The 56,719-nt window shown below is 62.1% G+C and carries 54 protein-coding genes, 1 tRNA gene and 3 pseudogenes (1 of these 58 cut by a window edge); 35 read left to right on the forward strand and 23 right to left on the reverse strand.

Annotated features, from left to right (window positions below):
- The 3 genes from JQ600_RS00005 to JQ600_RS00015 all read right to left on the reverse strand — a co-directional run.
- Positions 1–551: Hpt domain-containing protein (locus tag JQ600_RS00005; protein WP_212489620.1), on the reverse strand; the 551-nt coding region annotated here is incomplete at its 3' end.
- 482 nt (positions 552–1,033) lie between these two features.
- Positions 1,034–1,450 carry a response regulator gene (locus JQ600_RS00010; RefSeq protein WP_212389365.1) on the reverse strand — a complete coding sequence of 139 codons (417 nt, stop codon included), beginning with the start codon at positions 1,448–1,450 and terminating at the stop codon, positions 1,034–1,036.
- A 106-nt stretch (positions 1,451–1,556) separates the two neighbouring features.
- Positions 1,557–2,051: a response regulator gene (locus JQ600_RS00015; RefSeq protein ID WP_212389366.1), complete on the reverse strand. Its 495-nt coding sequence runs from the start codon at positions 2,049–2,051 to the stop codon at positions 1,557–1,559.
- A 519-nt stretch (positions 2,052–2,570) separates the two neighbouring features.
- On the opposite strand from JQ600_RS00015, the gene JQ600_RS00020 reads away from it, so the two are divergent.
- The 3 genes from JQ600_RS00020 (at position 2,571) to JQ600_RS00030 (ending at position 4,481) form a co-directional block, all read left to right on the forward strand.
- Positions 2,571–3,296, forward strand: coding sequence for a Crp/Fnr family transcriptional regulator (locus tag JQ600_RS00020; protein ID WP_212265980.1), 726 nt, complete (start codon positions 2,571–2,573; stop codon positions 3,294–3,296).
- A 298-nt stretch (positions 3,297–3,594) separates the two neighbouring features.
- Entirely contained in the window at positions 3,595–3,987 is a 393-nt protein-coding gene (locus JQ600_RS00025) for a response regulator (RefSeq protein ID WP_192740568.1), read from the forward strand.
- A gap of 248 nt (positions 3,988–4,235) precedes the next feature.
- A complete protein-coding gene (locus tag JQ600_RS00030; protein WP_212265979.1) occupies positions 4,236–4,481 on the forward strand; it encodes a hypothetical protein in 246 nt (81 codons plus the stop codon).
- Positions 4,482–4,656: 175 nt separating this feature from the next.
- Here JQ600_RS00030 and JQ600_RS00035 read toward each other — a convergent pair whose 3' ends face one another.
- From JQ600_RS00035 to JQ600_RS00050, 4 genes are all read right to left on the reverse strand, one after another.
- Complete coding sequence (locus JQ600_RS00035) at positions 4,657–5,277, reverse strand: helix-turn-helix transcriptional regulator (protein ID WP_212265978.1); 621 nt, start codon at positions 5,275–5,277, stop codon at positions 4,657–4,659.
- A gap of 334 nt (positions 5,278–5,611) precedes the next feature.
- Positions 5,612–5,974, reverse strand: a complete 363-nt coding sequence (locus tag JQ600_RS00040; protein ID WP_212489621.1) for a hypothetical protein — start codon at positions 5,972–5,974, stop codon at positions 5,612–5,614.
- Between the two features lie 68 nt (positions 5,975–6,042).
- Positions 6,043–6,249, reverse strand: a complete 207-nt coding sequence (locus JQ600_RS00045) for a hypothetical protein (protein WP_192740564.1) — start codon at positions 6,247–6,249, stop codon at positions 6,043–6,045.
- Between the two features lie 112 nt (positions 6,250–6,361).
- The gene (locus JQ600_RS00050; protein WP_212389368.1) at positions 6,362–7,366 is read right to left on the reverse strand and encodes a glycoside hydrolase family 3 N-terminal domain-containing protein; all 1,005 of its coding nucleotides are present in this window, start codon (positions 7,364–7,366) and stop codon (positions 6,362–6,364) included.
- Positions 7,367–7,721: 355 nt separating this feature from the next.
- Here JQ600_RS00050 and JQ600_RS00055 point away from each other — a divergent pair, with 355 nt between their 5' ends.
- From JQ600_RS00055 to JQ600_RS36645, 6 genes and pseudogenes are all read left to right on the forward strand, one after another.
- On the forward strand, positions 7,722–8,744 hold the full coding sequence (locus JQ600_RS00055; RefSeq protein WP_212389369.1) for an LLM class flavin-dependent oxidoreductase: 1,023 nt from the start codon (positions 7,722–7,724) through the stop codon (positions 8,742–8,744).
- Between the two features lie 186 nt (positions 8,745–8,930).
- Complete coding sequence (greA, locus tag JQ600_RS00060) at positions 8,931–9,413, forward strand: transcription elongation factor GreA (RefSeq protein ID WP_212389370.1); 483 nt, start codon at positions 8,931–8,933, stop codon at positions 9,411–9,413.
- 344 nt (positions 9,414–9,757) lie between these two features.
- Positions 9,758–10,798, forward strand: coding sequence for a serine hydrolase (locus JQ600_RS00065; RefSeq protein ID WP_212389371.1), 1,041 nt, complete (start codon positions 9,758–9,760; stop codon positions 10,796–10,798).
- A gap of 179 nt (positions 10,799–10,977) precedes the next feature.
- The gene (locus JQ600_RS00070) at positions 10,978–11,550 is read left to right on the forward strand and encodes a thiamine pyrophosphate-binding protein (RefSeq protein WP_212265973.1); all 573 of its coding nucleotides are present in this window, start codon (positions 10,978–10,980) and stop codon (positions 11,548–11,550) included.
- The gene (locus tag JQ600_RS00075; RefSeq protein ID WP_212389372.1) at positions 11,547–12,146 is read left to right on the forward strand and encodes a thiamine pyrophosphate-dependent enzyme; all 600 of its coding nucleotides are present in this window, start codon (positions 11,547–11,549) and stop codon (positions 12,144–12,146) included. The genes JQ600_RS00070 and JQ600_RS00075 overlap by 4 nt, the downstream gene beginning before the upstream one ends.
- Positions 12,147–12,212: 66 nt before the next feature.
- Positions 12,213–12,402, forward strand: a pseudogene (locus JQ600_RS36645) (gamma carboxymuconolactone decarboxylase); the annotation flags it as partial.
- Here JQ600_RS36645 and JQ600_RS00080 read toward each other — a convergent pair.
- A pseudogene (locus tag JQ600_RS00080) lies at positions 12,400–12,594 on the reverse strand (hypothetical protein); the annotation flags it as partial. The pseudogenes JQ600_RS36645 and JQ600_RS00080 overlap by 3 nt on opposite strands.
- 1,824 nt (positions 12,595–14,418) lie before the next feature.
- Between JQ600_RS00080 and JQ600_RS37485 the strand changes: the two are divergent.
- Together JQ600_RS37485 and JQ600_RS00090 are read left to right on the forward strand one after the other, a co-directional pair.
- Positions 14,419–15,114 (forward strand): annotated as a pseudogene (locus tag JQ600_RS37485) (MBOAT family O-acyltransferase); the annotation flags it as partial.
- 295 nt (positions 15,115–15,409) lie between these two features.
- Positions 15,410–16,369: a hypothetical protein gene (locus tag JQ600_RS00090; protein WP_212389375.1), complete on the forward strand. Its 960-nt coding sequence runs from the start codon at positions 15,410–15,412 to the stop codon at positions 16,367–16,369.
- Between the two features lie 237 nt (positions 16,370–16,606).
- On the opposite strand, the gene JQ600_RS00095 is transcribed toward JQ600_RS00090, so the two are convergent.
- Positions 16,607–16,696 (reverse strand) — tRNA-Ser (locus tag JQ600_RS00095).
- 136 nt (positions 16,697–16,832) lie between these two features.
- Here JQ600_RS00095 and JQ600_RS00100 point away from each other — a divergent pair.
- Positions 16,833–17,696, forward strand: coding sequence for an alpha/beta fold hydrolase (locus JQ600_RS00100; protein WP_212389376.1), 864 nt, complete (start codon positions 16,833–16,835; stop codon positions 17,694–17,696).
- A gap of 297 nt (positions 17,697–17,993) precedes the next feature.
- Here JQ600_RS00100 and JQ600_RS00105 read toward each other — a convergent pair whose 3' ends face one another.
- A complete protein-coding gene (locus JQ600_RS00105) occupies positions 17,994–19,130 on the reverse strand; it encodes an ROK family protein (RefSeq protein ID WP_212267761.1) in 1,137 nt (378 codons plus the stop codon).
- Between the two features lie 364 nt (positions 19,131–19,494).
- Between JQ600_RS00105 and rplU the strand changes: the two genes are divergently transcribed.
- From rplU to JQ600_RS00120, 3 genes are all read left to right on the forward strand, one after another.
- Positions 19,495–19,941, forward strand: coding sequence for a 50S ribosomal protein L21 (gene rplU, locus JQ600_RS00110; RefSeq protein WP_212267759.1), 447 nt, complete (start codon positions 19,495–19,497; stop codon positions 19,939–19,941).
- Between the two features lie 90 nt (positions 19,942–20,031).
- Complete coding sequence (rpmA, locus tag JQ600_RS00115; protein WP_192739055.1) at positions 20,032–20,301, forward strand: 50S ribosomal protein L27; 270 nt, start codon at positions 20,032–20,034, stop codon at positions 20,299–20,301.
- 124 nt (positions 20,302–20,425) lie between these two features.
- Positions 20,426–21,019, forward strand: a complete 594-nt coding sequence (locus JQ600_RS00120; RefSeq protein ID WP_211999220.1) for a GNAT family N-acetyltransferase — start codon at positions 20,426–20,428, stop codon at positions 21,017–21,019.
- A gap of 150 nt (positions 21,020–21,169) precedes the next feature.
- On the opposite strand, the gene JQ600_RS00125 is transcribed toward JQ600_RS00120, so the two are convergent.
- The gene (locus JQ600_RS00125; RefSeq protein WP_212267757.1) at positions 21,170–22,084 is read right to left on the reverse strand and encodes a DMT family transporter; all 915 of its coding nucleotides are present in this window, start codon (positions 22,082–22,084) and stop codon (positions 21,170–21,172) included.
- Positions 22,085–22,086: 2 nt separating this feature from the next.
- Between JQ600_RS00125 and JQ600_RS00130 the strand changes: the two genes are divergently transcribed.
- From JQ600_RS00130 to JQ600_RS00150, 5 genes are all read left to right on the forward strand, one after another.
- A complete protein-coding gene (locus tag JQ600_RS00130; RefSeq protein ID WP_212389377.1) occupies positions 22,087–22,329 on the forward strand; it encodes a hypothetical protein in 243 nt (80 codons plus the stop codon).
- On the forward strand, positions 22,326–22,805 hold the full coding sequence (locus JQ600_RS00135; RefSeq protein ID WP_212489622.1) for a MaoC family dehydratase: 480 nt from the start codon (positions 22,326–22,328) through the stop codon (positions 22,803–22,805). Before JQ600_RS00130 ends, JQ600_RS00135 begins: the two co-directional genes overlap by 4 nt.
- 311 nt (positions 22,806–23,116) lie before the next feature.
- Complete coding sequence (gene obgE / locus JQ600_RS00140; RefSeq protein ID WP_212204199.1) at positions 23,117–24,175, forward strand: GTPase ObgE; 1,059 nt, start codon at positions 23,117–23,119, stop codon at positions 24,173–24,175.
- Between the two features lie 80 nt (positions 24,176–24,255).
- Positions 24,256–25,881 carry an alkaline phosphatase family protein gene (locus JQ600_RS00145; protein WP_212389378.1) on the forward strand — a complete coding sequence of 542 codons (1,626 nt, stop codon included), beginning with the start codon at positions 24,256–24,258 and terminating at the stop codon, positions 25,879–25,881.
- 17 nt (positions 25,882–25,898) lie between these two features.
- Positions 25,899–26,579: an ankyrin repeat domain-containing protein gene (locus JQ600_RS00150; protein ID WP_212389379.1), complete on the forward strand. Its 681-nt coding sequence runs from the start codon at positions 25,899–25,901 to the stop codon at positions 26,577–26,579.
- A 36-nt stretch (positions 26,580–26,615) separates the two neighbouring features.
- On the opposite strand, the gene JQ600_RS00155 is transcribed toward JQ600_RS00150, so the two are convergent.
- Positions 26,616–27,584 carry a Bug family tripartite tricarboxylate transporter substrate binding protein gene (locus JQ600_RS00155; RefSeq protein WP_212389380.1) on the reverse strand — a complete coding sequence of 323 codons (969 nt, stop codon included), beginning with the start codon at positions 27,582–27,584 and terminating at the stop codon, positions 26,616–26,618.
- A 144-nt stretch (positions 27,585–27,728) separates the two neighbouring features.
- On the opposite strand from JQ600_RS00155, the gene proB reads away from it, so the two are divergent.
- The 11 genes from proB to JQ600_RS00210 all read left to right on the forward strand — a co-directional run bounded on the left by proB (position 27,729) and on the right by JQ600_RS00210 (position 38,283).
- Complete coding sequence (gene proB / locus JQ600_RS00160) at positions 27,729–28,871, forward strand: glutamate 5-kinase (protein WP_212389381.1); 1,143 nt, start codon at positions 27,729–27,731, stop codon at positions 28,869–28,871.
- A 125-nt stretch (positions 28,872–28,996) separates the two neighbouring features.
- The gene (locus tag JQ600_RS00165; protein WP_212389382.1) at positions 28,997–30,289 is read left to right on the forward strand and encodes a glutamate-5-semialdehyde dehydrogenase; all 1,293 of its coding nucleotides are present in this window, start codon (positions 28,997–28,999) and stop codon (positions 30,287–30,289) included.
- 49 nt (positions 30,290–30,338) lie between these two features.
- Positions 30,339–30,965: a nicotinate-nucleotide adenylyltransferase gene (locus JQ600_RS00170; RefSeq protein ID WP_212389383.1), complete on the forward strand. Its 627-nt coding sequence runs from the start codon at positions 30,339–30,341 to the stop codon at positions 30,963–30,965.
- Between the two features lie 237 nt (positions 30,966–31,202).
- Positions 31,203–31,559, forward strand: coding sequence for a ribosome silencing factor (rsfS, locus tag JQ600_RS00175; protein ID WP_212267734.1), 357 nt, complete (start codon positions 31,203–31,205; stop codon positions 31,557–31,559).
- A gap of 101 nt (positions 31,560–31,660) precedes the next feature.
- A complete protein-coding gene (gene rlmH, locus JQ600_RS00180) occupies positions 31,661–32,143 on the forward strand; it encodes a 23S rRNA (pseudouridine(1915)-N(3))-methyltransferase RlmH (protein ID WP_212267731.1) in 483 nt (160 codons plus the stop codon).
- A 141-nt stretch (positions 32,144–32,284) separates the two neighbouring features.
- Positions 32,285–33,607 (forward strand): murein hydrolase activator EnvC, encoded by a 1,323-nt coding sequence (locus JQ600_RS00185; protein WP_212389502.1) that lies wholly within the window; start codon positions 32,285–32,287, stop codon positions 33,605–33,607.
- Positions 33,604–34,965: a S41 family peptidase gene (locus tag JQ600_RS00190; RefSeq protein WP_212267728.1), complete on the forward strand. Its 1,362-nt coding sequence runs from the start codon at positions 33,604–33,606 to the stop codon at positions 34,963–34,965. The genes JQ600_RS00185 and JQ600_RS00190 overlap by 4 nt, the downstream gene beginning before the upstream one ends.
- 185 nt (positions 34,966–35,150) lie before the next feature.
- Positions 35,151–36,356, forward strand: coding sequence for a divergent polysaccharide deacetylase family protein (locus tag JQ600_RS00195; RefSeq protein ID WP_212389384.1), 1,206 nt, complete (start codon positions 35,151–35,153; stop codon positions 36,354–36,356).
- Between the two features lie 81 nt (positions 36,357–36,437).
- Entirely contained in the window at positions 36,438–36,941 is a 504-nt protein-coding gene (locus tag JQ600_RS00200) for an RNA pyrophosphohydrolase (protein ID WP_212267721.1), read from the forward strand.
- Positions 36,942–37,094: 153 nt separating this feature from the next.
- Complete coding sequence (locus JQ600_RS00205; RefSeq protein WP_212267718.1) at positions 37,095–37,604, forward strand: RNA pyrophosphohydrolase; 510 nt, start codon at positions 37,095–37,097, stop codon at positions 37,602–37,604.
- Positions 37,605–37,614: 10 nt separating this feature from the next.
- Entirely contained in the window at positions 37,615–38,283 is a 669-nt protein-coding gene (locus JQ600_RS00210; protein ID WP_212389385.1) for an HAD family hydrolase, read from the forward strand.
- A gap of 210 nt (positions 38,284–38,493) precedes the next feature.
- On the opposite strand, the gene JQ600_RS00215 is transcribed toward JQ600_RS00210, so the two are convergent.
- The 5 genes from JQ600_RS00215 to JQ600_RS00235 all read right to left on the reverse strand — a co-directional run bounded on the left by JQ600_RS00215 (position 38,494) and on the right by JQ600_RS00235 (position 43,572).
- Entirely contained in the window at positions 38,494–38,901 is a 408-nt protein-coding gene (locus tag JQ600_RS00215; protein ID WP_212267712.1) for a F0F1 ATP synthase subunit epsilon, read from the reverse strand.
- 96 nt (positions 38,902–38,997) lie between these two features.
- Positions 38,998–40,440: a F0F1 ATP synthase subunit beta gene (gene atpD / locus JQ600_RS00220; protein ID WP_212267709.1), complete on the reverse strand. Its 1,443-nt coding sequence runs from the start codon at positions 40,438–40,440 to the stop codon at positions 38,998–39,000.
- 58 nt (positions 40,441–40,498) lie between these two features.
- Positions 40,499–41,377: a F0F1 ATP synthase subunit gamma gene (locus JQ600_RS00225; RefSeq protein WP_212267706.1), complete on the reverse strand. Its 879-nt coding sequence runs from the start codon at positions 41,375–41,377 to the stop codon at positions 40,499–40,501.
- 105 nt (positions 41,378–41,482) lie between these two features.
- Positions 41,483–43,012 (reverse strand): F0F1 ATP synthase subunit alpha, encoded by a 1,530-nt coding sequence (gene atpA / locus JQ600_RS00230; RefSeq protein ID WP_212389386.1) that lies wholly within the window; start codon positions 43,010–43,012, stop codon positions 41,483–41,485.
- Positions 43,012–43,572 carry a F0F1 ATP synthase subunit delta gene (locus tag JQ600_RS00235; RefSeq protein WP_192739033.1) on the reverse strand — a complete coding sequence of 187 codons (561 nt, stop codon included), beginning with the start codon at positions 43,570–43,572 and terminating at the stop codon, positions 43,012–43,014. The genes atpA and JQ600_RS00235 overlap by 1 nt, the downstream gene beginning before the upstream one ends.
- A 668-nt stretch (positions 43,573–44,240) precedes the next feature.
- Between JQ600_RS00235 and JQ600_RS00240 the strand changes: the two genes are divergently transcribed.
- Positions 44,241–44,738, forward strand: coding sequence for a septal ring lytic transglycosylase RlpA family protein (locus tag JQ600_RS00240; protein WP_212267701.1), 498 nt, complete (start codon positions 44,241–44,243; stop codon positions 44,736–44,738).
- 104 nt (positions 44,739–44,842) lie between these two features.
- On the forward strand, positions 44,843–45,643 hold the full coding sequence (locus JQ600_RS00245; protein ID WP_212489623.1) for an MSMEG_1061 family FMN-dependent PPOX-type flavoprotein: 801 nt from the start codon (positions 44,843–44,845) through the stop codon (positions 45,641–45,643).
- Positions 45,644–45,673: 30 nt separating this feature from the next.
- On the opposite strand, the gene JQ600_RS00250 is transcribed toward JQ600_RS00245, so the two are convergent.
- Entirely contained in the window at positions 45,674–47,884 is a 2,211-nt protein-coding gene (locus JQ600_RS00250; protein ID WP_212389388.1) for a primosomal protein N', read from the reverse strand.
- A 163-nt stretch (positions 47,885–48,047) separates the two neighbouring features.
- Between JQ600_RS00250 and JQ600_RS00255 the strand changes: the two genes are divergently transcribed.
- Together JQ600_RS00255 and JQ600_RS00260 are read left to right on the forward strand one after the other, a co-directional pair.
- Positions 48,048–49,019, forward strand: a complete 972-nt coding sequence (locus tag JQ600_RS00255; protein ID WP_212489624.1) for a tyrosine recombinase XerC — start codon at positions 48,048–48,050, stop codon at positions 49,017–49,019.
- Between the two features lie 114 nt (positions 49,020–49,133).
- A complete protein-coding gene (locus JQ600_RS00260) occupies positions 49,134–49,724 on the forward strand; it encodes a DUF4337 domain-containing protein (protein WP_212267694.1) in 591 nt (196 codons plus the stop codon).
- 57 nt (positions 49,725–49,781) lie between these two features.
- Here the strand turns inward: JQ600_RS00260 and JQ600_RS00265 are convergent, their stop codons facing one another.
- The 5 genes from JQ600_RS00265 to JQ600_RS00285 all read right to left on the reverse strand — a co-directional run.
- Positions 49,782–50,312: a hypothetical protein gene (locus tag JQ600_RS00265; protein WP_212389503.1), complete on the reverse strand. Its 531-nt coding sequence runs from the start codon at positions 50,310–50,312 to the stop codon at positions 49,782–49,784.
- A 35-nt stretch (positions 50,313–50,347) separates the two neighbouring features.
- Entirely contained in the window at positions 50,348–51,751 is a 1,404-nt protein-coding gene (lpdA, locus tag JQ600_RS00270; protein WP_212389390.1) for a dihydrolipoyl dehydrogenase, read from the reverse strand.
- A 36-nt stretch (positions 51,752–51,787) separates the two neighbouring features.
- On the reverse strand, positions 51,788–52,537 hold the full coding sequence (locus JQ600_RS00275; RefSeq protein ID WP_212389391.1) for an SDR family oxidoreductase: 750 nt from the start codon (positions 52,535–52,537) through the stop codon (positions 51,788–51,790).
- Between the two features lie 66 nt (positions 52,538–52,603).
- Positions 52,604–53,860 carry a 2-oxoglutarate dehydrogenase complex dihydrolipoyllysine-residue succinyltransferase gene (gene odhB / locus JQ600_RS00280; RefSeq protein ID WP_212267688.1) on the reverse strand — a complete coding sequence of 419 codons (1,257 nt, stop codon included), beginning with the start codon at positions 53,858–53,860 and terminating at the stop codon, positions 52,604–52,606.
- A 132-nt stretch (positions 53,861–53,992) separates the two neighbouring features.
- Positions 53,993–56,719, reverse strand: the 3' portion of a protein-coding gene (locus JQ600_RS00285) for a 2-oxoglutarate dehydrogenase E1 component (protein WP_212267685.1). The gene runs 231 nt beyond the window's last position; the window shows 2,727 of its 2,958 coding nt (coding positions 232–2,958); its start codon lies off the right edge, out of view; it ends in the stop codon at positions 53,993–53,995.

Here is a 56,719-nt window from a genome sequence, read left to right on the forward strand (position 1 = left end):
AAGGCGCGTTCGAGATCGTCGAGCGAGACTTCGCCCGGACGCAGCGGCCGTTCCAGCACCTGATCCACCAGCGTGCCGTGAGCCACTTGAGCCTCTTTGGGAGCCTGGGGCTGAACCGGGGGTGAAGCGATCACGGGGGCGGGTTCGGCAACGGCTTCCGCCGGCGCATCGTGCGCTCCGCCTTCCGCCAACAGATGCAGCTTCTCGATCAGGTCCTCGTCGCTGCCTTCCGGCTCGTTCTCGGTCGCTTCGAGACCTGCGAGGATTTCCTTGATGCGGTCGATCGAGGACAGGATCAGCGTGACGGCGCCGGCGGTGACCGGCATGCCGTCGCGGAATTTGCCCATCAGGGTCTCGCCGGCATGGGCCAGCGCTTCCAGCCTCGGCAGGCCGAGGAAGCCGCAGGTGCCCTTGATCGTGTGTACCAGGCGAAAGATGTTATCCAGAATCTTCGCATCGCTCGGATCCTGCTCGAACCGCACCAACTGATTGTCGACCGTATCCAGGCTCTCGTTGGTCTCTGTCAGGAATTCCCGCAAAAGATCATCCATCAGAGCGCGCCCTTCAACTATCGATGTAACGGTCGTCTGTTAGGCATAGCCTTTCTGATTTCACGACCACGTTAATTTCACTGTCCGTGTAAATACGGATAACCCAAATAAATTGTCGTAAAATGCTGCACAGATAGCGCGATTGCACCGGCAAAACGCCGTTGGCTGGCGCCTTGAAAATCCGCCGGCGGTTAGCCACGGAATCCGGCTGATGATTTCATGGACGAGGAGCCGCTTGGCCGGCTTAGACCGGCAAAGCCGCGGCATTATCATTTCTGGTAAACAGACTCCTACCAATGCTGCAGCTGGTTCGATCACGTCAGCAATGTCGGCTTTGCGTCCAAGCTGCGCCCTCTCGATCAGTTCTGCGATGGTTCTCGGATATGAGGCGAACCAGCATCCCCGACGGGGTCCAATCGACCCGGCAATGGCAGCGTAGACATCATCGCGATCGCGACCTGAAATTGCCGCATCCGAACGCGCTATCTGGATTCGGCGACGCCCGCGTAGCGAGCGCGCGCTTCGCCAAGGCATTCGTTAATCACCGTCAGCAACGCCGCCGGCGTGAACGGCTTGCGCAGGCAGCGCGCCGCGCCGAGTTCGAGCGCCATTCGCAGAAAATCCGGCGCCGGCGATTCAAGATTCGCAAACGCATATCCCGACATCGCGACCAGCGGAATCGCCGGCGCGCGCTCGTGGAATATCCGGATCGATTCGAAACCGCGCATATGCGGCATGAAGATATCGACGATCATCAGGTCGAAGCTGGCGTCTTCGAGAGCGCGAAGCCCGGCTTCGCCGCCATTGGCTATCGTCACTTCGAAGCCGTGACGCTCCAGATAGATTTCAATGGCCGTGCAGACCATTGAATCGTCATCGACAACCAGTACCCGTGTCATTTCAGCCCCCGAAGCAGGATATCTGCTTTCAATCGCTCCTCAGTCGCAATGGGTGCCCGCCACCCTTTTCTGGTTCGACGCAAAGTTGTTACGTCTTGCTGGCAGCTCAGCCCGTAGCGATCCTCTCTTTCGAAGTATCTGACGATGTCGTTGCGCCTTGCAGTTCCGACGGCGCGGTTGTGACGGCGGCAAGGGTTGCGGCGTGTCTTCGGTGCGGCTCGGCTTCCGACAGACATTCGTCGATCACGCTGAGCAACGTCGCCGGCCGGAAGGGTTTGTGCAGGCACCTGGTCGCACCGAGGCTGAGAGCCATTTTTAGGCAAGCAACATTGTCCGTTTCCGGACCGGAGAACGCGTAACCGGAAATTGCGATCAACGGTACCGTAGGGGCGCGCTGGTGAAATATCCTGATCGACTCGAAACCGCGCATGTTCGGCATGAAAATATCGACGATCATCAGGTCGAACGTTGCGTCGTCGAGCGCCGCGAGGCCGTTGGGCCCGCCGTCCGCGATCGCGACCCTGAAACCGCAGTGCTTGAGCCAGGCGCGCATAGCAAGGCGGGTATGAAGGTCGTCATCGACAACCAGAATACGACGCATGACGGCCTCCTCCGCCGTATCGGACGCGCTGCAAGAAGACACAAAACGACAAGCCCGCCCGACAGGACACGCCTGGCCAGGCACCCCAACAGCGCATCAAGGCTTCTCCGCGAGCAGTTTTGCCTTGCGAATCAGCGCGCTATTCGCAATTCCGTCGCAAATTGGCGAGTCTGTCTGCCCTCCACTGTGTATAGGGCGGGTTCCACAACCTTTGGGTCATCGGGCCAGCGGAGTTCCATCCGTGCCTCGAGACCTTCGAACTGCCAAGGGGCCGTCCCGAGCAAGGCCGGCGCGCCTCTGCCGCAGGCCTACCTGCCTCACAGGGCTCCAAAGCTACCCGACGGGAGGTACGGAATCGTGAGCCGCGACGGCTTTGCCGCCGTCAGAGTGCGGCTATTTGCCGATATTTCCCGCCGGCGATTCATGGCAAGATGAACGGACATTTTTGACGGCGGATATTGCATATTTTTGGTGCCTGGCACCCTGAGACCGGCTTTGACCGTAAGGCAGGAGACTGCTTTGGATTCAGCCCCTCGTTCCCCGAATGGATTTTTGTCCTCGCTGACTGCGGACGATTTTGAACTGATCCGCCCGCATTTGCGCTCCGCCGACCTCACTCAGGACCTGGTGCTGGTGGAAGTCGACGAGACGCTCAAGCGCGCCTACCTGCCGCACCGAGGCGTGATCTCGCTCGTGGTCAAGCTCGCGCGAGGCGAGCACGTTCAGATCGCGATGGTCGGCCGCGACAGCATCTTCGGCGCATTCTCCGCCCTCGGCGATCCAACCGCGCTGAACAGCGCGCTGGTGCTGGTCCCCGGCGTGGCCTCGACGATCGACCTCGATCAGCTTCGGGCGGCTGCCGACCAGAGCGTGACGCTCCGCACTTTGCTGGCACGGCACGGATTGGCGGTCTACGCGCAAATCCAGCAGACTGCGGGCTGCAACGCCTCGCACACGGTAGAGTCCCGCCTGGCGCGCTGCCTGTTACATACCCGCGACCTGTCCGGCAGCGACAAGCTCGTGCTGACCCAGGAAGCGATGGCGCAGATGATCGGCGCGCGCCGCAACAGCGTTTCGCTGGTGGCCAACACGCTGCAGCAGGCGAATTTCATCCATTACAGCCGCGGACATATCGAGATCACCAATCTGGACGGCCTGATCAGGACCTCCTGCGAGTGCTACGCGACGGTCAAGACCCAGTACGACCGCCTGCTGCATCCGCGCATCCATTGCGCGGCAGCGTGACCCCTCGGCCGCTGTCCATGGGCGGGCGGGTGCCCGAGCCCATTGATAGTCGCCGGCCCGGCGATGCGCGTGAAGATTGCGCCCTGCGATCCGGCCCGCGGGAACTCACCGTATAATTACGGCCGGCTTGGCATTTGCCCGGGATTTATTCGGCCGGGAATTAACGCGCTGTTCAATGACCCCTGATACTTGTCACGGTGCTGACGGGTGCAGGTTCGGGAAAGAGCATCGAGACGATTTCGAATGCCACGCGAGTTCACCCGTGTTCGGCGGTTTGCTAGCTGCGCGGAGTAAAGACATGGCTTTTGATTTGTCGATGCCGATCCTGGTGGTCGATGACTACAGCACCATGATCCGCATCATCCGCAACCTCCTCAAGCAGCTCGGATTCGAGAACGTCGACGATGCCAGCGACGGCTCGGCGGCGCTCGCCAAAATGCAGGGCAAGCGATACGGTCTCGTGATCTCCGACTGGAACATGGAGCCGATGACGGGCTACGACCTGCTGAAGGAAGTCCGCGCGAGCCCGGAATTCTCAAACACGCCCTTCATCATGATAACAGCGGAATCGAAGACGGAGAACGTCATCGCCGCGAAGAAGGCCGGCGTCAGCAACTACATCGTCAAGCCGTTCAACGCGGCGACGCTGAAGACCAAGATGGAAGCCGTGTTCCCCAGCGCGGCCGAATAGCATCGTGCCCGGGCGCGCCGCACCAGGCTGAAGGCCGCCATCCATCGCCGCCCCGCCTTCTATCCTCGCGACCATCAGACGCAGAGCGGGATCGGCGAACGCCGAGGCGGCATCCGACCTGTTTCGCCGTGTCCGGACGGGACGGCCCCGCGCGCCGCACTCGCGGCTTGCCGTACTACTACGGTTTGCGATTTTCACAGACGGATAACGTTGAATCGCGATAGTCGCGTGGACCAAGGAGCCCCCTCATGTTCACGTTCGAAACGAGCGATCAGAAAGAAGTGCGGCGTTTTCGTATCGCCCAGTTCAACGGCAGAACCGCAACCTTCCGCTCGGCCGGCTCGGCCGTCACCGGCCACGTTCGATCGATCGTGGAAAGCAAGTCGAGTGTTCCGGCGGCCTGGGTGATCACCATCATCCCGGAAGAGCCAAAACCGGTTATCGCGACCCGGCCCGCGCCCCGTATGCGCTCTTTCGCGGAAGACTTCTGCTGAGCGGCAACCTGGCGCGATCTTCTCGGAAAGCCGGCTCCCGCTGTTCCGGATCACGCCCTGGTCCGGCCTCGTCGGCCCTGTCGCGTTACAATCGGCCTTTGTGAGCCTGCAGCATTGCGGCGCTTTCACTGCAGGCGCAGTGCGCTTCGCCTTCATTTTTGAGCAAATGAAATAATCAGGCTGGCTGCAACAACGCCTTGCGGACGAGATCCGCGGTGTTGCGGGCGCCGAGCTTGCGCATGGCCTCGGCGCGATGGCTCTCGAACGTCCTCGGGCTGATGTTCATCCGCAAGGCGCCTTGCTTGTTGGAGCAGCCTTCACTGATCAGGCTCAGCACCTCGCGCTCGCGCTTGGTCAGCGGCTTCTGACCGGACTCCGAGGCGAACATCACCCCCGGCGTGCGACCGCCATCCTTGGTGCGGCTGGCCTGGCTCTCCCGCCCCTGCTTGCGATCGGATTCGGAAGCAAAGGCGGGATGCTTGTCCGACATCTGCTTCACCACGACGCAGACGCGTTCGAGTTGTTGAACCGCGTTGTCCACGACCTGTTGCAGGTATACGCGATTGCCGGGCGCCTCGGAGAACTGGTGGCTGTGCTGCTTGATCTCGTTCATGTAGAGCAGCAGCGCCGTCAGCGGCCCGTTCAACTGGCGAGCGATCGACGCTTCCGCTTCTTCCGTTGCGCGAGCGCGCGCGACGGACAATTGGACGATTTCAAGATTGCTCTCGAGAGGCGTGACGGTTTCCATCCACTTCGGGAAGTGCGAATCACCGGCTCGATGGTCTTGCTGCGACATATAACTAATTTATCGATTCCATTGCCGCCGGTGGTTAATTTTTTAACCAGTAAGAATACGGGGAACCGGCAAGTGGACCGGAAACTGAACCAACGGGAAGGGTTTTGGCCTTCAATCGAGGAAGTATGATGTCACCAGGTCAGGACTCCGTAGTTTTACGGCCCGTAGAAATGCGTTGGCCCCGCGCCTAATCCCTCATAATTCCGCCTTATGAGTATTTGCTTCTCTAATGCATTCAATTTAATTCGTTATGGTCCCCGTCCGCCGGACTATTTAAACCCAGGCAGCCACGCGGCAACGCAACAAGCCGCGTGTGACGGACCTCACCGGCAATTCATAGGCGCGGCTTCCATGAAATAATCGACCCGTTTCCGTTAAACGACGGATCGGACGTAGCCTCGACGCGGGTCAGTTGCGCGGGAGCCTCAGGAACTTTTCGAGGAAGCGTCCCGAGGCAACGAGCCTGAACCACCAATATGCTATCCGCCGCGTTGTCATGCGCCGTCGTTAACGCCCGTGCCGGCACCCGCGTGTGACTTGCTTCACAAAGAGCCGTAGAAACACTGTGATCGCAGGCGACCACGGCTTCACCGATTTGCGAGGTGCGGGTCTCGGCGGCCGCGCGATGACCGACGCGCGACATCAACAATAACGAAATCAAGAGAAGGCAGACGGCGATGCCGACATCGCCGCGCACGGCAAGGCGATGCGGGCGCGCGCCAACCGTCCAAACAAGCTTCCGTCCAAATGAAGAATGGCGGCGGATCAGCCAAGCCGGCTGATCTGCTCCTCGGTCACGACGCGCTCGACGTTTTCGGTCTTGCTCTTGATGCGGTAGCGCGGGCGGCCGTCGGCTTCGATCGGCAGGCAGGTGACGATGGTGTAGATGCTGCGTTCCTTGACGGTGGCGCGGCCCTGCGGCCCCTGCAGCTGGTGGTGCACGTCGTCATTGATTGCGTAATTGTGGGCCATCGCCTGTCTTCCCGTTGGAAAAAAGGCTTGTAGTCTCAACGGCCTCGCAAGGCAACCCGCCATTGGCGGGGAACCGGCGCGCCGGTACGCATAGCGCAGTCTCCGGGGCCCGTCAGGCAGCCAAAAGCGCCTTTCGCCGGGCTACCCGGGCGATCGAACCCCTAATGGCGGAACCCGCCAGGGCCCCCTCGTGCAGGCCCTGTTCAATGGACTGGGCGATTCCGGCCATTTCCCGCTCCTGATCGAACAAATTGTTGCCGATGCAGAGCATGTCGATACCGGCCCTCAGCGATTGAAGGCTGGCCTGCCTGGTGCCCAACGCCTTCTGCAGACCCTGCATTTGCATGTCGTCGGTAATCAGGAGCGTATCGGGAAGCCGCTGGCGCAACCGGCCCAGGCCCGCGGCAGACAGGGTCATCGGATTGTCGCGGTCCCATTGCCTGACGATGGCGTGGCTGACCAGCACGGCATCGCCGAACATTTTTGGCGCCAGCGAATAGAACAGCTCTTCCTGCTCGGCGCGCAAACTGTCGGAAATGTCCATGAACTCCTGATGCGAGTCCACCACCGCGCCGCCGATGCCGGGGAAATGCTTCAGACAAAGCCCGATGCCCGCCTCGCGCGCGACCTCGCTCACCAGCAGCGCATTGGCCTCCACCTCGCCGATATCGGCCGACCAGGAACGCTTGATCTTGCCGATGTTCGGATTGTCGGGATTGTAATCAACGTCGATGACGGGCGCGAAGTCGTAGTGAATGCCGAGGCGGCGCATTTCGGCGAAACTGGCGGCGAGTACTTCCCGCTTCTCGCTCAAGGCGAGATGGTTGAATTCCTTCGCGCTCGGCAGCGGCTTGAACCCCTTGCTCTCCTTGAGCCGCCGCACCAGCCCGCCCTCCTGGTCGATGAACACCATCGGGCGCGACGGCAGGCAGGAAATCTCTTCACAGAGAGACTGCACCTGCTCCGGCGATTCAATGTTGTTGTCGTATTTCTGCGTTTGGCAGGAATAGTCGAACAGGATGACGCCGCCCAACCCGTAATTGGCGGCAAATTCCCGCAGCCAAGCCGGGATGGTTTTGCCGAAGAAGCCGAGAATGAAGAGTTCGCCGACGGGCATGAGGGCAGTCCTGATCACCGTTTCAGCGTGCCGAAAAAAGTTTCAATGGTCGACTGGGCTTGTCCCGAAATCCTGTACCATCCAAGGACACTTTCGGTCCAGCCTGCGAGCTGGCACTTCCATCATTGTTCACCTGGCCTCTGTTCGTGGTGCTGCGCGAAGGGGCCGCGCTCAACGACGCGATCGAAGGCGGACCATCGCCGGTTTGTCGAAGTTCTGCATTGCGCCGAAAGCGATCGTCCGCCGAAGACCGGCATCGCCCCTCACGACCGCGAACGATTCCACGTTCGGTGCAAGGGCAGTCCCGCTCACAGTAAGCGGTGGCAAATCGACAGGGAGAGCCTAGATAGGCTGCATGAAAAGCATCGGATTCCTTTCGTTCGGGCACTGGACGCCCACTTCGCAACCGCAGACCCGCTCGGCGGCGGACACGCTGCTGCAATCCATCGAATTGGCCGTCGCGGCCGAGGAATTGGGCGCCGACGGCGCCTATTTTCGCGTTCATCACTTCGCGCGCCAACTCGCCTCGCCTTTCCCGTTGCTGGCGGCGGTCGGCGCGAAAACCAGCCGCATCGAGATCGGCACGGCGGTTATCGACATGCGCTATGAGAACCCGCTCTACATGGTCGAAGACGCCGGCGCGGCCGATCTCATTTCGGGCGGGCGCCTGCAGCTTGGAATTAGCCGGGGATCGCCCGAGCAGGTCATCGATGGATGGCGATATTTCGGCTATCAACCGGCCGAAGGCGAGACCGAAGCCGACATGGGCCGGCGTCATGCCAAGGTCTTTCTCGACGTGCTTGATGGCCATGGCTTCGCGCAGCCCAATCCACGTCCGATGTTTCCAAATCCGCCAGGGTTGCTGCGTCTTGAACCGCACTCCCAGGGACTGCGGGATCGCATCTGGTGGGGCGCCGGCTCGAACGCCACGGCAATATGGGCAGCGAAGCTCGGCATGAACCTGCAGAGTTCGACGCTCAAGAACGACGAAACCGGCGAGGCTTTCCACATCCAGCAGGCTGCCCAGATCAGGGCCTATCGCTCGGCGTGGAAGGAGGCAGGCCATGCGCGCGCGCCACGGGTGTCCGTCAGCCGCAGCATCATCGCCATCATGGATGATCGTGATCGCGCCTACTTCGGCCGCGGTGGAGGCGAGGACGACCAGATCGGCTTCATCTCTCCGGAGACCCAGGCGATCTTCGGCCGCAGCTATGCGGCCGAGCCGGACGTCCTGATCGAGCAGCTGAGGAAGGACGAGGCCATCAATGAGGCCGACACCTTACTGTTGACCGTCCCTAACCAGCTCGGCGTTGCCTACAATGCCCATGTCATCGAATCGATTCTGACACACGTGGCGCCCGCCCTCGGCTGGCGCTAAGGGCTGTTGCGATGTTTCCATGGCTGGTATCCGCTTCGCGCCGGGATCGAGCGACCTGCAGAAGAGGCGGTACCCCAAAAGAGGCAACCAGGTTCCATCCGCTCCGCGATATGTGATACGCAAAAACCGCCGAGCGTTGTGTTACAATTCCATTTCCTGGCGTATCCCACTCGAAAGGAGGCCGAGTTGAGCGTTGCCTTCACCAAGGAAGACAGTGCCGAAACCGCATCGGAGACGCTGCTACCCGACCGCCCGATCTCTCCTCATCCGAACCTGGTTACGGAAGCCGGATTGAAGGCGCTCGAACTTCAACTGCAACAGGCTCGCGAGGCGTACGAGACGGCGCAGCAGATCGAAGACGTCAATGAGCGGCGGCGGCAAGCGGCGACCCCCTTGCGCGATGCGCGCTACTTTGCGGCGAGAGTTCGGACGGCTCAGCTCATCACCCCTCCTGCGTCCACTGATACCGTTGCTTTCGGGAGTACGGTGACCTTCAGGCGCGAGGATGGGCGCGTGCAGAAGTATCATATCGTGGGAGAGGACGAAGCGGACCCGAAGGCCGGCTCCATTTCCTTCGTGTCCCCGGTGGCAAGGTCCCTGATGGGTAAAGCTGTCGGCGATGTCGTCGGCGTATCCGGTCACGAGCTCGAGATCATTGCGATCTCTTGAACCCCACCGCACAAGACGCAGCCGATGCGTGGAGCGCAGCGTCTTGTGAGCTTATGGTCGACCGCGACGGTGAGGCTGCGCAGGACGTCCCGCGTTGCGCGAGAGCGCTCGACGCAGCAGGTCCGCAGGTCGGCGGAATTCGACCACTTCACAGCAAGTTGACGGCCGCTTCCCGATAAGCGCCGGAATCGTGCAGGTAAGAAGGTCCTTCGGCGTCAACGAGACGATGGCTCAGTATGGTGACAAGTTCCATGCGCTGGTGGCGATATCGTCGATCGACAGGCCTGATCATTTTTCCCGTTCTGCTACTCGCGCTGGCGGGCGGGTCGGTTGCGGATATTGGTATGGACGCCAAAATTCAGCACATCGTCACGGCCTATCTGGCGCCGGAGACCGTGGGGAAGCCGGGCGGTCTCGCTGTGGCCGTCTACGCTGCGGGTCACACCGAGTTTTTCAACTACGGCGTCGCCGACGAATCGACAAGGCAGCCGATCACTTCAGACACGTTGTTCAACGTAGCGTCAGTGCGCAAACCGTTTGAAGCAATCCTGGTCGCGCTGGGTACGCTTCGCGGCGAACTCCGTCTCGATGATCCCGTGAGCAGGTATGTCCCCGAGCTGCACGGCGACTACATCAAAGGCGTGACGATCGGTGAACTGGCAACGCATACGTCCGGACTCCTGCTGCCGACCGACCACCCGCCATGGCCAAACGATTCGTTTACGCTGCCGCAGTTCTTCGAGGCGCTCAACGCATGGACGCCGCAATCGGGCGAGCAGCCGGGCAAGCAGCGCATCTACACGCATGCGGGGTATGTGCTGCTGCAGCTCGCGCTCGAACGTCGCTACGGTCGACCGATCGGTGATCTTATCGAGGCGCGTATCCTGAAACCGCTCGGCATGAACCAGACATTCCTCCCGGAGCGCGGGCCGGACCACCGCGCCATCATGGCTCCGGAGCTGATGAAGCGTGTCGTGCAGGGCTACTCCGATACGGGCATGGCGATTGGTCCACGTGGAGATCAGCAGAGTTACTACGATTTCCCGGGGACTGGCCAGATGTTCACCTCGGCGCGCGACCTGGCCACCTTTCTGGCTGCCTTTATCGATGGCCAGGCGATCGATCCGCAGTTGCGGCAAGCGTTGCAGATGACGCAGCGCGAGGCATTTCACGTGACCGAGAAGTTCGGACAGGCGATGGCCTGGGAAAACATCCACTTGAACGACGAGGTCGTCGTCGACAAGCCGGGCGGACTTAACAACGCCTCGGCCTATGTCGGCCTGGTGCCGGCACACAAGACCGGCATCGTCCTGCTCGCCAACCGCGGCGAGTTTCCGCATGAGATCGCCCGCTACCACGTGCTGCCGGAGTTGGCGCGAGAATGAGAAGAACAGCGACTAGTCGCCAGTGGTGATCATAAGTCACCGGGCCTGTCGCGCGTCCGGCAGCTCTTCAATTCTGCAATAGAAACCATATCGATTTTTGACCTTCTTTTCGAAACGGCGGCGTACTATCCCTCAACGGGGTTCGTTCGAGCCCGATAAAAAAAGGGGGGAGCTTCTCCATGGCGGATCCGCAGAAACAAGAGCCGGCCCGAAACGAGCCGGTCGCACTGCCGACCTGGCCCGACGAAGTGTACCGCGTCCTCAAGGACGCTGACGTGCGCCAGGTCGGAATGGTGCCGGATGCAGGCCACAGCCGCCTCATCCGCGCATTCGAGGCGGATCCTCAAGCCCGCGTCATCACCCTGACCACCGAAGAGGAAGGGATCGCCATGCTGGCAGGTGCCTGGCTTGGCGGAGAACGGGGCGTCCTGCTGCTGCAATCGAGCGGCGTCGGCAATTGCATCAACATGCTGTCGCTGCCGATGATCTGCCGCATGCCGCTCTTGATGCTGGTGACGATGCGCGGCGAATGGGGGGAGTTCAACCCGTGGCAGGTCCCGATGGGCCAGGGCACCAGGGCCGTGCTCGAAGCCATGGGCGTGATCGTGACCCGCGCCGATGAGCCGCATCTGGTCGCCTCGACCGTTTCCGGCGCGGCCAACCTTGCCTTCAACACCTGGCGGCCTGCCGCCGTCCTGATCGGACAGCGCGTGCTCGGTGCCAAGAATTTCAAGGAGCTTGCCCGCAAATGAACGTTCCCAACGAACTGCTGCATCGCCGCGACGTCGTCAATGAATTGCTGCGCGACCGGAGCGATCTCCTGGTCGTTGCCGGGCTCGGCGCGCCCAACTGGGATATCTCGGCTGCGGGCGACAGCCCGAACAACTTCCCGCTCTGGGGCGCGATGGGCGCGGCCGCCATGATGGGCTTTGGTCTCGCTATCGCGCAGCCCAAGCGCCGCGTGCTCGTCATCACCGGCGACGGCGAAATGCTGATGAGCCTCGGCGCGCTTGCCACGATCGCCGTGCAAAACCCGGCGAATCTCACTATCGCCGTGCTCGACAACGAGCGCTTCGGTGAGACCGGAATGCAGAAGACGCATACGGCAGGCGGTGTCGACCTCGCGGGGATAGCTGCGGCCGCCGGCTTCAGGACATCGCGGATCGTCAGGACCATGGCCGAGGTGACCGAGATCCGCGAGCTGGCACACCATGGAAACGGGCCCGTGTTCGCGCAGGTCAAGATCAATCCGGAAGCGCTTTACTTCGTGCTGCCGCCCGCCGACGGCGGCATCCTCACCACCCGCTTCAGGCAATCCGTCCTCGGTGAAAGCTCGCTCTATAATTGACGCAAACATTCGACAATAGCCAAGCCCACACCCATCGGGACCATCGAACCAAGGAGAAGGAACACCATGAGCGAGAACGCACAATTCGAAAAAGGCCTTGAGGTCCGGCGCGCCGTGTAGGACGCCGAGTATGTCGACGGAAGCCTTGCCAAGGCTGACGACTTCATGATGGCGCTTTCAGCGCATCACCACGGAATGGTGTTGGGGTTACGCGTGGACGCGGGACGGTCTGAACCGCAAGACGCGAAGCATGCTCAGAGGCGGCGGCCTTGTCGAGATCGATCAGGCGTGGATCGGAGGTCGGGACCTGAACGCCCTTGTACCCTAGTCCTGCCGCCCAGCCGCAGATGGCATCGAAGCTGTCAAACGGCTGATCATCGCCGATGAACTGCGCCAGAAAAATTGCGGACCCCTTCATGGTGGCCGGCCGGATGGTCGTCGCTGACATGTCATCTTCTCCGGTTCAGACGGCTGCGCCACGCAGATAGGACGCCGCGTCATTGTCCGACATGCCGGCCGTTCAATACGCGAGACGATCTTGATGGTCCGGGATGGCCTTGCCGAAGAGGCCGAGAATGAAGAGTTCGCCGGCGGCGCATAGCTGGCAGTCCTGCATACTTTTCAATGAACGCATCGCAACGGACGCAGATTTACGATCCCGCAGCGCGATGCGCTCAAGGTTTGTACGTAACGTTCGCACCTCTCGGAAAAGAGAGGGCGCAGGGAATGCCGGATGCGCGCTGCACCCGCGGTCTCGTGTGCGAATAGTGCAAAGAAAGCTGCACACGAGCATACAGGGCAGCGGAGGCAATCCGACATTCCCTGCGCAATGGCTTTACGGCTTATGCCGTGCTCTCCCCGGAGACGAGTTCCTGGTTGACTCCGTCACCGCCGTTTCCGCTCACGCTTCTCCGACAGCTTGACGCCTGCAACGGGCGCCAGGACCACACGGTTTTGCCGTACGCTTAATCCACGCCGTCGTCAGACGTGAACCAGGCGTCCACCGCGACCCGCCCCTCGTTGTGACGATGGCCAACGCCCCTCTGAGTGGGACGGGATGGGTGAGAATGTGCCGGTGATTTGGCTCGAAGGAAAGAGAAATATTTTTGATTTTCGGAAATTTTGGGCCTGACAAGACTTCTGACAATCAGAAGCGTTTTGTCCGGGCGCGCCACCGGCCGGGCTGCTCGCGCACCCGGCGTGAGGTGATTTTGGGGAAGCCGCCGAGAGACAAAGCGCGCTAGCAGACTTTCAACGTGCGACGGGTCGATGCAATTGTATGTCACGCTTGCGTAACGATATTGGCGGCGGGATGCCGGGACGGCGTGAGTGAAAGGAGCCTTGAGACTTGGTGGAGCTGCGATGTCACTGGCGAACGCGCGAGCAGAAAGTTTATGAGCTGGCTGCGAAAAAACGCGGTATCAGAATATCCCCGCGGTATCAAATCAGATCCACCGCTCCGCATGAATCATGCGACAACAGCCTCACGGCGCCTTCGTTTGATACCGTGAATGTTTTCGTGGTAGTCGCGGTATCAATCTAGGCACACTTATAGTTTACCATAGGGCCCAGCAGATGAGAGCATTTGATGGCAAGACCACGCGAGCAAGCTTGTTTGCACGACGGGTTGAAGCTGGACTAAAACCAGCTTGCTCGCGATGGGTTCGTCGAACCGGCTCGATTGCGCGGAATTCATTGGACGCATTCGTTCGCAACCGCAGGCATCTCGAAAGAGTTGGAAGGCTGGCTTCGCGTTCAGCTAGGCAGCCTCGACCAGCGCAATTTCCGAAGTCCATACGTCGGGGCGGCCGCGCGACCGCTTGGTAGACATGATGGGGTTTTCCCCAATCACTACCCCTGCTTGGAGGCTAACTCTTTGACTTTCACGTCGTGGCAATTTGCGGTGTTCGTGTCTGGGGTATTTGCCCTTTATTACTGGCCACTCGTTCGCCCGTATCAGGTCTACATCCTGGTAGTTGCAAGCCTGTTCTTCTACGGATTCGGGCAACCGGAATTGCTGGCGCTGCTCGCGATAGCGGTCTTCGGGACTTACTTCTTTCTCCTGAAGGCCATGGCTCGACGTAAGTTGTGGCTGCCGGCCGGCATTGCATTCAACCTCGCGTTATTAGCCTTTTTCAAGTACAAGTTACTGTTTGTCGATCCCTCCTCACCGGCACTCTCGGATGTTGGCGCGATTGACCTCTTGCTGAAACTCCCGCTGCCAATAGGCATTTCGTTCTTCGTCTTCCACAACATCAGCTTGCTGGTGGACATGACGAAACGCACCGGCCCTGCCCCCTCCCAATGGGACGTGTTTCTTTACATTATATTCTTCCCGCAGCTCGTCTCCGGACCCATCACGCGGGCGGAAAACTTTCTGCCGCAAATCCAACCGAAATTTTTCAACGAAGTACCGTTCGTCGAGGCGGCTAGATGGATTGTCACCGGCTACTTCTTCAAACTATTTGTCGCGAACAACCTCAACACGCTCACGACCAACATGGATTTTCCTCTATACCATGCGCTTCGAAGCAGCGACCGTTGGCTCTGCCTGTTCCTTTATAGCTATCAAATCTATGCCGATTTTTTCGGGTATTCTGCTATCGCGATCGGGCTGGGGCTGCTGTTCGGCTACCGTCTGCCAATCAATTTCAACTTGCCCTATATCTCGCAGTCGTTTGCTGAATTTTGGACGCGCTGGCATATTTCGCTGTCAACCTGGCTCCGCACCTATCTCTACATCCCGTTAGGCGGCAACCGCGATGGTAAAGGGCGGACGTACCTCAATCTAATGATCGTGATGGGCCTGGGTGGTCTTTGGCACGGCGCCGGATTGAGCTACCTGGCATGGGGGCTAATGCACGGCCTCCTTCTGGTGATCGAGCGTCCGTTCCTGCCCTTGATAGAAAAACTTGCAGCGATTGCCGCTCTGCGTCGCGTGATCGTTGCGACTCGCATGCTTGTTGTTTTTTTATGCGTCTCCTTCTTATGGGTTTTTTTCAAGCTCCCGAATTTCGAGCATGCGATGGATTACATTTCTGGTATGTTTATCGATCAGTCCGTGCCTAGCCCTGCGCGCATTTACCGAAGTCTGGCGCTGATCTATGCGTTTCCAGTTCTCATACAGCATTTTATCACCTCGGAGAGGCTCGTTGCACTCCGGGGCAACCTGGATCCCTTTGTGTATGGCGCCATGGCAGCTCTGATGCTAATCGAGGCCGGTCCCGACACAGCGTTCATATATTTCCAGTTCTAGGTTGGACATGGACCGTACTGCCTCGATAAGCTGGTTCGTGAAGGCGAGCGCTGCATGTGCCGCAGTATTGGCCATGTGTTGGATAGCTCCTCAGTTCCTCAAAGACATCCCGGACTTTCCCGCGACCACGACGGATGAAATACAGTCCAAGATTGCCGATCGTTATCTCAACAGTCCAGTTGCTCCGGTCGCATTAACGGGCAGTTCGTTCACCGTGCGATTGCACGAAGAATTTTTTCACAAACTTTACGTTCGAAATCTGGCGCTGCCTGGTGGATCTCCGTTGACCGGGGCAGCAATGATTGAGGCGGCTACTGCTGTTCGGCCGCGGCTCATAGCCATCGAGACCAATACTCTTTCTCGCGGTATCGACCAGGCAATGGTTGAGAGGGTCCGCACGAGTAATGCGGAGCCTGCGCGCGCACCAATGAATTTCAGACCCCTTCGCACATTAGCCGCGTTGTACCAGCAAAAGCTCGACGATTGGCAGCGCTTTGACAGAGATGACAAATCTGCGCTTCTTCGGCAATCGGCTCTAGAAGAGGCAATTCTACGAAAGCCGCCAGCCCCCGAATACAACCCGCATGTGCTCGCCGCTGTCCTGGCTGAGTGGAATAATCCGGATCACGATCAGATCATCCGTCGACATGCAGCCGAATTGAAGCACATCGTGGAAACGCTCGAGATGCAAAAGATTTCAGTGTTCTTTTACGAACTTCCTCTGAGCCCCGCATTCGCGCGGTCCCGATATATGACAACGGGCCGGTCAGCGATGGCAGAGGCCTTTGGGCACGACCACGGCAGATGGTTATCATTGGACTATCCATCCAACGAGATCCGATGGACCGATGGAGCACATCTTGACGAACGATCGGCTATCATCATGGCACGCTCTTTAGAGAGAGCGATCGCGCGGAAAATAGGTAGCGAGGTGGTAAAGCAGACATCCTCAGACCTTGCCCGCTAGGATGGAGTCACCGTTTCGATGCCTAACCTGGAGTGGAGACGACATGACCGTCATTGCGTGACGTGACGCGACGCCGACGATCGTCGGTCGACCCGTAGACATCGCCATTGCTGAGCTCAGGAAAATAAACGTACCACACGGTACCAGTCTCTCTGCGCTCCTACGGAGCTTCGGGAGACACCCCGCGCCCTACGGTCTCTCGGGTGGCCTGCCACCCGAAGCCCGCAGGGCGTAGGGTGGCGGAGAGGGAGGGATTCGAACCCCCGATAGGCTTGCACCTATGCCGCATTTCGAGTGCGGTGCATTCGACCACTCTGCCACCTCTCCAGGCGCCATTTTGGGGTGATTCCTCACCCGCGGTCGGGGCGAGTTCTAGGCGAGGACGGCGGGCCAGACAAGGCGCGGGGGCAAGATTTTCGCTGACACCCAAGCGCACCCAGGACACCAATAAAGGAGCCGAAAAATGGAGCATTTGACGGTTCGGGCCAATGGCGCCGCGTTCCATGTCGCCCGCGCCGGGAAAGGACAGCCGCTGATATTGCTGCATGGCTGGCCCGAATTCTGGCTGACCTGGGAGCCTGTCATGGCGCGGCTCGCCGATCGCTTCACGCTTTATGCGCCCGACCTGCGCGGTTTCGGCGACAGCGACAAGCCCAATGGGCCGCACGGTCCCGATCGGCACGCCGAGGACATGCTGGCGCTGATGGATGCGCTCGGCCTCGCGCAGGCCGGCATTGTCGGCCACGATGTCGGCGGCGGGCTGATGCAGCCGCTGGCACGCGCCGCGCCGGAGCGCATTGCCGGATTGTTCTTCTTCGATTTCGTCCATCCCGGCATCGGGCGGCGGATGGCGGAGCCGGACCGGCTGAACCACATCTGGTACCAGTCGCTCAACCAGCTCGAGATCGCACCCATGCTGATCGGCGCCAGCCGCGACAGCTGCCGCGCCTATATCGGCTATTTCCTGAAACACTGGAGCCATCGCCGCCAGGCATTCGACGACGTGCTCGAAGCGTTCGTCGACAATTTCCTGAAAGACGGAAACCTCGCCGGCGGCTTTGCGTATTATCGCGGCGCGCATGCCGGGCGCATCCGGATGCTGAAGGGCGAGGCGCCCAGGCTGACACCGATCGATCTGCCGACCTGCGTTCGCTGGGCCGAACACGACCCGCTGTTTCCCTACGCCTGGACCGATCGGCTCGGCGAGACTTTTTCAAATCTCGATCTTGCGATGTTTGAAGGCGTCGGGCACTTCGCGCATCGCGAAGATCCCGAGCGCGCAGCATCCGAGATCGCGGCGTTCTTCAAACGCATAGGTTGGAGCTGAGTGGGAGATAAAGGTGGGGCCGCCAGACGCGACAAAACACTGACGGCCCCGTGCCGCTACTTTGAAATTCTGGCCGGGAAGTGCGGCTTCGCCGGTCAGCTGGAGCGACGATTTGACGGTAGCGGCGCGCGCGGAAAGGGCAACGCGATCCCGGTTTTAACCTAACCAGTCAACCTTACCGCGCGCCGACGGAACTCTCATCGCGCGCACCGCTGGAATCGGAAAAATCGCTCCGGTCCCTTGTTTTCAGGGGTTTTGCTCGCTGCGGCCGGCATTAACCGAACTCGAACGCGCCCGTTAATCTTTACCCTTCTTTGCTTTCTTGTCGTCCTTGTCGCTGTCGCCCTTGTCTTTGGCCTTTTCGCTCTTGCCGTTTTCTTTCCTGCGATTGGTGAAGCGCGCATTGCCGAGACCGGTACCGATGGTCAGCACGCCCCATCGTTCGACATCCTGCATGTAAGGGACCTCGGAAAGCCCCTGCACGACGCCGTCATTATGCATCAACACCGCCGTGTCGTGATCGCCGATCATCGGTATAGCTTCCACGAGACTTGCCGGCAGATTGAATTTGCTGCTCTCCCAATTGCCCGGCAGATTCTGTGCACCTTTTTCGATCGAGCCATCGCCGTTGATCACACCGGGACAGGCAATGCCGATGAAAGGCGCCAGCTTGTGGCCCTCTGTTTCAGCCTCGGCGATCAGATCCTTCAGCATCTTGACCAGCCGTTTTACCGCGCCCTCGCGCGTCGGCTCGTCGTCGGCATGCCGCCACAGTTCGGACTTCCAAACCTCGGCCTTCGAAAGATCGGGCGTCTTCTTCCAGCGCGTCTCGACCACGCCGCAGCGGATGTTGGTGCCGCCGATGTCGACGCTCAGGATGCTGTCATAGCCCTCGAAAATCCATGACGGCGCCAGGTGCAGCGCGCCGATCAGGCCGGCGTCATCCGGATGAAAACGGATCGGCACCAGATCGACGTCATACTCCTCGGCCTTGAGGAGAAGCCCGGTGCGGGCGATCGCGAGTTCGCCGACCCGGCTTTGCCGGAATCCGCCACCGACCACAATGCGCTCGGTATCAGCCCAGGCCTTGGTCTTGAGGAAGCGCCCGGTCACATAGGCAAGCTCCTGCGCGAATTCCTCGATCGCGCCATGCACCAGCGCGGCGGCAGCGAGATCGTCGCCCACCAGCGCCTCGTCGAGGTCGCCCTTGGCGATCTCGTCAGTGGATTTTTTCCCCAACGGATCGTCGCCGTTTTTCTTCAGCGGCTTGCGCAGCGTATCCAATATCTTGCGAAACGCGCCCTTGCTGGCGCGGTCACCGAGGAACCCGTCATCGTCCTTCAGCTCTATATTAAAGCTGTCGACCTCGACGGACGGTAGACGGCCTGCGCCGTGGCGGGCGATGCCCGTTGTCGTGACTGTGTCTTCTGCCATTTTTGCCCTAGCCCAACCGGATTTCGGTGACACAACGGGCGGGGAACCCATTGGTTTCACTTGGGCGAGTGGCCAATGGCGAAGGGCGAGCAGCGAATGGGCCGCCCTATTCGCCGTTTCCTGATCCAAATCCTTCATTTGGCCCGGTTTTTGGGCTCCTTTGCCTTGACTCGGGGCTGCCAGCGGCTATAAGTCCCGGCATCCGGCGCGGGATTTCTCGCGCCGCTTGTTTTTGCGCGAATTTGAGGGCTCACACCCCGACCGTGCGAAAATCGTACCCATAACGACTGACCAAAAAGCCGACCCGGACATGCCCCTATGGGGAGACGTCCGAGGCCGGGATCGAACACGAAGGAATAAAACGATGTTCGCAGTCATCAAAACCGGCGGCCGGCAATACCGGGTCGTTCCGAATGATGTACTCGAGATAGGCAAGATCGCCGGCGACGTCGGCACGATCGTGCAACTTGGCGAAGTTCTGGTGCTCGGCGGTGACACGCCGGTGCTGGGCATGCCCACGGTCGCCGGCGCCTCGGTCGCGGCAGAAGTGCTGGACCACAAGCGCGGCGCCAAGGTGATCGCGTTCAAGAAGCGCCGCCGCAAGAATTCGCGCCGCAAGCGCGGCTATCGCGACGAGCTCACGGTGCTTCGCATCACCGAGATCCTGGCCGATAACGCCAAGCCTTCGATCGGCCCGCGGCCGAAGAAGGAAAAGGTCGTCGCGGCGCCCGCCGAGGGCGACGAGGCACCGGCGGCCAAGAAGGCGCCCGCAAAAAAGGCTCCGGCCAAGAAGGCTGCAGCCAAGAAGTGATATCAGCGCATCAGAATGTGATGCGTGACAAAGCGTGAAATGATTCCGTCAAGGAATTGATCTAGATTACGGCGAAGTTGGAGACGGGCCATGGCTCACAAAAAAGCAGGCGGTTCATCGCGGAACGGACGTGATTCAGCAGGCAAGCGCCTTGGCATCAAGGCGTATGGCGGCGAGCACGTGATCCCCGGCAACATTATCGCGCGTCAGCGCGGCACCACCTGGCATCCCGGCCTTAATGTGGGCATGGGCACCGACCATACTCTCTTCGCCAAGATCGAAGGTCACGTCGAGTTCCGTGCAAAAGGCAATGGCCGCACTTTCGTATCGGTTGTTCCGATGGCGGAGGCGGCCGAATAGACGGTGGACAACATGAGTCCGCCGGGTCCTGTTGAACCGGCGGAGTCAAAAAAGGCTCCAAGGGGAGGCGGGAAACCGGCCTCCCTTTTTGTTTGCGTATGTTTTCGCATTTCAGGAGCCCGACATGTTGCAGGACATCCCGACCCCGACATTGCGTGAAGCGAGTCCATGCGTCCTCGAGACCGAGCGGCTGACCTTGCGCCGGCCGACGCTCGCGGACGTAAAAGCGATTGCGTACCTCGCCAACGATCGCCGCATTGCGGAAAACACCCGCCGCCTGCCGCATCCGTACTCAAGGGATCACGCCGTCGAATTCGTGCGCGCGTTGGGCGGTGGCCGGGCAACCGTGTTCCTGATCGAGAACAATCATTCGCCGCTCGGCATGGTCGGCATCGACTGGCGCGAGCAGGACGCACCGGAACTCGGCTATTGGCTTGGCGTCGAGCATTGGGGCCAGGGCTTTGGCACCGAAGCTGCGCGCGCGGTGATCGATTTTCACTTCGAGGAATTCGATGCCGAGCACCTGATATCAGGCGCCCGCGTCGCCAACCCCTCCTCGCGCAACATCCTGGAGAAATGCGGCTTCCAGTGGAGCGGCGTCGAACTGCACCGCTTCGAGGCGCTGGGATCGTCGACCCCGGTCGACTGTTTCCGTCTGTCGCGCAGCGTCTGGTCGTCGCTGAAGAACTGGGGCACTTCGACGAGGAGAGAGCGGTAGCCGTCTCCCTTCCCCTCTCCCCTTGTGGGAGAGGGTGGCACGGACGCGCGAAGCGCGTTCGTGACGGGTGAGGGGTTGTCTCCGCGGATGGAGACCCCTCATCCGGCGCTTCGCGCCACCTTCTCCCACAAGGGGAGAAGGGAAGAATCATCACGCCGGTGGATTGACCACCGTCTCCTCGCGCCCGAGCTGCTGCTCGCGCAGGAAGATGTAAAGTCCGGCGCCGATGATGATCGCGGCGCCTACGATGGTCGCCGGTGACGGCACGTCTCCCCACACCACGAAGCCGAAGATCACCGCCCACACGATCATCGAATATTGATACGGCACCACGACGCTGGCCGGCGCCAGTTTCAGCGAGCGGTTGACGCATAGCAGCGCGCACACCGAAATAATGCCCGCCGCGGCAAACAGGCCCAGGCTGCCGGGCGACGGCGTCACCCAGCCAAACGGCGACATCACCGCGCCGAGCAGGAAGGTGCCGGCGAATTGCGATGACGCCAGCACGATATCCGGCGTCGCCCGCAGCGAGCGCGTGATCAGCATCAGCAACGCGAATGAAAAGCTGCCGGCGAGCGCGATCATTGCGGGCCAGCTCACGGTCTGTGCCGATGGCCGCAGCGCGATCAATACGCCGGCGAAGCCGATCAGAATGGCGGTCCAGCGCCGCCAGCCGACGCGCTCGCCCAGCACCAGCCCCGACAGCGCCGTGACGAAAATCGGCGCCGCCAGATAATAGGTGATGACGTCGGCGAGCGGCAGATAGACGGTCGCGATAAAGAAGGCGGCAACTTCCAGCGTGGAGAGCGTCACCCGGAGCAATTGCAGCCATGGCCGTTCCAGGCGCGTGAATTCGGCGCGCTGCTTCCAGATGATCGGCAGCAGCACCAGGAGCGCCGCGCAGGCGCGCAGCCACAGCAATTGCCCGACCGAATAGGTCGCGACCATGAACTTGCCGAGCGCGTCGCCGAACGAGAACATGAAGATCGACAGCAGCATCAATCCGATGCCGGCCAGCCGCGCGGAACGCTCGTCATAGGTGGATGGTTTTGCGAAGAGGCTCATCGATGAATTCGGCGTTTCCCATCATGGCCGGACAAAAGCGCGAAGCGCGTCTTTACGCCAAGGCTCCGGCCATCGACGTCTTTTTGTTGCTGCGATGTTTTAAAGACGTGGACGCCCGGGATGTCCAGTGCGAAGGCGCGCTTTGTGCGTTTACCCCTCATGACGAATTGAACGGATTGTCGCAGTATCCCCTCTGCGATACCGGTACGCCATCTCGCAAGGCACAACAGGAATCCGAGCCATGACCGACTTCGACCCCGCCCAACATCGTATGGTGTCTGAGCAGCGCTGGTTCGAGGATTTCAAGCTCGGCGAGCGTTTCGTGATCCCGAGCCGGACCCAGACCTCGGCCGTGTTCGCCGCGTTCCAGACCGCGAGCGGCGATACCCACCCGATCCACTACGATGTCGAATATTGCCGCGCCCGCGGCATGCCGGACCTGCTCGCGCATGGATTCCAGACCCTGGTCCACACCGCGCCGGGCGCCGGGCTGTTTCCTTACATTATCGAGGAATCGCTGATCGGATTTCTCGAACAGTCGAGTAGGTTCCTCAAGCCGGTCTATGCCGGCGATACCATCTATCCCGCGCTTGAAGTAACCGAACTTGTCCCCGGCCGCAGCACCGGCGTGGTGACGCTGCGCTCGACCGTGTTCAATCAGCGCAAGGAACTGGTGCTGGAAGGCATGCAGAAGTTTTTGATCCGCAAGCGGCCGAGCTGATCGCGTCTCTTTCGATCACCCCAGGCCCCGATGTAAGCTGGTTGGAGCGATATCACGCCTGAGCGGCCGGAATATCGCCCAAGGCCGTAAAAAGGCCCGAAAATTAAGGCTTTTCGCCAATGTTTGGTGGCTTGAGGGTTGCCGCAGCGGCCCCCCTGCCTTACCTAGTACCTATTCTGCACCGATTGATCGGAACGAGGCTCCAGCGCTCGTTTGACGCGTTTACCGCAGATAAGTCTACGCAATCTGCGTAAACTTGATTGCACCGCGATCCGCTGCCCAATTCGCTCGAAAACGCCATAGAAGCCATCATGAAATTCCTTGACGAAGCAAAGGTCTATATCCGCTCCGGCGACGGCGGCAACGGCTGCGTTGCGTTCCGCCGCGAGAAGTTCATCGAGTTCGGTGGCCCCTCCGGCGGCAATGGCGGCCGCGGCGGCGACGTCGTCATCGAAGTGGTCGATGGACTGAACACGCTGATCGACTATCGCTACCAGCAGCACTTCAAGGCGCAGAAGGGCACCAATGGCATGGGCAAGGACCGCCATGGCGCCAACGGCAAGTCGATCGTGCTCAAGGTGCCGGTCGGCACGCAGATCTTCGACGAGGATCGCGAGACCCTGATCCACGACTTCACCACGCTCGGCGAAAAATTCGTGCTGGCCGAAGGCGGCAATGGCGGCTTCGGCAATGCGCATTTCAAATCCTCCACCAACCGCGCGCCGCGCAACGCCAATCCCGGCCAGGAAGGCGAGGAACGCTGGATCTGGCTGCGGCTGAAATTGATCGCCGATGCCGGCCTCGTCGGCCTGCCCAACGCCGGCAAGTCGACCTTCCTCTCGGTCGTCAGCGCGGCAAAGCCGAAGATCGCGGACTATCCCTTCACCACATTGCATCCGCAGCTCGGCGTCGTGAATGCGCAGGGCCGTGAATTCGTGCTGGCGGATATTCCGGGCCTGATCGAGGGCGCGCATGAAGGCGCCGGCCTCGGCGACAGGTTCTTGGGCCATGTCGAACGCTGCCGCGTGCTGCTGCATCTGATCGATGCGACCTGCGAACATGCCGGCAAGGCCTACAAGACGGTCCGCACCGAGCTCGATGCCTATGAGGGACATCTCGCCGAGAAGATCGAAATCGTCGCTCTCAACAAGATCGATGCCGTGACGCCGGACGAGCTGAAGAAGCAAAAGGACCGGTTGAAGCGCGCGGCGAAGAAGACGCCGCTGCTGATCTCGGCGGTGACCGGCGAAGGCATGCCGGAAGCCCTGAAGGCGCTGGTCGAGGTGATCGGCGAAGCCCCGGTTTCGCTGAAGGCCAAGGGCGGCGCGGCACAGGCCGAACCCTGGACCCCGGCGACGCCGCAGGGCTGAAGCTTGCGGCGCAAGGCGGTTTGCAATCAGCCGTTCGATATTGCAGCATCGGACGATTGAAATCGTACCCTGTGTGAAGCATGCCGCAGCCCAAGAACGTCCTCTGGATCATGTGCGATCAGCTTCGCTATGATTATTTGGGCTGTACCGGCCACCCGACGCTGACCACGCCGAACATCGATGCGATGGCGAAACGCGGCGTGCGCTTTTCAAAAGCCTATGTGCAGTCACCGATCTGTGGCCCCTCGCGGATGTCGTTCTACACCGGCCGCTACATGCGCTCGCACGGCTCGCACTGGAACGGCTGGCCGCTGCGGGTGGGCGAGCCCACGCTCGGCGATCACCTGAACAAGATCGGCGTCCGCAACGTGCTGGTCGGCAAGACCCACATGGCCCCTGACATCGAAGGCCTGAAGGCGCTCGGGATCGCGCCGGATTCCATCATCGGCGTGCATGTGTCGGAATGCGGTTTTGAGCCCTATGAACGCGACGACGGCCTGCATCCCGATAACCGGCCCCGCCCGCGTTACGACAATTATCTTCGTGAGCAGGGCTATGAGGCCACCAATCCCTGGGAGCACTGGGCCAATTCAGGCGCGGATGACGACGGCGCGCTGCAGAATGGCTGGCTATTGGTGCACGCCGACAAGGCCGCGCGCGTTTCCGAAGAGCATTCCGAAACGCCCTACATGACCCGCCGCGCGATGGATTTTATCACAGAGGCCGAAGCGGACGGACGTCCCTGGTGCCTGCATCTGTCCTATATCAAGCCGCATTGGCCCTATATCGCCCCCGAGCCCTACGCCAGCATGTACAGCGCCGCCGACATCTTGCCGGCGGTACGCTCGGAGAAGGAGCGTCTGGAAGCCCATCCGGTGTTCGCCGCCTATATGGACATGCGCTACTCGCGCAACATGGCGCGCGACGAGGCGCGGGAAAAAGTCATCCCGACCTATATGGGCCTGATCAAGCAGATCGACGACCAGATGGGCGTGCTGATGCAGTTCCTGGAGAGCCGCGGCCTGCTCGACACCACGATGATCGTGTTCACCTCTGACCATGGCGACTATCTCGGCGACCACTGGATGGGCGAGAAGGATCTGTTCCACGATCAATCCGCCAAAATTCCGCTGATCGTGATCGATCCGTCACGCGAGGCCGACGCGACGCGCGGCACTGTCAGCGATGCGCTGGTCGAGGCGATCGATCTGGCGCCGACCTTCATCGAGTATTTCGGCGGCAAGGCGCCGGATCATATTCTCGAAGGCCGCTCCCTGATGCCCCTGCTGCACGGCGCTACTCCCGCCGATTGGCGCAAGGTGGCGTTCTCCGAGTACGATTACTGCATGCAGGACGTTCGCTTGAAGCTGAACCAGCCGATCGAACAATGCCGCCTGTTCATGGCGTTCGACGGCCGCTGGAAATACGTTCAGGCCTCAGGCTTCCGCCCGATGCTCTACGACCTCGAAAGCGATCCGCAGGAATTTGTCGATCGCGGCGAAGATCCGTCATGCGCTGACGTGATCGGGCGGCTGCAGGCGGCGCTGTTCGACTGGGCGCTGCATCCCAAGATGCACATCACCACGCCGAACGCGAAGATCGCCGCCTACGCGGAGAACCAGCTTCAGGTCAAGAACGGCGTACTGATCGGGATCTGGGACGAGGCGGAGCTCGCCGCGATCCGCAAGCGGATTGCAACGCAATAGCGCCGGGAGGCTCTCCCATGCATGTCCTCGCTGCCCTGCTTCTCGCGCTCGTGACCACCCTGCCCGCCTCCGCCCAGATCGCCCCGACCGAGACGGAAGTGCGTGCCTATGGCGGCCTGCATGCCGCCGCCGCCCGCGGCGACATCGCCGAAATCGAACAGCGCATCGGCTCAAATGAAAACAAGGAAGCGACCGACAGCCGGCAACGAACGCCGCTGCACGTCGCCGTCTACCTGAAAAAGCACGATGCCGCCCGCGCCCTGATCCGGCTCGGCGCCGATCCCAACAAGCTTGAGATCGATCGTTACGACATCATCACGATCGCGGCGGTCGCCAACGATGTGCCGATGCTCCGAATCGCGATCGAGGGCGGAGGCAACCCAAAGGCCGTCACCAGCCGCTACGACGGCACGGCCCTGATCGCGGCAGCTCATCTTGGCCATGCTGAAGTGGTGCGAATGCTGATCGCCGCGAAGGCACCGCTGGATCACGTCAACAATCTGAAATGGACCGCGCTGATCGAATCCATCGTGCTTGGCGACGGCGGCAGGAACCACACCGAGACGCTGCGCGCCCTGGTCGAGGCCGGCGCCGACGTGAACATTCCGGACGGCAGTGGCGCGACACCGCTCAAACTCGCGAAAGGTCACGGCTATCGCGAGATGGTGGCCATCCTGGAAAAGGCCGGAGCGAAATGAGGGTAGTCCTCGAACCGATATCAGTGCGCGCCAGCCTCAATTCGTGATCTTGTAGCCGGTTGCCTTCACGATCGGCTGCCAGAATGCGGTGTCGGCGGCGAGCCTTTGCGTCAATTCCTCCGGTGTCGAGCCGACCGGGATAAGCATTATCGCGAGCAGCTTCTCCTTCACATCCGGCTTCGTCAGCACCTCGGCAACCGCGGCGCTGACCTTTTTCGCGAAGTCCGGCGAGCTGCCCGCCGGCAGCCACATGCCGTACCAGGCATCGGCCACCAGATCGACGCCGCTTTCCTTCAGAGTAGGAATGTCCGGCAAGAACGACGAGCGCGTGGCACTGGCAATCGCAACGATCTTTAATCCCCCGGCGCGATGCTGCGCGATCGCATCTGACACTGTTGTGATACCGAACGGTAAATGGCCGCCGATCAGGTCGTTCACGATTAACGCGGAGCCGCGGTACGGCACCTTGGTCATCGAAAGGCCGAGCACCTGCTCGAGCTGCCAACCGGTGAAATGCGGGATGTTGCCGCTGCCCGGCACGCCGTAGGTCGCCTTTGCAGGGTTTGCCTTCAGCCAAGCCACCAATTCCCTAAAATCCTTGACGCCAATCGCGGAGCTCGCCGCGATGGCAAACTCGAAGCGAACAAGTTGCGATACGGGCACGAAATCTTTCGCCGCATCGAAGCTTGGCGCGGTCTCGACCATCGGCAGCAGATACATGGTGGGACCGGTGGTCACGAGAACGGTGGCGTCGTCGGGGCTCGCGCCCTTCACTGCCCGGATACCGATCAACCCGTCGCCCCCGGTACGGCTCTCGACAATCACGTTGCGATCGAGCGCAGGCCCGAGATACTGCGCGATCAGGCGGCACAGCGCATCGCCGCTGCCGCCCGCCGCAAACGGGAAAATGATCTTCGTCAGCGGGCCGGACTGGCCAAGCGCCTCGCCCGTGCGACCGACCAATGACAGTCCAGCACATCCCGCCAAAAACGACCGACGATCCATTTATCTTCCCCCCGCAAGATTTGCCCCATTACACCAGACTGGGGCCACCATTGAAACATAGCTCATACGGTGCTGGGTCGCTTGCACCGGCCCGCGTCCTGCTGCAAAACAGCCCCCTTCCAGAGCATTCGAAGACCTCAATCCATGAAACGCCCCGCGCTCAAGAGTTTTCGCCGTATCGTCGTCAAGGTCGGCTCGTCGCTGCTGATCGATTCCGATGCGGGCGAGGTGCGGGCGTCGTGGCTGGCTGCCCTTGCCGCCGATATCGCCAAACTCCACGGCGAGGGCCGCGATGTGCTGGTGGTTTCGTCGGGCTCAATTGCGCTCGGACGCAGCCGCCTCAAGCTGCCGCGCGGGCCGTTAAAACTGGAGGAAAGCCAAGGCGCGGCGGCGGTCGGACAGATCGCGCTGGCGCGGATCTGGTCGGAAGTGCTCGGCGATCACGGCATCGGGGCCGGGCAGATCCTGGTGACGCTGCAGGACACCGAGGAGCGGCGCCGCTATCTCAACGCCCGCTCCACCATCGCCAAACTGCTGGAATGGCGCGCGGTGCCCGTCATCAACGAGAACGACACGGTTGCCACCAACGAGATCCGCTACGGCGACAATGACCGTCTCGCCGCGCGCGTCGCCACCATGGCGAGCGCCGATCTGCTGATCCTGTTGTCCGATATCGACGGCCTCTACGACGCGCCGCCCGGCGCCAATCCCAATGCCAAACTGATTCCGATCGTCGAATCCGTCACCTCGGAAATCGAGGCGATGGCGGGGGCCGCCGAATCCGAGTTGTCGCGCGGCGGCATGTACACCAAGATCGAGGCTGCGAAGATCGCGACCACCGCCGGGACGCACATGCTGATCGCGTCGGGCAAGATCGAACATCCCCTCAAAGCCATCGCCGACGGCGGCCGCTGCACCTGGTTCCTGACACCGGCCAACCCCGTCACGGCGCGAAAACGCTGGATCGCGGGATCGCTGGAGCCCAAGGGCACGCTGACCATCGACGCCGGTGCGGTCACCGCGTTGCGCGCGGGAAAAAGCCTGCTGCCGGCCGGTGTGATCCGGATCGACGGCCAGTTCGCCCGCGGCGACGCCGTGGTGGTGCGCGGCCCGGATACCCATGAGATCGGCCGCGGCCTCGTCGCCTACGACGCCGAGGACGCCGAAAAGATCAAAGGCCGCTCCTCCCCTGATGTAATGGCCATTCTGGGCATCAGCGGCCGGGCCGAAATGATCCACCGCGACGATTTGGTGGTGGGGCCGGCGGGGACCGTTCCGGCCAAATAGGCCAGTGGCCGACCTCTCCGCCCTGCCCAGCCCACCAGCCATGCCGGCTCCGCACCTCGCAAAAGCGGGATTTCCGTGCTAGGACATGGCCTTAACCTGATACCTGCCTGATGTTTGGGACCGCCATGACTGCGCCGCTGAAAGCCATCGACGGCAACGCCGATTTACCCGCTTTGATGACCGAACTCGCTTCCCGCGCGCGCGCTGCTGCGCGGGTGCTGGCGCTCGCCTCGCCCGACCAGAAGAACCGGGCGCTCGACGCCATCGCATCCGCGATCCGCAGCCACGCGCCTGATATCCTCGCCGCCAATGCCGAGGACGTCGCCGAAGTGCGCGCCGGCGGCGCGACCTCGGCCTTCATCGATCGCCTGACGCTGACGCCGGCCCGGGTCGAAGCGATGGCCGAGGGTGTCGCGACCGTGCGCGGGATTGCCGATCCGATCGGCGCCGTCACCGAAAGCTGGCAGCGCCCCAACGGCATGACCATCGAGCGCGTGCGGGTGCCTCTCGGCGTCATCGCCGTGATCTTCGAAAGCCGCCCCAATGTCGCCGCCGACGCCGGCGTGCTGTGCCTGAAATCCGGCAACGCCGTGATCCTGCGCGGCGGCTCCGACAGTTTCCGTTCCTGCCGCGCGATCCATGATTGCCTGGTGCAGGGCCTTCGCGAAGCCGGTCTGCCCGAGGCCGCGATCACGCTGGTGCCGACCCGTGATCGCGCGGCCGTCGGCCTGCTGCTGACCGGCTTGAACGGCGGCGTCGACGTGATCGTGCCGCGCGGCGGCAAGAGCCTGGTCGCGCGCGTTGAAGCCGAAGCGCGCGTGCCGGTGTTTGCACATCTCGAAGGCGTCAACCACGTCTATGTCGATCACACCGCCAAGCTCGAAATGGCGAAGTCGATCGTGCTCAATGCCAAGATGCGCCGCCCCGGCGTTTGCGGGGCCGCCGAGACCTTGCTGGTCGATCGGGCCGGCGCGTCTGTCAGCCTCAAGCCGCTGGTCGAAATGCTGATCGATGCCGGCTGTGAAGTGCGCGGCGACGCCGCCGTGCAGCGCGTCGACAGCAGGGTGAAACCCGCGTCCGACGAAGACTGGGACACCGAATATGAGGACGCGATCATCGCGGCGAAAGTTGTCGATGGGCTCGATGACGCGATCGCGCATATCCAGAATCACGGCTCGCACCACACCGATGCGATCGTGACGGAAGACGCCGATGCCGCCGAGAAATTCCTCAGCGAGGTCGACTCGGCCATCGTTCTCCACAACGCCTCGACGCAATTCGCCGATGGCGGCGAATTCGGCTTCGGCGCCGAGATCGGCATTGCCACCGGCAAATTCCACGCCCGCGGCCCTGTCGGCGCCGAGCAACTGACCAGTTTCAAATATCGCGTCCACGGCACCGGGCAGACGCGGCCGTGACCCTAACGACGCTTTCGAGCAAAACCCCGCGCGCGCAGTGGCGGCATTGATGCCGCCGCAATCCGTTTCGCAAGCGATCCCGTTCCACACCAACGGCATGCGCGTTGGCCTGCTCGGCGGCTCGTTCAATCCGCCGCACGCGGCGCACCGCGCCATCAGCCAGTTCGCGCTGAAGCGTCTGAAGCTCGATCGCGTCTGGTGGCTGCTGACACCGGGCAATCCGTTGAAGGATAATGGCGGGCTGCACGACCTGTCCGAACGCGCCGATGCCGCGCGGAAAGTCGCCGACGATCCGCGCATCGATATCAGCTGTCTCGAAGCTGTCATTGGCGTCAGGTACACTGTCGATACGATCATCCATTTGCGGCGCCGCGTCTCCGGTGTGCATTTTGTCTGGATCATGGGCGCTGATAATCTTGCGCAGTTCCATCGCTGGAAGGATTGGCGGCGCATCGCGTCCGAGGTGCCGATCGCTGTGATCGACCGCCCCCCACAGAGTTTCCGGGCGCTTGCCGCCCCTGCCGCACAGGCGCTGGCGCGCTACCGCCTGCCCGAGAATCAGGCCGCCCGGCTGGCGGATCAGCAGACCCCCGCCTGGGCTTTCCTCACCGGCATGAAACTGAACCTGTCTTCGACCGGCCTTCGGAACTCGGACGGAAGCTGGAGGACGAAGTGAGCCTTGAAAGTCAGCTTTGGGGCTCACTGGAATATTGAAACCGTTAACCCCACATGCCTAATATAGCCCGTGGGCGCCAAGGATTCGGCGTTCGCGATACAGTGAAAGGAATGGTCCCTGGCCACATCTGTATTGTCCAAGTCTGTTTTGCCCAAGGTTTCCAAGACTCCTGCAAAGGCGACTCCTGCAAAGCCTGCTGCAAAAACCGCCCGCAAAACATCGACCAAAGCTGCGGCCTTGAAGGCGCAACCCGACGCCGACAAGACGCTGAATATGATCCTCTCCCGCCTCGACGATATGAAGGCGGAAGAAACGGTCACCATCGACCTTCGCGGCAAATCGGCTTTTTCCGACTACATGATCGTCACCACGGGCCGGGCCAACCGGCACGTCGGCGCGATCGCGGAAAACGTCACCAAGGCCCTGAAGGAAACCGGCATCAAAGGCATCCATGTCGAGGGCTTGCCCAATTGCGACTGGGTGCTGATCGATTCCGGCGATGTGGTCGTGCACGTATTCAGACCCGAGGTGCGCGAATTCTACAATCTGGAAAGATTGTGGACGCAAAACCCGGCGGCGGCGAAGGCGATCTGAGTTTTTGAGCCGATGCGAATCGGCTGCAGCGCATGTAGCGTGCGTGCGCCGTTGGCGCGCGAGTAAACGATTTGACGCATTTTTTGCGCGGCATGCTTTGAATGAAGATCGTCGTCGTTTCCATCGGCCGGCTGAAACAGGGCCCGGAGCGGGAACTGGCCGAACGCTATCGCGAGCGCTTCGAGGACATCGGCCGCAAGCTCGGCTTTCGCGGCCTCGAGATTCATGAAATTCCGGAAAGCCGCGCGCGCGACGCCGCGACCCGGATCGCCGACGAGGCGGCTGCGATTTCAGCGCTGATCCCGGAGAAATGCGTGCTGGTGGCGCTCGACGAACGCGGCAAGAGCATCGACAGCGCAAGCTTCGCCCAGCAGCTCGGCCGCTGGCGTGACGAAGCTGTCGCCAACACAATTTTCACAATCGGCGGCGCGGACGGACTTTCGCCCGATTTGCAGCGCAGAGCCAAGCTGCGCATTGCGTTCGGCTCGGCGACCTGGCCGCATCAAATGGTCCGCGTCATGCTTCTGGAACAGATTTACCGGGCCGCGACGATTCTGTCGGGCCACCCCTATCACCGCGCTTAGGCACGGTAGCGTGAATAGAGAGCGCTGAATAACTGGATGCACACAACACGGGACATTCAAGTACGCGCTGACGCCATCGGCCATGATGGTTCGTTGGCGTCGCGTGTTCCGCTTTGCGTCGTGCTGTTGTCCGCAAGCCTGATGGGTCTTTCGATTTCGCCGGCGGCCGCGCAGGTGACGGCGCCCGCACAGCCGGCACCATCCCAGCAAGCGCCTGCCCAGCAGTTGCCTGCCCAACAAGCCGCCGCGCCTTCCCCCGAAGCTATCAAGGAACGCGAGCAGGAACTGGAAGCCGCGCGCGAGCAGCAGAAGAAGGCCGCCGAGCTGCAGCAGAAGCTTAAAGCTGATATCGCAGCGATCGGGCAGGACCGCAGCAAGCTCAACGCGCAGCTGATCGACATCGCCGCCCAGGTGCGCGGCGTGGAAACGCGCATCGGCGACGCCGAAGCGCGGCTGCGTCCGCTCGACAGCCGTGAGCAGCAGATTCGCGGCTCCCTCGACTCGCGCCGCGCCGAGATCATCGAGGTGCTGGCCGCGCTGCAGCGTGCTGGACGGCGCACACCGCCGGCGCTGCTGGTCCGCCCGGAAGACGCGCTGCAATCGCTCCGCACCGCCATGCTGCTCGGATCTGTTGTGCCCGAGCTCCGCGGTCGCGCGGAAAGATTGGCCAACGATCTCGGCGAACTCGTCGCGCTCCGCAAGACCATCGCCACCGAGCGCGATGCGCTGGCGCTCGACCGTGACAAGTTGAAAGACGATCAGGTCCGGATGGCCGCGCTGGTCGAGGAGCGGCAGCGCAAGCAGAGCGCGATCGAACGAGACATGGAAGCGGAAGCCGCGCGCGCCATCACCCTGTCCAAACAAGTCGACAGTTTGCAGGGCCTGATCGCCAAGCTGGAGCAGGACCTGAAAAGCGCCGCCAAGGCGGCCGCCACCGCCAGCCTGAAGGGGGCCCCGGTGACCCCCGGTGGCAAGCCCAATCTGGGGGCACTGAAGGATCCTGCCCGGCTCAGCCCGGCGATCGCCTTTGCCTCCGCCAAGGGATTATTCGCCCTGCCGGTCAATGGCCGCAAGATTCGCGATTTTGGCGGTTCCGACGGCGCGGGTGGCGTCGAAAAAGGCATTTCCTTGGCAACCCGGGCCGGTGCCCAGGTCACAACCCCGTGTGACGGCTGGGTTGTTTACGCCGGGCCGTTCCGCAGCTACGGACAACTCTTGATCCTCAATGCCGGTGGCGGGTATCATGTCCTGATCGCCGGGATGGAGCGCATTTCGGTTAACATCGGCCAGTTTGTACTTACGGGGGAGCCGGTCGCGACCATGGGGTCGACATCCCAGGTTGCATCCATTCTCGCCACCACCGCGAGTCAGCCCGTGCTCTATGTTGAGTTCCGTAAGGACGGCACTCCAATCGATCCAGGCCCATGGTGGGCCGCAAATGAAGGCGAAAAGGTTCGCGGATGATGCGCAAGACTTCAGTAATTCTCCTCAGCGCCGCCACCGGCGCAGCATTGACGCTCTTCGTGACGCAGCCTCGTTCTGTGCTGATGGGATCGGTCGCGCGTGCGGCGACCTCGGATACCTATCGCCAGCTCAATCTGTTCGGCGATGTATTCGAGCGCGTGCGCAGCGACTACGTCGAGAAGCCGGACGATTCCAAGCTGGTCGAGTCCGCCATCTCGGGCATGCTGGCCGGTCTCGATCCGCATTCCAGCTACATGGACGCCAAGAGCTTCCGCGACATGCAGGTGCAGACCCGCGGTGAGTTCGGCGGCCTCGGCATCGAAGTCACGATGGAAGACGGTCTGATCAAGGTCGTGTCCCCGATCGACGACACGCCGGCGTCGAAGGCCGGCATCATGGCCAACGACATCATCACCAATCTCGACGACGAAGCCGTGCAGGGTCTCACCCTCAACCAGGCCGTCGAGAAGATGCGCGGGCCGGTCAACACCAAGATCCGGCTCAAGATCATCCGCAAGGGCCAGGACAATCCGATCGAAGTCACGCTGGTACGCGACAATATCCGCGTCCGCTCGGTGCGCGCCCGCGTCGAAAGCGAAGATATCGCCTATATCCGCATCACGACCTTCAACGAACAGACCACCGAGGGCCTCAAGCGCGAGATCGGCAATCTGACGAATCAGATCGGCGCCGACAAGCTGAAGGGCTTCATCATCGACATGCGCAACAATCCCGGCGGCTTGCTGGAGGAAGCGGTGACGGTTTCCGACACCTTCCTCGAGCGCGGCGAGATCGTCTCGACCCGCGGCCGCAATGCCGAGGAAACCCAGCGCCGCGCTGCGCATGTCGGCGACCTGACAAAGGGCAAGCCGGTGATCGTGCTGATCAACGGTGGCTCCGCCTCCGCTTCCGAAATCGTGGCGGGTGCGCTGCAGGACCACAAGCGCGCGACGCTGATCGGTACCCGCTCTTTCGGCAAGGGCTCGGTCCAGACCATCATCCCGCTCGGCAGCGGCAACGGCGCGCTGCGTCTGACCACCGCGCGCTATTACACGCCGTCGGGCAAATCTATCCAGGCCAAAGGCATCGTTCCCGATATCGAGGTGCTGCAGGACGTCCCCGACGAGCTGAAGTCGCGTACCGACACCAAGGGCGAAGCCTCGCTCCGCGGCCATCTGAAGAACGACGGCGACGAGAAGACCGGCTCGCAATCCTACGTGCCGCCGGACGCCAAGGACGACAAGGCGCTGAAGACCGCGGCCGACCTGCTGCACGGCATCAAGTCTACCGCCACCGCGGCGCCCGCGACCGGCGACAAGGCGGCGATCGACAAGCCCGCCACCAAGGCGGCGAACTGATCGAACCCAAGTCTGTTCGAACCTAAGTCAATTCCCGTGAAAAAGGGCGGCCTTCGGGCCGCCCTTTTTTTGCCGGTTCCAACTATCCCCCGCGGCATCCCGGGGTGGACGGCTTTTGAGCGGGTCGCGAGCGTTCGAATCCGGTCCATCGTGGTATCGTCGGCGCGGTTGATTCGGGGAGGTCCATGACGGAAACGGCCGACGAGCTGAGCACGCCGCTCGGACAGGAAACCAAGCGCAAAAAGCGCCGGTTCCGGCTGCCGTTCACCGCGATGCAGGCACTGGCCGTGCTGCTTGGCCTGTTCCTGGTCGGCTTTGCCACCATCGCCCTGTTTACGGACAATCCCTTTGGCGGCGAGCCGGTCGCGCACGTCGCCATGCGCAAGACGCCCGTGGCTGACGAGAAAGCCACCGCGGCCGCGTCCGGTCCCGTCGAGCAGGCTGCGAAATCCGCGCCCAAACAGACTGCGGCCGGCGAGAACAAGACTGTCACCATCATCGACGGATCCAGCGGCAAGCGGCAGGACGTCGTGATCGGCGGCGATGCCGGCAACAACAACGATGCGGAGACAGCGCCCGCAACCGCGATGGCCGGCATCGATCCGCGCCTGCTGGAGAAGTCGCGCTACGGCATGATCCCGGTGGTTGCCGACGGCCTGAAGCCGTTTACGGTCTATGCCGCCGACGCCGACCGCGCGAAGGCCGCCAAAATGCCCGTTGTCGCTATCGTCGTTGGAGGCCTCGGTGTCGGCGCCGCCAAGACGGTTGATGCCATCATGAAGTTGCCGCCCGCCGTGACGCTGGCGTTCACGCCCTACGGGGCCGACCCGACGAAACTCGCCGAGCGCGCGCGGGCGCAACGCCACGAGATCCTGCTGCAGGTCCCGATGGAGCCGTTCGATTATCCCGACAACGATCCCGGCCCGCAGACCCTGCTGACGACGCTGGCGCCCGAGCAGAATATCGACCGTCTGTATTGGCATATGAGCCGGATCCAGGGCTATGCGGGGATCGCCAACTTCATGGGCGCGCGCTTCGTGGCGACGGACGCCGTGATGCAGCCGATCCTCCGCGAGGCGGCCAAGCGCGGCCTCGGCTATCTCGATGACGGCTCCACCCCGCGTAGCGCCGCCCCCGCATTGGCGGCGGGTCAGGCGATGCCCTTCACCAAGGCCGATTTCACCATCGACGCGGTGCCGACCTCGGCCGAGATCGACCGGACGCTGCTCAAGCTCGAAACCTTGGCCAAGGAACGCGGCTTGGCCGTCGGCGTCGCCTCTGCCCTGCCGATTTCGATCGAGCGGATCGCCGCCTGGATCAAGACGCTCGAGAACCGTGGCATCCTGCTTGTGCCATTGACAACGGCGATGCTGAAATCAAAATCAGGCTAGGGATCAACCTGATGGCGCCGATCCGGCATTGCCGGCTTCGCCCGCCTGATCGCTCGAACTGTGTGTAGGAAACCTGACGGAATGGCGCGCTACGAAGACCTGCCTTACCGGACATGCGTCGGCATGATGCTGATCAACGCAGCGGGGCTGGTCTTCATCGGTCGCCGCGCCGGAGGCATCGAGCATGTCGACGAGACGCACGTCTGGCAGATGCCGCAAGGCGGCGTCGACCCCGGTGAGGACACTTGGGCGGCGGCGAAGCGCGAGCTCTACGAGGAAACCAGCGTCCGATCGGTGGAGAAGCTCGGCGAGGTCTCCGACTGGCTGATCTACGACATTCCGCGCACCGTGGCCGGCCGGACCTGGAAGGGCCGTTACCGCGGGCAGCGCCAGAAATGGTTTGCGGTCCGCTTCACCGGCAAGGATAGCGAGATCAATGTCGCGAGCCCCGGCGGCGGCCACAAGGCCGAATTCATCAGTTGGCGCTGGGAGCCGATGAAGAATCTTCCGAATCTGATCGTGCCGTTCAAGCGGCCGGTCTATGAACGCGTGGTGAAGGAATTTTCCGGCCTCGCGGGCAAGTAATGTATCCGTCATTCCGGGGCGTGAGCGAAGCGAGCGAACTACGATGTGCTATTGCACAGCGGAGAATCTCGAGATTCCCCGATGCGCAGTTTGCGCATCTGTGATCTGGTCCTTCGGACCATCCCGGAATGACGCCAAACGCATCAACCTTCGATGACAGATACAAAACCCTACCGCCCCAATGTCGGGATCGCCCTGTTCAATGCCGCCGGTCAGGTGCTGATCGGCCGGCGCTTTCGCGACGATGGACCCGAGATCATCCTCCCCGGTCTCGAATGGCAGATGCCGCAGGGCGGCATCGACGCCGACGAGAACCCGCGCGATGCCGTGATGCGCGAACTCTGGGAGGAGACCGGCGCAGTCAGCGCCGAGCATCTCGGTGAAACCGACTGGATGACTTACGAGTTTCCGCCCTATGACGGTCCGCCCTCGCATCGCCTCGCAAAATTCCGCGGCCAGCGGCAGAAATGGTTCGCCCTGCGCTACACCGGGCGCGACGACGAGATCGACCCGCTGACGCCGCGCAACGGGCAGCCGGCCGAATTCGACCAATGGCGTTGGGAACGGCTCGACCGCGTCGCCGATCTCGTGGTGCCGTTCCGGCGCGAGGTGTACATGGCCGTCGCCGCGGCGTTCGCACGATTTTCAACCACGCCGACTTGAGAAAGTGCCGATGCCGATCCGCGCGATATTTTTCGACGTTGGCGAGACGCTGATCGACGAAACGCGCCTGCTGCACGGCTGGGCCGACACCATGGGCGTCGATAGGGCCGAGTTTCTGGCCGTGCTCGACGATATCATTGCCAAAGGCGAAAATTACCGCCTGATCTTCGAGCGGCTGCGGCCGGGTTTTGACGTCCGTGCCGCCGCCGCCGAGCGCAAGCGAAGCGGAACTGATTTCAGGATTGAAGCGCGCGATCTCTATGCCGACGCCAGGGCATGCCTGTCCGAACTGACGCAAGACGGCTGGTTTGTCGGTATCGCCGGCAATCAGCCGCCCACGGCCAAGGCGGCGCTCGAATCGTTCGGCCTGGAGGCCAGATTGATCACGACCTCGGCGGAGCTCGGCGTCGACAAGCCTTCGCTCGATTTCTATCGCGAGACCCTCGCGAAGACCTCCACAATGTCCGAGTTCGATCCAGCCGAAGTGCTCTATGTCGGTGACCGTCTCGATAACGACGTCATTCCGGCACGGAATTTTGGCATGAAGACCGCCTTACTTGAACGCGGCCCTTGGGGTCGCAACCATGTTCGCTGGCCCGATGCCGCGCTCGCCGATTTCATACTGAAAGATCTGGCCGGATTGCCGGCATTGCTGCGCGGGATGAAAGCGCAGAGCTGATATAAGCCGCTAGTTCGGTCCGACCGTGACTGGTCCGATCGCGGCGATGCGGCAATCAGTGTCGCGCTTGGCGCACCCGCTGAGAGCTTCGTTGACCGGGGCGGCTCGCGAAAGAAATACTGCCGCAAAAAAGTTCAGCGCCCGTCACGGTGTGACGAGCGCTGGTGTTATCAGGGGCCTTCATTGCGCCCCGGAGCGGGACCCCGGGGCTTAATGCATCGCCGTCGTGCTGATCTGGTGCTCGATGCTCTTGAAGTGATCGAGCCGCTCGATGGCGTGGTCGAGTTCGGAGCCTTCCTTCTCGGCGAGCTTGGCTTCCATCTCGGCAATCGTCTCGGCGAACTGCGTCCTGTCGAGCTCCTGCGTCGAGATGGCGACGTCGGCGAGCACGGTGAGGCCCTTCTCCGACACTTCGGCAAGGCCACCAAGCACGATGATCTTCTGATGCGTGCCGCCGGAGGTGATGGTCAAGATGCCCGGACGGACTGCGGCCACAACCGGCGCATGGCCGGCCAGCACGCCGAAATCGCCTTCGACGCCGGGCACGTCAACCTGATCGACTTCGCCGGAGAAGGCGAGTTTTTCGGGGGAGACCAGATCGAAGTGGAAGGTGGCCATGGAGTAGTCCTGCGAATAGGAAGTGGCGCGTAGCGAATAGTGAGTGGCGAATGGAAAGGCGAATATCTATTCGCTACTCCCTGTTCGCCATTCGCCTTAGGCTGCCTCGGCAGCCAGCTTCTTGCCCTTCTCGACGGCTTCTTCAATGTTGCCGACCATGTAGAAGGCCGCTTCCGGCAGATGGTCGTACTTGCCTTCGCACAATCCGCGGAAGCCCTTGATGGTGTCGGCGAGGTCGACGAACTTGCCGGGCGAGCCGGTGAACACTTCGGCGACATGGAACGGCTGCGACAGGAAGCGCTCGATCTTGCGGGCGCGGGCAACCGCGATCTTGTCCTCTTCGGAGAGTTCGTCCATGCCGAGAATGGCGATGATGTCCTGCAGCGACTTGTAGCGCTGCAACACCTGCTGAACCATACGCGCGGTCTCATAGTGCTCCTGGCCGACGACCAGCGGGGACAGCATGCGGGAGGTCGAGTCGAGCGGATCCACCGCGGGGTAGATGCCCTTTTCCGAAATCGCGCGGTTCAACACCGTGGTCGCGTCCAAATGGGCGAACGAGGTTGCGGGCGCCGGGTCGGTCAAGTCGTCGGCCGGCACGTAGATCGCCTGCACCGAGGTGATCGAGCCCTTGTGCGTGGTGGTGATGCGCTCCTGCAGCGCGCCCATGTCGGTGGCGAGCGTCGGCTGGTAACCCACCGCCGAAGGAATACGACCCAAGAGCGCCGACACTTCCGAGCCTGCCTGGGTGAAGCGGAAGATGTTGTCGACGAAGAACAGCACGTCCTGGCCCTGATCGCGGAAGTGCTCGGCGACGGTAAGGCCGGTAAGGCCGACGCGGGCGCGGGCGCCCGGGGGTTCGTTCATCTGACCGAACACCAGCGCGCATTTCGACTTCACGTTCGGATCGGGATTGTGCGGATCGGCGTTGACCTTCGACTCGATGAACTCGTGATAGAGGTCGTTGCCTTCGCGGGTACGCTCGCCGACGCCGGCGAACACCGAGTAACCGCCGTGCGCCTTCGCGACGTTGTTGATCAGTTCCTGAATCAGCACGGTCTTGCCGACGCCGGCGCCGCCGAACAGGCCGATCTTGCCGCCCTTGGCGTAGGGCGCCAGCAGGTCGACGACCTTGATGCCGGTGACGAGAATTTCAGCTTCGGTGGACTGGTCGGTATAGCTCGGCGCTTCCGCATGGATCGGCCGCATGCCTTCCGACACCACCGGACCGGCTTCATCGATCGGTTCGCCGATCACGTTGATGATGCGGCCGAGCGTGCCGGCACCGACCGGCACCATGATCGGCGCGCCAGTATCGGTAACCTCACCGCCGCGGACCAGGCCCTCGGTGGTGTCCATGGCGATGGTGCGCACCGTGGATTCGCCGAGATGCTGGGCGACTTCAAGCACCAGACGGTTACCATTGTTGGTGGTCTCAATCGCGTTCAGAATGGCGGGCAGATGCCCTTCGAACTGCACGTCGACGACGGCGCCGATGACCTGGACGATGTGTCCGGTCTGGTTTGCTGCTGCGGCCATAAAACTCTCTCCTTCGAATTCTTGTCTCTGGAAGTCCGTCAGGGTGTCGCGCGAATGGCTAGAGTGCCTCGGCGCCGGAGATGATTTCGATCAGCTCCTTGGTGATCTGGGCCTGACGGGTGCGGTTGTAGATAAGGGTCTGCTTGCGGATCATGTCGCCGGCGTTGCGGGTGGCGTTGTCCATCGCGCTCATCTGCGCGCCGTAGAACGAAGCGTTGTTTTCCAGCAGCGCGCGGAAGATCTGCACCGCGAGATTGCGCGGCAACAGGCGCGTCAGGATCTCGTCTTCTTCCGGCTCATATTCGTAGGACGTCGACGGACCGGCATTCGCGGCCGGCTCTTCAACCACCAGCGGGATGATCTGCTGCGCGGTCGGGATCTGGGAGATCACGGATTTGAAGCGCGAATAGAACAGCGTGCAGACGTCGAATTCGCCGGCGTCGAAGCGCGCCAGGACCTTCCTGGCGATATCCTCGGCATTGATGAAGCCGAGCTGACGCACCGATTTCAGGTCGAGATGTTCGACGATCTGCTTGTCGAACTGGCGGCGGAGCTGCTCGTAGCCCTTCCGGCCGACGCAGAAGAACTTGACCTCTTTGCCTTGGGCGATCAGCGACAGCGCGCGTTCGCGCGCCAGACGCACGATCGAGGAATTGAACGCGCCCGACAGACCACGCTCGCCGGTGCAAACCAGCAGCAGGTGAACCTGATCGTTACCGGTACCGGCCAACAGCGCCGGCGCGCCGGGTGAACCCGCGGCTGCGGTTGCGATGTTCGAGATCACCGCGTCCATTTTTTCCGCGTAGGGCCGCGCCGCTTCGGCGGCGGTCTGCGCGCGGCGCAGCTTGGAGGCTGCGACCATCTGCATGGCCTTGGTGATCTTCTGCGTCGCCTTGGTCGAGGCGATGCGGACCCGCATGTCTTTCAGTGAAGCCATTCTTAGTTCACCCCGGCGATCTGATCTCTATGACCTGATCGCAAGCCCTCTTTCATCAGGCCCGGCGTTAAGCCGGGCCAAACCTTTAGTTAGTCGGCCGGCACATCAAGCAAGCGTCTTGGAAAAACCTTCGACGACCGCCTTCAGCTTGCCCGCGGTATCGTCGCTGAGATCGCGGCTTTCGCGGATGCTATTGAGGATCTCGACGTTCTTGCCGCGCAGCAACGACAGCAGGCCGTCTTCGAAGGGGCGCACCTTGTTGAGCGGGAGCGCATCGAGATAGCCGTTGGTGCCGGCCCAGATCACACAGACCTGTTCTTCCATCTTCAGCGGCGAGAACTGCGGCTGCTTCAGGAGTTCGGTCAGGCGCGAACCGCGATTCAGCAGGCGCTGGGTCGAGGCGTCGAGGTCGGAGCCGAACTGCGCGAACGCCGCCATTTCGCGGTACTGCGCCAGTTCGCCCTTGATCTTGCCGGCGACCTTTTTCATCGCCTTGGTCTGCGCCGACGATCCGACGCGCGACACCGACAGACCGACGTTCACCGCCGGGCGGATGCCCTGGAAGAACAGGTCGGTTTCCAGGAAGATCTGGCCGTCGGTAATCGAAATCACGTTGGTCGGAATGTAGGCCGACACGTCGTTGGCCTGGGTTTCAATGACCGGCAGCGCGGTCAGCGAACCCGAGCCCTGATCCTTGTTGAGCTTGGCCGCACGCTCGAGCAGGCGGGAATGCAGATAGAACACGTCGCCCGGATAGGCTTCGCGGCCCGGCGGGCGGCGCAGCAGCAGCGACATCTGGCGATACGCGACGGCCTGCTTGGACAAATCGTCATAGATGATGACGGCGTGCATGCCGTTGTCGCGGAAATATTCACCCATGGTGCAGCCGGTGAACGGCGCGATGTACTGCATTGGCGCCGGATCGGAAGCGGTGGCTGCAACGATGATCGAGTATTCCAGCGCGCCCTGCTCTTCGAGCACTTTCACGAACTGGGCAACGGTCGAACGCTTCTGGCCGATCGCGACATAGACGCAATACAGCTTGAGGTTCTCGTCCGGCTGCGCGTTGAGCGGCTTCTGGTTCAGAATGGTGTCGAGCGCAATCGCGGTCTTGCCGGTCTGGCGGTCGCCGATGATCAGCTCGCGCTGGCCGCGGCCGACCGGGATCAGCGCGTCGATCGCCTTGAGGCCGGTCGCCATCGGCTCGTTGACTGACTTGCGCGGAATGATGCCGGGCGCCTTGACGTCGACCCGCTTGCGTTCGGTGGCATGGATCGGACCCTTGCCGTCGATCGGATTGCCGAGCGCGTCGACGACGCGTCCGAGCAGGCCCTTGCCGACCGGCGTATCGACGATGGCGCGGGTGCGCTTGACGGTCTGGCCTTCCTTGATCTCGCGGTCGGCGCCGAAGATCACGATACCGACGTTGTCGGTTTCGAGGTTGAGCGCCATGCCGCGGGTGCCGTTCTCGAACTCGACCATCTCACCGGCCTGGACGTTGTCGAGGCCGTAGACGCGGGCAATGCCGTCGCCGACGGACAACACCTGTCCGACTTCGGTAACTTCAGCCTCCTGGCCGAAATTCTTGATCTGGTCCTTGAGGATCGCGGAAATTTCCGCGGCGCGGATGTCCATCAGCCTGCCTCTTTCATCGCGTGCTTGATCGAATTGAGTTTGGTGCGAAGCGAACTATCCACCATGCGGCTGCCGAGCTTGACCACCAGGCCGCCGATAATAGAGGGATCGACTTTCACGTTGAGCGCGACGTCCTTGCCCGTCACTGATTTCAGTGCGGTCTTGAGAGCGTCGAGATTCTTGTCGCTGAGCGCTTCGGCGACGGTGACGTCTGCCGTAGCCTCGCCCTTGAACTTCGCCACCAGCGCGCGGAAGGCGCGGATCACGTCGCCGACGGCGAACAGCCGGCGATTGGCGGTCAGGACTTTGAGAAATTTGGCAGAAGTGCCCGAAATTCCGGCCTTGTCGAGAATCGCGGTGAGCGCCTTCGACTGCGCATCTGCCGAGAATACCGGACTGCGGACCAGGCGCTTCAAATCAGCGCTGTCGGCCAGCATGGCCTCGAATCTATCGAGATCGGCTTTTACTGCGTCGATCGATTTCTCGTCGCGCGCCAACTCGAACAAGGCCGTTGCATAACGGCCTGACACTCCCGAAACGGACGGATCTTCAGCAGCCACAGAGACGCTCTTTTTTGCTGTCAAACTCGCAAGGGAAAAACCGTCGCCACGGAAGCGGCGCCTAGCGATCCAAGCCCTTGGAATTCAAGCGGGACTTCGATTTTCGACCGGCACGAGAGGTGCCGGGATCGTTAAAATCGCGGCTTTGCTAACATAGCAAGCGCGCAGGTGCAACATGACGGCGCGCGCGGGCGATGCCTAGTCGCACGACTATTTTAATTGGCCTCTAATCCAATTTTCCAAGGCAAGTTTTTCAGCGCCAGTTCGCAGCGAAACGCCCGTCACGATTTTGCCGCGCAGGCCCGCGCCGGAACGGCGCGTCAGCGACAAGCTCAATCGTTCCGCCCGTATTTGCATGGGCGCCATGTATCTCCGGAACAACCCGAATCCGGTTCCCCGCCGTTTACTTGCCGTAACGTCGCGAACACTAACGAACACTTAACTCATCAATAATTCCAAGTATTGGAATGGTTAAAAATTCGTTAAAGCAATGTATTAATAAATATGATTCGATTAGTTGATCTAGGTAACAAGATATGTCAGCCAGCGAAAAACGAGGATTACTGCCCAATTCATGCCTCATTGCCTAATCAAACGGCCATCTCACACACGGGAACGGGGGTTCCACTTGTCACATATGTGGCAATACTGTCTGAGGGATTATTTATATGTTGAATACGAAGAACCTGCTGCCGGGATCTATCATCCGGTCGCGTACAGCGTTCGCTTTGATTGCCGCAACTCTCCTGGCCGGTGGCAGCATTACCGAAGCTTCGGCCAAATCCAGGCACCACCGTCATCACCATCACCATTCCCACCACGCCCAAAAGGCCAACAGCAATTGGCAGGACGCCAACGCCTCGATCGGCTCAAGCTCCGGGCGCAGCTTCTCGGGCATGGCTTCCTTTTACGGCAATGAATCCGGCAGCAAGACCGCGTCCGGCCAGCGTTTCAACCAGAACGCCATGACCGCCGCCCACCGCAGCCTGCCGTTCGGCACCAAGCTCAGGGTGACCCATGGCGGCCGCAGCGTCATCGTCACCATCAACGACCGCGGCCCGTTCATTAAGGGGCGCGTGCTCGACCTTTCGACCGGCGCTGCCAGCGCGGTCGGACTGACCCGCGCCAAGGGCGTCGGCCGCATCACCGCCGAGGTCGTCTCCTAAAAGCGCTGATCAAGCGCCGTTTCCGGTTCAACAGACCTGGTAAGCGTTGCGTAGCGTAACGATCGCGGAATCTTTCGCGCACCGATAAGGGCCTGCCGTCGCAAATGACGGCAGGCTTTTTATTTGGGCGCGCTCGAGCCGGCAGGGCCACTCGCTGCTACCCCGCCCGCACGGCGCGGAGCCGCTCTGGCCACCACGGTGGCAGGAGGATCGTGCTAGGTTCCGAAGGCAACAGGCGCACCGCCTTCCGCAGCCTTGAACCAGCACTGACGAGATCGATCATGAGCCAGATCAAAACCGTGGAACAACTGAGAAATGTTCTTCCCGAACCCCGGGCGACCACCAAGGCCAAGATAGCTCCCTATCTCGACGAACAGGCGATCGATTTCCTGCAAACGTGCCCGTTTGGGCTGATGGCCACGGCCGGTCGCGACGGGCCGATCGAGGTATCGCCGAAAGGCGACGAGCCCGGGTTCGTCCGCGTCGAAAATGAAACAACGGTTCTGCTCCCGGAACGGGCGGGCAACAACCTTGCGTTCGGCCTGCAGAACATCATCGAGACCGGCCGGATCGGGGTGATTTTCCTGCGCCCCCGGACCGGCGAGACGCTGCGGCTCTCGGGCCGGGCCGAGATCTTTGACGATGCCGAACTGCTGGCAACACTTGGCAAGGAAGGCCGCCCGGCGCTGCTGGCGATCCGGATCCATATCGAACGCTGCTATTTCCACTGCGCGCGCTCGGTGCTCCGGTCAAAGCTCTGGCAACCCGAGCATTGGCCGGAACCCAAGCGCATCTCGTTCGGAAAAGTCTTCGCGGCGAGGGCCGGCGCCGACGAGGATCAGGCGGCGAAAATCGATGCCTTTGTCGAGCAGGGATACACGACCAATCTGTGGTCGAATGGTTGAGGTGGACTGCCACCCGCAAATAATGGGCTTCTACAAAAAACTCTGCGGATCGACGTCGACCTCGAGCTTGAGATTGCCTTTTGTCTTCGGGCCCGCCGCCAGCCATTCGCGCAAATAGTCCGACAAATCGACATTGCGCAGCGATTTCACCAATAGCCGGAAGCGATAGCGGCCCTTGATCACTGCCAGCGGCGCTTCCGCGGGGCCCAGCACCTGGATGCGCTCGTCGATCGGCGCGATGGCGGCGAGCTTGCGCGCAAAACCTTCGGCGGTCGGCCGGTCGCCGGCGGAAATGATCAGGCTGGCGAGCCGGCCGAACGGCGGATATCCCGATCGTTCGCGTTGATCAATTTCAGTGGCATAGAACGCCTCGCGATCGCTTGCGACCAACGCCTTCATCACGGGATGATCGGGCTGATGGGTCTGCAGGTAACCGATGCCGCGGCCCTGGTCGCGCCCGGCGCGGCCGATCACCTGGTTGAGCAATTGAAACGTCCGCTCGGCCGCGCGCGGATCGCCATTGCTCAGGCCCAAATCTGCATCGACGACACCGACCAGATTGAGCCGCGGGAAATTATGCCCCTTCGCCACCAGTTGCGTGCCGATGATGATGTCGACGCGGCCCTCGGCGATTTCATTCAGCTCGCTGCGCATGGTTTCGATCGAGGTGATCAGGTCGCTCGACAGCACCATGGTGCGCGCGTTCGGGAACAACTGCGCGGCCTCCTCCTGCAGGCGTTCGACACCGGGCCCGATGGCGGCGAGCGATTCCTCGGCTGCGCAGTGCGGACAGATATTCGGGCGCGGCATCGAGAAGCCGCAATGGTGACAGACCAGCCGCTGGCGAAAGCGATGATCCACCAGCCAGGCGTCACAGATCGTGCAGGAGAAGCGATGCCCGCAGGCGCGGCACAGCGTCAGCGGTGCGTAGCCGCGGCGATTGAGGAACAACAGCGCCTGCTCGCGCTTCTCGATCGCCTGCCCGATGTAATCGGCAAGCCGCGGCGAGACGAAGCGGCCGCGCGGCGGCGCTTCGCGGCGCAAGTCGATCGCCTCGATATGCGGCATATGCTGGCCGCCGAAACGCGACGGCAGCGCGACGCGCTGATAGCGCCCCTTGCGCGCGTTGACTTCGGTCTCGATCGACGGCGTGGCCGAGGCCAGGATGATCGGGATTTTCGCGATATGCGCGCGCACCACCGCCATGTCGCGGGCGTGATAATGCGCGCCGTCATCCTGCTTGTAGGCCTGGTCGTGCTCCTCATCGACGATGATCAGGCCCAAATCGGCATAGGGCAGAAACAATGCCGAGCGCGCGCCGACCACGACCGGCGCTTCGCCGGCTGCGATTGCCGCCCAGTTGCGAGCACGGGTGCGCGGCGTCAGTTCGGAATGCCACTCCAGAGGACGCACGCCAAAACGCAGCGCGAAGCGATCGAGGAATTGTCCTGTCAGCGCGATCTCCGGCATCAGGATCAGCGTCTGCTTGCCGCGGCGGATGATTTCGGCGATCGCCTCGAAATAGACTTCGGTCTTGCCCGAGCCGGTGACGCCATCGAGCAGTGCGGCGTGAAAGCTGCCATTCGCCGCCAGCGCCCGCATCGCGTCCACAGCCGTGCGCTGCTGCCGGGAGAATTCAGGCTGGGCAAACGACGGATCGGGCGCCGGCGGCGCCAGCGGCGGCGGCATCGCCTCGATTTGAAGCGTGCCCTCATCGACCAGCCCGTCGATCACGCCCGAACTGACGCCGGCCTCCCGGGCGGCTTCGGACTTGCCGTGCAGCAGGCCATCCGACAGCACGTCAATCGCCCGCCGTCGCGCCGGCGTCAGGCGCCGCGGCGGCTCACCGACCAGCCGCACGCCAAGGCGCATCCGTTCGGGGCCGAGATTTTCGCCCATCCGCAAGCTCATGCGCAGCACCATGCCGCGGGCGGAAAGCGTGTAATTGGCGACCCAATCGACGAGCGAACGCAGTTCCTCCTTCAACGGCGGCACATCGAGCTTTTCGCCGACATCTTTTAAGCGGTTATGCAGGCGCGGATCGGGATTGGCGTTTTCCGCCCACACCACCGCCACCACCTCGCGCGGCCCCAGCGGCACGCAGACGACGTCGCCGGGCTTCAGCTCCATGCCGCGCGGCACGCGATACGAATAGGCCTGATTGAGCGCAACCGGCACCAGCACATCGACGACGCGTGTCGATGAGGCGGAGGAACTGCTGCTGCGCGTCGAATGGTCCATCGGGAATCAGGCTTAAGGGGTGCAGGGACTTAAGTTAAGAGGCGCTCAAGTTAAGGGCGCGCGACGGCGAGGGCCAGTGGCACCGGCGCTGGCGGGGGGGAGTTAGCGAACGGTAAACGAAAGAGGTGCGATATAATCAGGAGAATCAGGGCGCCCATAGTCCATGACCAAGCCTGTTCCGTCACCTCAACCGATCGAACTCGATTGCGCCGACGCGACGCTGGCGCTGGAGATGACGCGCTGGCTGTCGCATCTGCGCGCCGAACGGCGGCTGTCGCCCAAGACGCTGGAGGCCTACGCCCGCGACCTCCGGCAATGCCTGATCTTTCTTAGCCAGTACTGGGGCCGAAAAGTTACGATCAAGGGGTTTGCAGCGCTGGAAGCCAGCGACATCAGGGCCTTCATGGCGATGCGCCGCGCCGACGACATCGGGGGCCGCTCGCTGATGCGGGCGCTGGCGGGGCTGCGCTCGTTCGGACGTTTCCTGGAGCGCGAAGGCAAGGGCAAGGTCGGCGCGCTCTCGGCGATCCGTGCGCCGAAAATCGGCAAGAGCCTGCCGAAGCCGATCCAGATGGCGGCCGCCAAACGTTTTGCCGATGCCGACGAACGCGCCGGCGAGGATCGCGATCCCTGGATCTGGGCGCGCGACGCCGCCGTGATGGCGCTGCTGTATGGTTCGGGCCTGCGCATCTCCGAGGCGCTCGGGCTGAAAAAGCGCGACGTTCCGCTGCCCGGCGAAGGTGACGTCATCATCGTGACCGGCAAGGGCAACAAGACCCGCATGGTGCCGGTGCTGCAAAACGTGCTGGCGCTGATCGCCGATTACACCGCCGTCTGCCCGCATCAGCTTAACCCGGAGGGACCGATTTTCGTCGGCGCACGCGGCGGGCCGCTCAGCCCGCGAATCATCCAGCTCACCATGGAGCGGCTGCGCGGCGCGCTCGGCCTGCCCGACAGCGCGACGCCGCATGCGCTGCGGCATTCATTTGCTACCCACCTGCTGTCGCGCGGCGGCGATCTGCGCGCGATCCAGGAATTGCTCGGCCACGCCTCGCTCTCGACCACGCAGATCTATACCGGCATCGACAGCGAGCGGCTGCTGGAAGTGTACAAGACGGCGCATCCGCGCGGCTGAACGCCGGCCGCGCTCCGACATACTATCGTCACATCGTGCACTTCCCCTGCCCGCCCCTTGCGCTGGCCGGATGGTTCCGGCAATCGTAAGCAGGTCACCTGGCAGGAGGGAATCATGGGCGCACATGAAAGTATGGAGCATGCGGAGCACGCCGAGCACGCTTCCAGCTCCAACAAGAGAATCGCATTGCTGATCGCCGTCATTGCGCTGTTTCTTGCGCTGTCGGAGACCCTCGGCAAGGGCGCGCAGACCGAATCGATCAGCAAGAATGTCGAGGCGTCGAACCTTTGGGCGTTCTTCCAGGCCAAGAGCATCCGCCGCACCACGGTTCAGGCCACCGCCGAGCACGCCAAGCTGAGCCTCGGGGTCACTACTGATCCGGCCGCAAAGGCGGCGCTGCAAAAGCAGATCGACGACTGGACCAAGACTGCGGCGCGCTATCGCTCGGAGCCGGAAACCGGCGAGGGCTCGGAAGAGCTCATGAAGCGCGCCAAGCAAGCCGAACATTTGCGCGACGAGGCGATGGCCAAGTACCATCACTACGAAGTCGCCTCGGCCGCGTTCCAGATCGGCATCGTGCTGGCATCGGCGACCATCATCACCGGCATGATCGTGCTGGCCTGGGGTTCCGCCCTGCTCGCCGTGATCGGAATTGGATTCACCTTGATCGGCCTGTTCGCGCCGCATGCCGTGCATTTGATGTAGCGTGCCCGCCTCTCCCATCGGGGGAGGTGAAGCCGATCTCTGTGAGAGTGAGTTCGATTACCGCGCTTCGTGCACGCGTTTGCGAAAGCGCTGGATCAGCCTCAGCATCCGACCTGACCAGCCCTCGCCGTCGCCGCGCAGCATCTCGGCGATCCGGCGCTTGACCGGCTCGACCAATGCAGCTGCCCTGGCGCGCAGCATCATGATGAACTCATAAACCTTTTTGAACCACTGCATCTTCAGCAGCTTCGGCCGCGTCACATCGAAGATGAAGGCGGTGACGCCGACGCCGACGAACTTGCCGAGAACGATGACGACGATCGCGCTGATCCAATATTCATTCGCCAGCAGCCACAGCCCGACCAGCTTGAGCGGAAACAGCGGGATCACCGGCACCGCAAATACGATCAACGTCATCGCCGGCGACAGCGTATCGACACGCTCGGACAGCCATCGCTTGAACGCACGGAACGGAATCCACGCGACGACGCGCTCGACGATCGGCTCGAGATGATCCCACAGCCATGCTTCGATCAAGAAGATGATCGCAAGCAGAACCCATAACGGCTTAAGTAGGCGGCGCATCACCTGAAAATCTCGACCCGGCGTGTGCCGGGCATCGATCACATATGGATCGCCCGTTTGCCGACCGCAAGCGCTGCTTCCTTGATGGCCTCGGAGCGGGTCGGATGCGCGTGGCAGGTTCGTGCCAGATCCTCGGCGGAACCGCCGAATTCCATCAGAACGGCGGCTTCATGGATCATTTCGCCGGCTTCGCGGCCGATGATGTGCACGCCGAGCACGCGATCGGTCTTCGCATCTGCGAGAATCTTCACAAAGCCGTCCGTGGTCTGGTTGACCTTGGAGCGGCCGTTGGCAGTGAAGGGGAATTTGCCCGAGGTGTATGCGACGCCCGCCTGCTTCAGCTCTTCCTCGGTCTTGCCGACCGACGACACTTCCGGCGTGGTATACACAACGCCTGGGATGACGTCGTAATTCACATGCCCGGCTTGCCCTGCGATGATCTCGGCACACGCCACGCCTTCGTCCTCGGCCTTGTGCGCGAGCATCGGACCCGCCACCACGTCGCCGATCGCATAGACGCCCTTCACGCTGGTCGAGAAATGCGCATCGATCTCGACGCGGCCGCGATTGTCGAGCGCGATACCGGCCTCCTTCAGGCCGAGGCCGTCGGTGTAGGGCACGCGGCCGATACAGACCAGCACCACATCGGCTTCGATGGCCTCGGCCGCACCGCCCGCGGCCGGCTCGACCTTGACCGACAGCGTCTTGCCTGACGTGTCGACGCCGGTGACCTTGGCGCCGAGCTTGAACGCAAAGCCCTGCTTTTCGAGGATGCGCTGGAATTGTTTTGCCACCTCGCCATCCGTGCCGGGCAGGATGCGGTCGAGAAACTCAACCACCGTGACCTTCGCACCGAGCCGGTGCCACACCGAGCCGAGCTCGAGCCCGATCACGCCGGCGCCGACGACCAGCAGATGTGAGGGCACCTTGTCGAACGACAGCGCGCCGGTCGACGACACGATGCGCTTCTCGTCGATCTCGATGCCCTTCAGCCGCGCGATGTCGGAGCCGGTGGCGATCACGATGTTTCTGGTCTCGACCGTCTGCGCCTTGCCGTCACTGCCGGACACTTCGACCTTGCCGGCACCAAGAATTTTGCCCGTGCCGCTGATGACGTCGATCTTGTTTTTCTTCATCAGGAACTCGACGCCTTTGACGTTGCCGTCGATGCCCTGCTGCTTGAAGTTCATCATCGACGGCAAATCGAGTTTCGGCGCGGAAACGCTGATGCCCATTTTCGCAAAGGAATGCCCGGCTTCCTCGAACATCTCGGACGCGTGCAGCAGCGCCTTCGACGGCATGCAGCCGACGTTGAGGCAGGTGCCGCCCAGCGTCGCGTTCTTTTCGACTACGGCGACTTTCATGCCGAGTTGCGCGGCGCGCACCGCGCAGACATATCCGCCCGGACCGGTGCCGATGACGACGAGATCGTAAGAAGCCATGATTGAAGTCCCGTAACTGAATTCTATGACAGGGTATTACCGGCCGCCCGATACATCGAGGATGGCACTGGTGACGTACGAAGCGTCGTCCGACATCAGCCAGACGATGGCATTGGCGATTTCTTCCGCGGTACCGACGCGCTGCATCGGCACCATGTGCGCAAGACGATGAGCACGATCGGGCTCGCCGCCGGCAGCATGAATTTCGGTATCGATCAGCCCGGGCCGGATCGCGGCGACGCGAATGCCCTCGCCGGCAACTTCATGGCCAAGACCGACCGTGAACGAATCCACGGCACCCTTCGACGCCGCATAATCGACATAGGTATTGGGCGCACCGAGTCTCGCCGCGACCGAGGAAAGATTGACGATAACGCCGCCTTTGCCGCCATGCTTGGTCGACATGCGCTTCACGGCTTCGCGCGCGCACAGGATGGACCCGGTAACGTTGACCGCCATCACGCGCTGGATACGCTCGGCCGACATCTCGTCAACGCGCACGCCGCTCTGACCGACAATACCACCGTTATTGACGAGCGCCCCTAACGTACCGAACTGATCGGCCGCCTTGAACAGCGCGAGGATGTCGCTTTCCTCGGCAACGTCGCATTTCACAGCGACAGCCTTGCCGTTCTTGCGCTCGATCTCGGTGACGACTTCGTTCGCCGCCGCCTCGTTGCTGGCGTAACCGACGACAACCCGAAAGCCACGGGCCGCCGCGGCAAGCGCGGTGGCGCGGCCGATGCCACGGCTACCACCGGTGATGACAACGACTTTATCGGTCACATTCGCCCCCATCCATCAATACGCCGCGCCAATACCCGCCGAGCAGCGGGCACTCGGACGCGACCATCAGAGATCCAGCACCAGGCGCGCCGGATCTTCCAGGCTCTCCTTGACGCGGACCAGGAAGGTGACCGCTTCCTTGCCGTCGATGACGCGGTGATCGTAGGACAGCGCCAGATACATCATCGGGCGGATCTCGATCTTGCCGCCGATCGCCATCGGCCGCTCCTGGATCTTGTGCATGCCGAGAATGGCGGATTGCGGCGCGTTCAGGATCGGCGTCGACATTAGCGAACCATAGATGCCGCCATTGGTGATGGTGAAGGTGCCGCCCTGCATCTCGTCGATCTTGAGCTGGCCGTCACGGGCGCGGCGGCCGAAATCGGCGATGCTCTTTTCGATGTCGGAGATCGACTTGTGGTCGCAGTCGCGTACCACAGGCACGACGAGGCCCTTGTCGGTGCCGACGGCGACGCCGACATGGTAGTAATTCTTGAAGATCAGATCAGTGCCGTCGATCTCGGCATTGACGGCCGGGATGTCCTTGAGCGCCTGCACGCAGGCCTTGGTGAAGAAGCCCATGAAGCCGAGCTTGGTGCCGTGCTTCTTCTCGAACACGTCCTTGTACTGCGTCCGCATCGCCATGATGTGGCTCATATCGACCTCGTTGAAGGTCGTGAGCATCGCCGCGGTGTTCTGCACGTCCTTCAGGCGGCGCGCGATGGTCTGGCGCAGCCGCGTCATCTTCACGCGCTCTTCGCGCGCGGCATCGTCGGCGGGCGACGGTGCTCGCACCTGCACGGCGGCGGCGGGTTGATTGACCGGAGTCGGCGCGGAAGCGGCCTTCTCGATCGCAGCCAGCATGTCGCCCTTGGTGACGCGGCCATCCTTACCGGAGCCAGGCACGGTAGCGGCATCGATGCCGCTTTCGACGGAGAGTTTCCGGACCGACGGCGCCAGCGGCGCGTCCGCGGGTGCGGCCTTTGGCGCCGCAGCAGGTGCGGCGGCAGCGGCGGGCGGCGGCGCGGCGGGAGCAGCTGCAGCTGCAGAATTCTTGGGCGGCGCGGCCGCCGGCTTGGCGCCTGCCGCGCCGTCATTGATCTGTCCGAGCAGCGCGCCGACGGCGACGGTTTCGCCGTCCTTGGCGGCGATCTCGCCCAGCACGCCCGCTGAAGGCGCCGGGACTTCGATGGTGACCTTGTCGGTCTCGAGCTCCACCAAAGGCTCGTCCACCGCCACAGCGTCGCCGGCCTTCTTGAACCAGCGGCCAATGGTGGCCTCCGTCACGGACTCGCCGAGCGTCGGAACGCGAATGTCAGTCATGTGTGTTTTCCTCAATATATCCTGTGCGGTCATCGTTCCGGGGCGGACGATCCAGCAATCCGTGACGGTCACAATTGACGGCGCGGGTTGCTGGATGCCCCGCTTTCGCGGGGCATGACGAATTCAAAGTTTTCAGTTCAGCGCGTCATCCAGCAGCGCCTTGAGCTGCGCCAGATGCTTCGACATCAAACCGGTGGCCGTCGCCGCCGCCGCCGCGCGGCCCGCGTAACGCGGACGCTTGTTCGGCGCGTGGATCTGGTTCAGCACCCATTCGAGATAGGGCTCGATGAAGTGCCACGCACCCATATTGCGCGGTTCTTCCTGGCACCAGACGACTTCCGCGTTCTTGAAGCGGGCGAGCTCGTGCACCAGTGCCTTCAGCGGCACCGGATAGAGCTGCTCGACGCGCATCAGGTAGATGTCGTCGATGCCGCGCTTCTCGCGTTCCTCGTAGAGATCGTAATAGACCTTGCCCGAGCACAGCACGATGCGGCGGATCTTGTCGTCGTCCACCAGCTTGATCTTCTCGTCCGGCAGCATCTGCGCGTCATCGTAGAGGATGCGGTGGAACGTGGCGTCCTTGCCGAGCTCGTCGAGCCGCGACACCGCCCGCTTGTGGCGCAGCAACGATTTCGGCGTCATCAGGATCAGGGGTTTACGGATTTCGCGATGCAGCTGGCGCCGCAGCACGTGGAAGTAATTCGCCGGCGTGGTGGGATAGACCACCTGCATGTTGTCTTCGGCGCACATCTGCAGGAAGCGTTCGAGCCGCGCCGAGGAGTGCTCCGGTCCCTGCCCTTCATAGCCATGCGGCAGCAGGCAGACGAGACCCGACATGCGCAGCCATTTGCGTTCGCCCGAGGAGATGAATTGGTCGAACAGCACCTGCGCCCCGTTGGCGAAGTCGCCGAACTGGGCTTCCCACATCGCGAGCGCATTCGGCTCGGCCAGTGAATAACCGTACTCGAAGCCAAGCACCGCCTCTTCCGAAAGCAGCGAGTTGATCACCTCGTAATGGCCCTGATCGGGGCTAAGGTGATTGAACGGCGTGTAACGGCTCTCGTCTTCCTGATCGATCAGCACCGAATGGCGCTGCGAGAAGGTGCCACGCTCGGAGTCCTGCCCCGACAGCCGGACGTGCCGGCCTTCCTGCATCAGCGTGCAGAACGCCAGCGCCTCGCCGGTGGCCCAGTCGATGCCGACGCCATTGTCGATCGCCTTGGCGCGATTTTCGAGGAAGCGCTGGATGGTGCGGTGAACGCGGAAGCCGTCGGGCACCTTGGTGATCTTGCGGCCGATATCCTTCAGGATAGCCGTATCGACGCCGGTAACGCCGCGGCGCGCATCCTCTTCCTGATCGGCGGACTTGAAGCCGGCCCATTTGCCGTCGAGCCAGTCGGCCTTGTTGGGCTTGTAGCCCGAGCCGGCCTCGAGTTCGGCATCGAGCCGCGCACGCCAGTCGGCCTTGGCCTTTTCGACCTCGCCCTCGGTCAACACGCCGTCAGCGATCAGCCGCTTGGAATAGATCTCGACCGTGCCGGGATGCAACGCGATCTTCTTGTACATCACCGGCTGAGTGAACATCGGCTCGTCGCCTTCGTTATGGCCATGCCTGCGGTAGCAGAACATGTCGATCACGACGGGCTTGTGGAATTTCTGCCGGAACTCGATCGCGACCTTGGCCGCGAACACCACGGCTTCCGGATCGTCGCCGTTCACATGGAAGATCGGCGCGTCGATCATCTTCGCGACGTCAGACGGATAGGGCGAGGAACGCGAGTAGCGCGGATAGGTGGTGAAGCCGATCTGGTTGTTGACGATGAAGTGCAGCGAACCGCCGGTGCGGTAGCCCTTCAGGTCGGACAGGCCGAAGCATTCGGCGACCACGCCCTGGCCGGCGAAGGCGGCGTCGCCATGCATCAGCACCGGCAGCACCGAAATGCGCATGTCCGGCGGATCGCCGTGCTGGTCCTGCTTGGCGCGCACCTTGCCGAGCACGACGGGATCGACGATTTCCAGATGCGACGGGTTGGCGGTCAGCGACAGATGGATCCTGTTGTTGTCGAACTCGCGGTCCGACGAGGCGCCGAGATGATATTTGACGTCGCCGGAGCCTTCGACCGCGTCGGGATTGGCGGAGCCGCCCTTGAATTCATGGAACAGCGCGCGGTGCGGCTTGCCCATCACCTGCGTCAGCACGTTGAGGCGGCCGCGATGCGGCATGCCGAGCACGATCTCCTTCACGCCGAGATTGCCGCCGCGCTTGATGATCTGCTCCAGCGCCGGGATCAGCGATTCAGCTCCGTCGAGGCCGAAGCGCTTGGTGCCGGTGAATTTGATGTCGCAGAATTTCTCAAAGCCTTCGGCTTCGATCAGCTTGTTGAGGATCGCGCGCCGGCCCTCGGGGGTGAAGCTGATTTCCTTGTCCGGGCCTTCGATGCGTTCCTGGATCCAGGCCTTCTGCGCCGCGTTGCTGATGTGCATGAACTCGACGCCGAGCGTCTGGCAGTAGGTGCGCTCGCAGATCGCAACGATTTCGCGAAGCGTGCCGTATTCCAGACCGAGCACGTGATCGAGGAAGATCTTGCGGTCGAAATCGGCCTCGGCAAAACCGTAGGTGCGCGGATCAAGCTCCTCGCGGTCGCGCTGGGCTTCGATGCCGAGCGGATCGAGCTTGGCGTGGAAATGACCGCGCATGCGGTAGGCGCGGATCAGCATCAAGGCGCGCACCGAATCGCGCGTCGCCTGGTTGATGTCGGCCGACGCCACTTCGGCGCCCTTGGCCTGCGCCTTGGCCGCCAGCTTGGTGCCAACAGCCTTTTCGACCTGCGCCCAGTTGCCGTCCAGCGCCGAGGTCAG

This window comes from Bradyrhizobium sp. AUGA SZCCT0176, assembly GCF_018130145.1.
Taxonomy (GTDB): domain Bacteria; phylum Pseudomonadota; class Alphaproteobacteria; order Rhizobiales; family Xanthobacteraceae; genus Bradyrhizobium.

Coding starts and splice junctions, on each gene's coding strand:
- JQ600_RS00010 (WP_212389365.1), bottom strand. CDS start 1,450: ATGACACGGGTACTGGTTGTCGATGACGATTCAATGGTCTGCACGGCC.
- JQ600_RS00015 (WP_212389366.1), bottom strand. CDS start 2,051: ATGCGTCGTATTCTGGTTGTCGATGACGACCTTCATACCCGCCTTGCT.
- JQ600_RS00025 (WP_192740568.1), top strand. CDS start 3,595: ATGGCTTTTGATTTGTCGATGCCGATCCTGGTGGTCGATGACTACAGC.
- JQ600_RS00030 (WP_212265979.1), top strand. CDS start 4,236: ATGTTCACGTTCGAAACGAGCGATCAGAAAGAAGTGCGGCGTTTTCGT.
- JQ600_RS00035 (WP_212265978.1), bottom strand. CDS start 5,277: ATGTCGCAGCAAGACCATCGAGCCGGTGATTCGCACTTCCCGAAGTGG.
- JQ600_RS00045 (WP_192740564.1), bottom strand. CDS start 6,249: ATGGCCCACAATTACGCAATCAATGACGACGTGCACCACCAGCTGCAG.
- JQ600_RS00050 (WP_212389368.1), bottom strand. CDS start 7,366: ATGCCCGTCGGCGAACTCTTCATTCTCGGCTTCTTCGGCAAAACCATC.
- JQ600_RS00055 (WP_212389369.1), top strand. CDS start 7,722: ATGAAAAGCATCGGATTCCTTTCGTTCGGGCACTGGACGCCCACTTCG.
- JQ600_RS00065 (WP_212389371.1), top strand. CDS start 9,758: ATGGACGCCAAAATTCAGCACATCGTCACGGCCTATCTGGCGCCGGAG.
- JQ600_RS00070 (WP_212265973.1), top strand. CDS start 10,978: ATGGCGGATCCGCAGAAACAAGAGCCGGCCCGAAACGAGCCGGTCGCA.
- JQ600_RS00075 (WP_212389372.1), top strand. CDS start 11,547: ATGAACGTTCCCAACGAACTGCTGCATCGCCGCGACGTCGTCAATGAA.
- JQ600_RS00090 (WP_212389375.1), top strand. CDS start 15,410: ATGGACCGTACTGCCTCGATAAGCTGGTTCGTGAAGGCGAGCGCTGCA.
- JQ600_RS00100 (WP_212389376.1), top strand. CDS start 16,833: ATGGAGCATTTGACGGTTCGGGCCAATGGCGCCGCGTTCCATGTCGCC.
- JQ600_RS00105 (WP_212267761.1), bottom strand. CDS start 19,130: ATGGCAGAAGACACAGTCACGACAACGGGCATCGCCCGCCACGGCGCA.
- rplU (WP_212267759.1), top strand. CDS start 19,495: ATGTTCGCAGTCATCAAAACCGGCGGCCGGCAATACCGGGTCGTTCCG.
- rpmA (WP_192739055.1), top strand. CDS start 20,032: ATGGCTCACAAAAAAGCAGGCGGTTCATCGCGGAACGGACGTGATTCA.
- JQ600_RS00120 (WP_211999220.1), top strand. CDS start 20,426: ATGTTGCAGGACATCCCGACCCCGACATTGCGTGAAGCGAGTCCATGC.
- JQ600_RS00125 (WP_212267757.1), bottom strand. CDS start 22,084: ATGAGCCTCTTCGCAAAACCATCCACCTATGACGAGCGTTCCGCGCGG.
- JQ600_RS00130 (WP_212389377.1), top strand. CDS start 22,087: ATGAATTCGGCGTTTCCCATCATGGCCGGACAAAAGCGCGAAGCGCGT.
- JQ600_RS00135 (WP_212489622.1), top strand. CDS start 22,326: ATGACCGACTTCGACCCCGCCCAACATCGTATGGTGTCTGAGCAGCGC.
- obgE (WP_212204199.1), top strand. CDS start 23,117: ATGAAATTCCTTGACGAAGCAAAGGTCTATATCCGCTCCGGCGACGGC.
- JQ600_RS00145 (WP_212389378.1), top strand. CDS start 24,256: ATGCCGCAGCCCAAGAACGTCCTCTGGATCATGTGCGATCAGCTTCGC.
- JQ600_RS00150 (WP_212389379.1), top strand. CDS start 25,899: ATGCATGTCCTCGCTGCCCTGCTTCTCGCGCTCGTGACCACCCTGCCC.
- JQ600_RS00155 (WP_212389380.1), bottom strand. CDS start 27,584: ATGGATCGTCGGTCGTTTTTGGCGGGATGTGCTGGACTGTCATTGGTC.
- proB (WP_212389381.1), top strand. CDS start 27,729: ATGAAACGCCCCGCGCTCAAGAGTTTTCGCCGTATCGTCGTCAAGGTC.
- JQ600_RS00165 (WP_212389382.1), top strand. CDS start 28,997: ATGACTGCGCCGCTGAAAGCCATCGACGGCAACGCCGATTTACCCGCT.
- JQ600_RS00170 (WP_212389383.1), top strand. CDS start 30,339: ATGCCGCCGCAATCCGTTTCGCAAGCGATCCCGTTCCACACCAACGGC.
- rlmH (WP_212267731.1), top strand. CDS start 31,661: ATGAAGATCGTCGTCGTTTCCATCGGCCGGCTGAAACAGGGCCCGGAG.
- JQ600_RS00185 (WP_212389502.1), top strand. CDS start 32,285: ATGGGTCTTTCGATTTCGCCGGCGGCCGCGCAGGTGACGGCGCCCGCA.
- JQ600_RS00190 (WP_212267728.1), top strand. CDS start 33,604: ATGATGCGCAAGACTTCAGTAATTCTCCTCAGCGCCGCCACCGGCGCA.
- JQ600_RS00195 (WP_212389384.1), top strand. CDS start 35,151: ATGACGGAAACGGCCGACGAGCTGAGCACGCCGCTCGGACAGGAAACC.
- JQ600_RS00200 (WP_212267721.1), top strand. CDS start 36,438: ATGGCGCGCTACGAAGACCTGCCTTACCGGACATGCGTCGGCATGATG.
- JQ600_RS00205 (WP_212267718.1), top strand. CDS start 37,095: ATGACAGATACAAAACCCTACCGCCCCAATGTCGGGATCGCCCTGTTC.
- JQ600_RS00210 (WP_212389385.1), top strand. CDS start 37,615: ATGCCGATCCGCGCGATATTTTTCGACGTTGGCGAGACGCTGATCGAC.
- JQ600_RS00215 (WP_212267712.1), bottom strand. CDS start 38,901: ATGGCCACCTTCCACTTCGATCTGGTCTCCCCCGAAAAACTCGCCTTC.
- atpD (WP_212267709.1), bottom strand. CDS start 40,440: ATGGCCGCAGCAGCAAACCAGACCGGACACATCGTCCAGGTCATCGGC.
- JQ600_RS00225 (WP_212267706.1), bottom strand. CDS start 41,377: ATGGCTTCACTGAAAGACATGCGGGTCCGCATCGCCTCGACCAAGGCG.
- atpA (WP_212389386.1), bottom strand. CDS start 43,012: ATGGACATCCGCGCCGCGGAAATTTCCGCGATCCTCAAGGACCAGATC.
- JQ600_RS00240 (WP_212267701.1), top strand. CDS start 44,241: ATGTTGAATACGAAGAACCTGCTGCCGGGATCTATCATCCGGTCGCGT.
- JQ600_RS00245 (WP_212489623.1), top strand. CDS start 44,843: ATGACGGCAGGCTTTTTATTTGGGCGCGCTCGAGCCGGCAGGGCCACT.
- JQ600_RS00250 (WP_212389388.1), bottom strand. CDS start 47,884: ATGGACCATTCGACGCGCAGCAGCAGTTCCTCCGCCTCATCGACACGC.
- JQ600_RS00255 (WP_212489624.1), top strand. CDS start 48,048: ATGACCAAGCCTGTTCCGTCACCTCAACCGATCGAACTCGATTGCGCC.
- JQ600_RS00260 (WP_212267694.1), top strand. CDS start 49,134: ATGGGCGCACATGAAAGTATGGAGCATGCGGAGCACGCCGAGCACGCT.
- lpdA (WP_212389390.1), bottom strand. CDS start 51,751: ATGGCTTCTTACGATCTCGTCGTCATCGGCACCGGTCCGGGCGGATAT.
- odhB (WP_212267688.1), bottom strand. CDS start 53,860: ATGACTGACATTCGCGTTCCGACGCTCGGCGAGTCCGTGACGGAGGCC.